This window comes from Hyphomonas sp. TMED31 (assembly GCF_002172815.1).
Taxonomy (GTDB): domain Bacteria; phylum Pseudomonadota; class Alphaproteobacteria; order Caulobacterales; family Hyphomonadaceae; genus Hyphomonas; species Hyphomonas atlantica.
In genome coordinates this window covers 1-57,671 of sequence record NZ_NHCK01000002.1, presented here as the reverse complement: position 1 = coordinate 57,671, position 57,671 = coordinate 1, and the positions used below count along the sequence as shown (strand labels likewise).

50 protein-coding genes, 3 tRNA genes and 1 pseudogene (1 of these 54 running past the window's edge) are annotated in these 57,671 nt (G+C 54.3%); 22 read left to right on the top strand and 32 right to left on the bottom strand.

Going from position 1 to position 57,671, the window contains the following annotated elements:
• The 6 genes from bamA to lpxB all read left to right on the top strand — a co-directional run.
• Positions 1–343: the final stretch of an outer membrane protein assembly factor BamA gene (bamA, locus tag CBB91_RS00320; protein WP_273010979.1), read on the top strand. 2,213 nt of this gene lie to the left of the window's left edge; only the last 343 of its 2,556 coding nucleotides appear in the window; the start codon falls outside the window, past its left edge; the stop codon is at positions 341–343.
• Between the two features lie 28 nt (positions 344–371).
• Entirely contained in the window at positions 372–962 is a 591-nt protein-coding gene (locus CBB91_RS00315) for an OmpH family outer membrane protein (protein ID WP_272983146.1), read from the top strand.
• 14 nt (positions 963–976) lie between these two features.
• Positions 977–1,993, top strand: coding sequence for a UDP-3-O-(3-hydroxymyristoyl)glucosamine N-acyltransferase (gene lpxD, locus CBB91_RS00310; RefSeq protein WP_273010977.1), 1,017 nt, complete (start codon positions 977–979; stop codon positions 1,991–1,993).
• Positions 1,994–2,029: 36 nt separating this feature from the next.
• A complete protein-coding gene (lpxA, locus tag CBB91_RS00305) occupies positions 2,030–2,818 on the top strand; it encodes an acyl-ACP--UDP-N-acetylglucosamine O-acyltransferase (RefSeq protein WP_273010974.1) in 789 nt (262 codons plus the stop codon).
• Between the two features lie 6 nt (positions 2,819–2,824).
• On the top strand, positions 2,825–3,667 hold the full coding sequence (lpxI, locus tag CBB91_RS00300) for a UDP-2,3-diacylglucosamine diphosphatase LpxI (protein ID WP_273010970.1): 843 nt from the start codon (positions 2,825–2,827) through the stop codon (positions 3,665–3,667).
• On the top strand, positions 3,664–4,830 hold the full coding sequence (lpxB, locus tag CBB91_RS00295; protein ID WP_273010967.1) for a lipid-A-disaccharide synthase: 1,167 nt from the start codon (positions 3,664–3,666) through the stop codon (positions 4,828–4,830). The genes lpxI and lpxB overlap by 4 nt, the downstream gene beginning before the upstream one ends.
• Positions 4,831–4,841: 11 nt before the next feature.
• Here the strand turns inward: lpxB and CBB91_RS00290 are convergent, their stop codons facing one another.
• From CBB91_RS00290 to CBB91_RS00270, 5 genes and pseudogenes are all read right to left on the bottom strand, one after another.
• On the bottom strand, positions 4,842–5,927 hold the full coding sequence (locus tag CBB91_RS00290) for an FAD-dependent oxidoreductase (RefSeq protein ID WP_273010964.1): 1,086 nt from the start codon (positions 5,925–5,927) through the stop codon (positions 4,842–4,844).
• A gap of 6 nt (positions 5,928–5,933) precedes the next feature.
• Positions 5,934–6,731 carry a 23S rRNA (adenine(2030)-N(6))-methyltransferase RlmJ gene (rlmJ, locus tag CBB91_RS00285; RefSeq protein WP_273010963.1) on the bottom strand — a complete coding sequence of 266 codons (798 nt, stop codon included), beginning with the start codon at positions 6,729–6,731 and terminating at the stop codon, positions 5,934–5,936.
• A gap of 60 nt (positions 6,732–6,791) precedes the next feature.
• A complete protein-coding gene (locus tag CBB91_RS00280) occupies positions 6,792–8,528 on the bottom strand; it encodes a M28 family metallopeptidase (RefSeq protein WP_273010960.1) in 1,737 nt (578 codons plus the stop codon).
• 95 nt (positions 8,529–8,623) lie between these two features.
• Positions 8,624–9,139 (bottom strand): pirin-like C-terminal cupin domain-containing protein, encoded by a 516-nt coding sequence (locus CBB91_RS00275; protein WP_345906682.1) that lies wholly within the window; start codon positions 9,137–9,139, stop codon positions 8,624–8,626.
• 21 nt (positions 9,140–9,160) lie between these two features.
• Positions 9,161–9,517 (bottom strand): annotated as a pseudogene (locus tag CBB91_RS00270) (pirin family protein); the annotation flags it as partial.
• A 274-nt stretch (positions 9,518–9,791) separates the two neighbouring features.
• Between CBB91_RS00270 and CBB91_RS00265 the strand changes: the two are divergent.
• The 3 genes from CBB91_RS00265 (at position 9,792) to clpX (ending at position 12,864) form a co-directional block, all read left to right on the top strand.
• On the top strand, positions 9,792–10,739 hold the full coding sequence (locus CBB91_RS00265; RefSeq protein ID WP_273010953.1) for an alpha/beta fold hydrolase: 948 nt from the start codon (positions 9,792–9,794) through the stop codon (positions 10,737–10,739).
• 112 nt (positions 10,740–10,851) lie between these two features.
• A complete protein-coding gene (locus CBB91_RS00260) occupies positions 10,852–11,475 on the top strand; it encodes an ATP-dependent Clp protease proteolytic subunit (protein ID WP_035555101.1) in 624 nt (207 codons plus the stop codon).
• A 126-nt stretch (positions 11,476–11,601) separates the two neighbouring features.
• Complete coding sequence (clpX, locus tag CBB91_RS00255; protein WP_035555104.1) at positions 11,602–12,864, top strand: ATP-dependent Clp protease ATP-binding subunit ClpX; 1,263 nt, start codon at positions 11,602–11,604, stop codon at positions 12,862–12,864.
• Between the two features lie 174 nt (positions 12,865–13,038).
• Here the strand turns inward: clpX and glnA are convergent, their stop codons facing one another.
• Together glnA and CBB91_RS00245 are read right to left on the bottom strand one after the other, a co-directional pair.
• Entirely contained in the window at positions 13,039–14,442 is a 1,404-nt protein-coding gene (gene glnA / locus CBB91_RS00250; protein ID WP_035555107.1) for a type I glutamate--ammonia ligase, read from the bottom strand.
• A gap of 66 nt (positions 14,443–14,508) precedes the next feature.
• Positions 14,509–14,847 (bottom strand): P-II family nitrogen regulator, encoded by a 339-nt coding sequence (locus tag CBB91_RS00245; protein ID WP_027837435.1) that lies wholly within the window; start codon positions 14,845–14,847, stop codon positions 14,509–14,511.
• A 245-nt stretch (positions 14,848–15,092) separates the two neighbouring features.
• On the opposite strand from CBB91_RS00245, the gene CBB91_RS00240 reads away from it, so the two are divergent.
• From CBB91_RS00240 to CBB91_RS00225, 4 genes are all read left to right on the top strand, one after another.
• Positions 15,093–15,743 carry a histidine phosphatase family protein gene (locus tag CBB91_RS00240; RefSeq protein ID WP_273010949.1) on the top strand — a complete coding sequence of 217 codons (651 nt, stop codon included), beginning with the start codon at positions 15,093–15,095 and terminating at the stop codon, positions 15,741–15,743.
• 9 nt (positions 15,744–15,752) lie between these two features.
• Complete coding sequence (locus tag CBB91_RS00235; protein WP_345906680.1) at positions 15,753–17,195, top strand: bifunctional ADP-dependent NAD(P)H-hydrate dehydratase/NAD(P)H-hydrate epimerase; 1,443 nt, start codon at positions 15,753–15,755, stop codon at positions 17,193–17,195.
• A 66-nt stretch (positions 17,196–17,261) separates the two neighbouring features.
• Positions 17,262–17,346: transfer RNA gene (locus tag CBB91_RS00230), tRNA-Leu, on the top strand.
• A 111-nt stretch (positions 17,347–17,457) separates the two neighbouring features.
• Positions 17,458–18,255, top strand: a complete 798-nt coding sequence (locus CBB91_RS00225) for a crotonase/enoyl-CoA hydratase family protein (RefSeq protein ID WP_273010946.1) — start codon at positions 17,458–17,460, stop codon at positions 18,253–18,255.
• Here the strand turns inward: CBB91_RS00225 and CBB91_RS00220 are convergent.
• Both CBB91_RS00220 and CBB91_RS00215 read right to left on the bottom strand, forming a co-directional pair.
• Positions 18,252–19,451, bottom strand: a complete 1,200-nt coding sequence (locus tag CBB91_RS00220; RefSeq protein ID WP_273010943.1) for a CaiB/BaiF CoA-transferase family protein — start codon at positions 19,449–19,451, stop codon at positions 18,252–18,254. The genes CBB91_RS00225 and CBB91_RS00220 overlap by 4 nt on opposite strands.
• A 110-nt stretch (positions 19,452–19,561) precedes the next feature.
• Positions 19,562–19,651 (bottom strand) — tRNA-Ser (locus CBB91_RS00215).
• 278 nt (positions 19,652–19,929) lie between these two features.
• On the opposite strand from CBB91_RS00215, the gene CBB91_RS00210 reads away from it, so the two are divergent.
• The 6 genes from CBB91_RS00210 (at position 19,930) to CBB91_RS00185 (ending at position 25,534) form a co-directional block, all read left to right on the top strand.
• The gene (locus tag CBB91_RS00210) at positions 19,930–21,096 is read left to right on the top strand and encodes a septal ring lytic transglycosylase RlpA family protein (protein ID WP_345906679.1); all 1,167 of its coding nucleotides are present in this window, start codon (positions 19,930–19,932) and stop codon (positions 21,094–21,096) included.
• 119 nt (positions 21,097–21,215) lie between these two features.
• On the top strand, positions 21,216–22,367 hold the full coding sequence (locus CBB91_RS00205) for a D-alanyl-D-alanine carboxypeptidase family protein (protein WP_273010937.1): 1,152 nt from the start codon (positions 21,216–21,218) through the stop codon (positions 22,365–22,367).
• On the top strand, positions 22,360–23,016 hold the full coding sequence (gene tmk, locus CBB91_RS00200) for a dTMP kinase (RefSeq protein ID WP_273010934.1): 657 nt from the start codon (positions 22,360–22,362) through the stop codon (positions 23,014–23,016). Before CBB91_RS00205 ends, tmk begins: the two co-directional genes overlap by 8 nt.
• Positions 23,013–23,948 (top strand): DNA polymerase III subunit delta', encoded by a 936-nt coding sequence (locus CBB91_RS00195; protein WP_273010932.1) that lies wholly within the window; start codon positions 23,013–23,015, stop codon positions 23,946–23,948. Before tmk ends, CBB91_RS00195 begins: the two co-directional genes overlap by 4 nt.
• A 9-nt stretch (positions 23,949–23,957) precedes the next feature.
• Positions 23,958–24,731, top strand: a complete 774-nt coding sequence (locus tag CBB91_RS00190) for a TatD family hydrolase (protein ID WP_273010930.1) — start codon at positions 23,958–23,960, stop codon at positions 24,729–24,731.
• Positions 24,731–25,534, top strand: coding sequence for an MBL fold metallo-hydrolase (locus CBB91_RS00185; protein ID WP_273010927.1), 804 nt, complete (start codon positions 24,731–24,733; stop codon positions 25,532–25,534). Before CBB91_RS00190 ends, CBB91_RS00185 begins: the two co-directional genes overlap by 1 nt.
• Before the next feature lie 1,140 nt (positions 25,535–26,674).
• Here the strand turns inward: CBB91_RS00185 and CBB91_RS00180 are convergent.
• From CBB91_RS00180 to CBB91_RS00110, 15 genes are all read right to left on the bottom strand, one after another.
• Positions 26,675–27,301 (bottom strand): carboxyltransferase domain-containing protein, encoded by a 627-nt coding sequence (locus CBB91_RS00180; RefSeq protein WP_273010926.1) that lies wholly within the window; start codon positions 27,299–27,301, stop codon positions 26,675–26,677.
• Positions 27,298–28,062, bottom strand: coding sequence for a 5-oxoprolinase subunit PxpA (gene pxpA, locus CBB91_RS00175; protein WP_273010922.1), 765 nt, complete (start codon positions 28,060–28,062; stop codon positions 27,298–27,300). Before pxpA ends, CBB91_RS00180 begins: the two co-directional genes overlap by 4 nt.
• The gene (locus CBB91_RS00170) at positions 28,059–29,267 is read right to left on the bottom strand and encodes an Nramp family divalent metal transporter (RefSeq protein ID WP_273010919.1); all 1,209 of its coding nucleotides are present in this window, start codon (positions 29,265–29,267) and stop codon (positions 28,059–28,061) included. Before CBB91_RS00170 ends, pxpA begins: the two co-directional genes overlap by 4 nt.
• A 42-nt stretch (positions 29,268–29,309) precedes the next feature.
• On the bottom strand, positions 29,310–30,725 hold the full coding sequence (lpdA, locus tag CBB91_RS00165) for a dihydrolipoyl dehydrogenase (RefSeq protein WP_273010916.1): 1,416 nt from the start codon (positions 30,723–30,725) through the stop codon (positions 29,310–29,312).
• A gap of 379 nt (positions 30,726–31,104) precedes the next feature.
• A complete protein-coding gene (locus tag CBB91_RS00160; RefSeq protein ID WP_273010913.1) occupies positions 31,105–32,430 on the bottom strand; it encodes a pyruvate dehydrogenase complex dihydrolipoamide acetyltransferase in 1,326 nt (441 codons plus the stop codon).
• A 1-nt stretch (position 32,431) separates the two neighbouring features.
• Positions 32,432–32,755 (bottom strand): DUF5076 domain-containing protein, encoded by a 324-nt coding sequence (locus tag CBB91_RS00155; protein ID WP_162176020.1) that lies wholly within the window; start codon positions 32,753–32,755, stop codon positions 32,432–32,434.
• Complete coding sequence (locus tag CBB91_RS00150) at positions 32,745–34,136, bottom strand: pyruvate dehydrogenase complex E1 component subunit beta (protein WP_273010909.1); 1,392 nt, start codon at positions 34,134–34,136, stop codon at positions 32,745–32,747. Before CBB91_RS00150 ends, CBB91_RS00155 begins: the two co-directional genes overlap by 11 nt.
• 55 nt (positions 34,137–34,191) lie before the next feature.
• The gene (pdhA, locus tag CBB91_RS00145) at positions 34,192–35,205 is read right to left on the bottom strand and encodes a pyruvate dehydrogenase (acetyl-transferring) E1 component subunit alpha (protein ID WP_273010906.1); all 1,014 of its coding nucleotides are present in this window, start codon (positions 35,203–35,205) and stop codon (positions 34,192–34,194) included.
• Positions 35,206–35,273: 68 nt separating this feature from the next.
• On the bottom strand, positions 35,274–35,573 hold the full coding sequence (locus CBB91_RS00140; protein ID WP_035555154.1) for a septum formation initiator family protein: 300 nt from the start codon (positions 35,571–35,573) through the stop codon (positions 35,274–35,276).
• Between the two features lie 66 nt (positions 35,574–35,639).
• Positions 35,640–36,920, bottom strand: a complete 1,281-nt coding sequence (gene eno / locus CBB91_RS00135; protein WP_273010903.1) for a phosphopyruvate hydratase — start codon at positions 36,918–36,920, stop codon at positions 35,640–35,642.
• Positions 36,921–37,028: 108 nt separating this feature from the next.
• Positions 37,029–37,214: a 50S ribosomal protein L32 gene (gene rpmF / locus CBB91_RS00130; protein WP_035555369.1), complete on the bottom strand. Its 186-nt coding sequence runs from the start codon at positions 37,212–37,214 to the stop codon at positions 37,029–37,031.
• A gap of 128 nt (positions 37,215–37,342) precedes the next feature.
• A complete protein-coding gene (locus CBB91_RS00125) occupies positions 37,343–38,587 on the bottom strand; it encodes a dipeptidase (RefSeq protein ID WP_273010900.1) in 1,245 nt (414 codons plus the stop codon).
• A 229-nt stretch (positions 38,588–38,816) separates the two neighbouring features.
• A complete protein-coding gene (locus CBB91_RS00120; protein WP_273010897.1) occupies positions 38,817–39,911 on the bottom strand; it encodes a CaiB/BaiF CoA-transferase family protein in 1,095 nt (364 codons plus the stop codon).
• 1,369 nt (positions 39,912–41,280) lie between these two features.
• Complete coding sequence (gene mfd, locus CBB91_RS00115; protein ID WP_288145187.1) at positions 41,281–44,742, bottom strand: transcription-repair coupling factor; 3,462 nt, start codon at positions 44,740–44,742, stop codon at positions 41,281–41,283.
• 40 nt (positions 44,743–44,782) lie between these two features.
• On the bottom strand, positions 44,783–45,043 hold the full coding sequence (locus CBB91_RS00110) for a succinate dehydrogenase assembly factor 2 (protein ID WP_051602900.1): 261 nt from the start codon (positions 45,041–45,043) through the stop codon (positions 44,783–44,785).
• Positions 45,044–45,139: 96 nt separating this feature from the next.
• Here CBB91_RS00110 and recG point away from each other — a divergent pair, with 96 nt between their 5' ends.
• The gene (recG, locus tag CBB91_RS00105; RefSeq protein ID WP_273010893.1) at positions 45,140–47,212 is read left to right on the top strand and encodes an ATP-dependent DNA helicase RecG; all 2,073 of its coding nucleotides are present in this window, start codon (positions 45,140–45,142) and stop codon (positions 47,210–47,212) included.
• Here recG and CBB91_RS00100 read toward each other — a convergent pair.
• Positions 47,184–47,828: a DUF502 domain-containing protein gene (locus CBB91_RS00100; protein WP_273010891.1), complete on the bottom strand. Its 645-nt coding sequence runs from the start codon at positions 47,826–47,828 to the stop codon at positions 47,184–47,186. The genes recG and CBB91_RS00100 overlap by 29 nt on opposite strands.
• 57 nt (positions 47,829–47,885) lie before the next feature.
• Between CBB91_RS00100 and CBB91_RS00095 the strand changes: the two genes are divergently transcribed.
• Entirely contained in the window at positions 47,886–49,007 is a 1,122-nt protein-coding gene (locus CBB91_RS00095; RefSeq protein WP_345906678.1) for a phosphotransferase family protein, read from the top strand.
• A 43-nt stretch (positions 49,008–49,050) separates the two neighbouring features.
• Positions 49,051–49,380, top strand: coding sequence for a DUF6285 domain-containing protein (locus CBB91_RS00090; protein ID WP_345906677.1), 330 nt, complete (start codon positions 49,051–49,053; stop codon positions 49,378–49,380).
• A gap of 867 nt (positions 49,381–50,247) precedes the next feature.
• On the opposite strand, the gene maiA is transcribed toward CBB91_RS00090, so the two are convergent.
• From maiA to CBB91_RS00055, 7 genes are all read right to left on the bottom strand, one after another.
• Positions 50,248–50,886, bottom strand: a complete 639-nt coding sequence (gene maiA / locus CBB91_RS00085) for a maleylacetoacetate isomerase (protein ID WP_273010883.1) — start codon at positions 50,884–50,886, stop codon at positions 50,248–50,250.
• Positions 50,886–52,208, bottom strand: a complete 1,323-nt coding sequence (locus CBB91_RS00080; protein ID WP_273010882.1) for an N-succinylarginine dihydrolase — start codon at positions 52,206–52,208, stop codon at positions 50,886–50,888. The genes maiA and CBB91_RS00080 overlap by 1 nt, the downstream gene beginning before the upstream one ends.
• Before the next feature lie 17 nt (positions 52,209–52,225).
• Entirely contained in the window at positions 52,226–53,680 is a 1,455-nt protein-coding gene (gene astD, locus CBB91_RS00075; protein WP_273010881.1) for a succinylglutamate-semialdehyde dehydrogenase, read from the bottom strand.
• A gap of 2 nt (positions 53,681–53,682) precedes the next feature.
• Complete coding sequence (locus CBB91_RS00070) at positions 53,683–54,702, bottom strand: arginine N-succinyltransferase (RefSeq protein WP_273011046.1); 1,020 nt, start codon at positions 54,700–54,702, stop codon at positions 53,683–53,685.
• Between the two features lie 21 nt (positions 54,703–54,723).
• Entirely contained in the window at positions 54,724–55,983 is a 1,260-nt protein-coding gene (locus tag CBB91_RS00065) for a hydrolase (RefSeq protein ID WP_273010879.1), read from the bottom strand.
• A gap of 111 nt (positions 55,984–56,094) precedes the next feature.
• Positions 56,095–57,273: an OmpA family protein gene (locus tag CBB91_RS00060; protein WP_035555173.1), complete on the bottom strand. Its 1,179-nt coding sequence runs from the start codon at positions 57,271–57,273 to the stop codon at positions 56,095–56,097.
• Between the two features lie 252 nt (positions 57,274–57,525).
• A tRNA-His gene (locus CBB91_RS00055) sits at positions 57,526–57,602 on the bottom strand.
• Positions 57,603–57,671 lie beyond the last annotated feature (69 nt).

Below are 57,671 nucleotides of genomic sequence, written 5' to 3'. Positions count from 1 at the left end.
GCAAGGGGGCAACGTCTATTATCAAGGCACAGCGGAATTGAGTTTGCCCAACTTCCTGCCGGAAGAATATGGCATTCGGAGCGCGCTGTTCGCTGAGGCGGGTGCATTGGGATCGCTGCGCGGTCCGGATGTGGGGCCGACCATTTACTTTACCGACACAACAACTGGGCTGCCTGCAGTACGTCTGACGAAAACCGCCGCGTCGCTCAGGGCATCTGCCGGATTGAGTGTTTTCTGGGACTCGCCATTTGGGCCAATTCGCTTCGACTTCTCGCAGATCCTCAGGCGTGAAGATTATGACCGGACTGAAACGTTCCGGTTCTCAACATCAACAAGATTCTAAATTCCAAGCCGAAAGACAGGAGACTAGAATGTCCCGCATCAAGAATTTCTTCCTCGCAATTGCGATGTCAGTCGCAGCAATTGGTTTTATCTCACCTGCCGCTATGGCGCAGGGAACCACCGTAATCACCATTGATGAAGCTAAGATTCTCCGTGACAGCAAGGCTGGTCAGGATATTCAGGCAAAACTCAAGAACATCGAAAATCAGATCAACACGGAGCTTTCTCCGACAAAGACGTCTCTTGAAACAGAGGGCCAGTCGATCAACGCCGAGCTTCAAGGCAAGACTCGAGAGCAAATTGCAGGCGATGCTGCTCTTGTTACGAAGTTGAACACTTATGAGAAGAAGGCGAGCGATTTCGCAAAATCTCGTCAGAAAGCTTCGAACGAACTTGCTCTAACTGAGCGTCAGGCGCTGGTGGACTTTAACAAAGCGCTTGAACCGGTTCTCTTGCAGGTCGTCAGCGAAAAGAACGCTCAAATCGTCCTTTCAAAAAGCTCGGTCATCTACGGTGTGGATGCAGTAGACGCGACAGCACTCGTTATCAGCAAGCTCGACGCTGCAACGCCTACCATTTCAGTTGTTCGCAAGCGTATTCCTGAGCAACCCGCTCAATAATTGAGAGTGTCCCCGTGCCTGTAGACGTACGTTTTTATGCGCCTGTAGGTGCTTTGTCGCTCGGTGAACTGGCTATCAAAACTGGTTCGGCGTTAAGCGGCAAAGAGGATTTGGAGATAACCGGGATCTCCTCCGCCGAGAACGGCCGGCGGGGAGATCTCGGGTTTCTCGATGGAGATGGAAAGTCGACTGGTTCGATCAGCTCCGATATCTCCGCACTAGTCGTAAATGAAGCAAACCGAATAAATGTGCCGGATGGCATACCTTTTTTGGTGTCTGCCTTCCCACGGCACGTTCACAGTGTGGCTGCCGGAATTCTATTCCGGGCCCGACAGCTGGACTGGGGCGGTGAGGAGTTGGTTTCACCTGATTCCGCTATTGATGAGTCTGCAAAACTAGCCCCCGGCGTTGTGGTGGCACCCGGTGCAGTCATCGGAGCGGGGACTTTCATTGGCGCGAATGCCGTCATTGGGCCTGGTGTTCAAATAGGCCGGAATTGCCAGATCGGTCCGGGTTCCAGCATCCAATGCGCCCTGATTGGTGATCATGTTAAGTTGCTTGCTGGCGTGCGCATTGGTGAAGCTGGTTTCGGGGTAATGCCTGGCCCAAATGGTCCAGAAGATGCGCCCCACTACGGGCGCGTTATCTTGCAGGATCACGTCACCGTTGGCGCGAACTCATGCATCGATCGCGGCGCCTTTGATGACACAATCGTTGGAGAGCGGACTCGTATCGATAATCTCTGCCAAATAGCACATAATGTGGTTCTCGGGCGTTCAGTTCTTGTTGCAGCTTTTGGCGGAATTTCCGGTTCCGTGAAAGTGGGTGATGGCTCGATGCTCGGTGGGCGCGTTGGGATTGCTGATCATGTCGTGGTGGGTGAGGGGGTGTCGCTCGCTGCATCTGCTGGTCTCTTCCGAGACGTAGAGGACGGTGAGACGTGGGGAGGAACACCGGCCAAACCGATCCGTCAGTGGATGCGGGAAGTGGCATGGTTGCAGAAAAACTCAAATCCGAAGAAAAAGGGTTAGACGGCATTCTGGCCGTTTCAACTCGTTTGGGATAACATGTCCGCACACATTCATTCGACGGCTTATGTAGAGGATGGAGCCATCCTGGGCGACGGAGTCCAGATCGGACCATTCTGCCACGTTGGACCCCACGTAACGCTAGGCTCTGGCGTTGTTCTTAAATCTCATTCGGTCGTTACTGGTCACACCGAGGTGGGAGCAGGCTGCATACTGCATCCACACGCAGTCATCGGCGGCCTTCCGCAAGTTATCGGATTTGAAGAGACCCCGGAGTCCAGACTGGTTGTCGGCAGCAATTGCGTCTTCCGTGAATACGCAACTGCGCATTCCGGAATGCCCAAATTCGGAGGGCTGACGACGATTGGCGACAATTGTTTCATAATGATCGGCGCCCATGTGGCGCATGATAATCAGATTGGCGACAATGTGGTCATGGCAAACAACGTCTCCCTGGCAGGGCATATTACCGTTGGAGATAATGTTTGGTTTGGTGGTTTGGCCGCAGTGCATCAATTTTCGAGGATNGGGCGCAACGCNTTTATCGGGGGCGGCGCAATNGTGGTAGAAGANGTCATCCCATTCGGATCAGNCGTTGGNAACCACGCTAAACTTTCTGGCCTCAACATGGTCGGTTTGAAACGTCGAGGTTTTTCCAAANCACAAATTCAGGGTATTCGCGCAGCGTACAAGGCCATCTTCCTTGGCGAAGGTTTGTTCAAGGATCGATTGGAGCAAGCCGAAAAAGACTTCGCGAAAAACGAGCTCGCCATGGAAATCATCGCTTTCATCCGCGAAAGTGAGCGCCCAATTTGCAAACCGGGCTAAAAGCACATGGCGCCACTTGGTATCATCGCTGGACTTGGAGATCTCCCCGTTGCTATTGCGGAGCATGCAGTTGAGAGCGGGCAGGGTGCGTACGTTCTCCGACTGAAAGGTTTCGACGACCCTGGACTTGCAAAGTTTCCTGGAGATCTCGTGGGAATTGGAGAAGTTGGTGGAATTCTCAAAAAACTGAAGTCTGCAGGATGTGAAGAAGTAGTCTTTGCGGGAATTGTTAAGCGGCCGGATTTTGGCAATCTCAAGCTTGATGTTAAAGGCGTCACCCTTTTGCCGAAGGTTCTCTCAGCCGCGAAAAAGGGCGACGATGCTTTGCTGCGCGTGTTGGTGCGCGAATTCGAAAAACAGGGTTTCAAGGTTCTGGGTAGCCACGAAGTTCATGCCAAGCTGCTTGCTCCGGAAGGTGTAATTGCTGGTGCAAAGCCAACCTCAGAACATATGGAAGATATTCTGCATGGAGCGCGTGTGGCATCGGCAACAGGCGCGCTTGATATCGGCCAAGGGGCAGTCGTTTGTGAGGGCTTGGTCTTGGCAGTTGAGGCGCAGGAGGGAACCGACTCTATGCTTGAGCGGTGTCGAACCTTGCCGGAAGAGATCCGGGGCACAGAGTTCGCGCGAAAGGGCGTATTGGTAAAGCGTCCAAAGCCGGGGCAGGAATTGAGAATTGATCTGCCAACCACTGGCGTCTCGACGGTAGAAAAAGTGGCCGCAGCGGGGCTTGCGGGATTGGCAGTTGAAGCTGGCGGTGCGCTGTTGCTCGATCGCCGGAGAATGGTTGAGCGGGCCGAAGAGCTTGGGGTCTTCATTTATGGCTTCGCTCCAGAGGATGAAGCGTGAGCAAGCCCCGCATCTACATGGTTGCCGCAGAAGCGTCTGGCGACCTTCTTGCCAAGGAAGTCGTACAGAAAATTCGCCTAGATAGTCCAGAGGCGCACATTTCCGGAATTGGTGGACGAGAACTCAAGAGCGTGGGGATTGACTCACCGGTCGACGTGTCTCCATTATCGATCCTCGGCTTTTTTGAGGGTATCAAGGCCTATGGTGATGTAGTTCGACTAGCGGATGAGGCCGCGGTCGAGATCATAAAGGATACTCCTGACGTTGTTGTTTTAGTCGACTCTTGGGGATTTATGCTACGGGTCGCTCAGAGAGTTCGCGCGCAAGCTCCAGATATTCGCCTTGTTAAACTGGTAGGGCCGCAAGTTTGGGCAACGCGGTCAGGGCGGGCAAAGACACTTGCGTCTACTGTTGATCACCTTCTGTGCATCCACGATCTGGAAGTTCCTTTTTACGAGCCTTTTGGCCTGAAGACGACGGTCATAGGCAATCCCGCAATTTCTCGACACGTGAAGGGAAACGGTCAGAGGTTTCGGGAAGCTAACGGCATTCCTGGGGATCGCCAACTTGTTCTTGTGTTGCCGGGCAGTCGACCGAGTGAAATTAAGAGAGTGGCGCCAGCACTTGTGAATGCTGCACAGCAATTGAAGCGTGATAATCCAGAATTATCGCTTGTCTTTATGCCGGCAGAGAACGTCTCCAAGTATTTCAAGTCTTCTTACTCCGATGTCGGAGATTGGGCTCTAATATCTGACGATGCTGAATCGCGATACGATGCGATGGCGGCAGCGGACTTGGCGCTCGCATGTTCCGGGACGGTGACGACCGAACTGGCTATGCAGGATACACCAATGATCGTTGCGTATCGTACAGGCTGGATCACATGGGCGTTAGCCCGGGGATTGCTCTACAAAAAGACCCACATCTCGCTTCTCAATATTGTGAGCGATGATCAGGAGATTATTCCAGAGTTTGTTCAAACGCGGCAGAAGCCAGAGCTGATCGCATCTTTGGCGCAGCAATGGTTGCGTGATCCGAAGTTGCTAGCTTCACAGTTGGCTCGTCAGCGGGTGGCGCTGGAAAAAATGAAAGAGGGCGAACGAGACGCGAGTGAAATTGCGGCGAGTGTTATTCTTGAAGAAGCCCATTTGCGACGTTCCTAAGCGATATCAAATCAGCCTCGTACAAATGATTGATCGATGAGTTTCTTCAGGCTCCACAGACCAGGAGCCTGTAGTGTGTGCCCCCATTTTTCTGCGATCGCTGACTTTCCACCCAGGCTGACAAGCTTGAGATAGTCCGTTTGTGGTTGGAAGCTACGCAGCGAGTTNCCGGACATATATGCGATCAGATTGCTCATCAGAAGTTGGCCTTNTCGNACTGCGTATACGCCTGCCTTGGGAATGCTTTCGCCCATAAAATGTGCCGTGTCGCCTGCGAGGAATACGCTTTCATGTGAGACCGACTGCAATGTAGGCAAGACCATCGGAAACCCATTGTCGGTCGCNAGGCCTGACTCTTCGAGCCAGTTTGCAGCGTGCGCGCCAGTCGCCCANACTATTTGGCCAGCNTTTACTGTTTCGCCGGAACTAACACGCACTCCATTTGGTGTAATTACGTGAGCGGACGTGTTTTCATGAACACCAATGCGGAATTCGGATAGTTTCCGCGCCAGCGATTTTTTCAAACTGGAGGCTGCAGACCCCANAATCTCAGAACGATCGATGACAGTAATTGGTACATCGTCAGGAATGCCGGAAGTGCGTGCGTAATGTCGTATTGCAAGACAAAGCTCTACACCGCCCAATCCACCACCAATTATAGCCATTCCTTTGGATAGGTCGTGTCTCACTTCCAGCCATTGGTCCACAAATTTGCGCATAGGCTTCACTGGTGTGGAACTTGGCGAAGCACATGTATCTGGTGGAATTGATGTGACGCCAATATTGATCGAAGTAACATCGAAGTCGTAGGCCGCTCCTGAACGTCCTTCGAACTGCTTCCGCTTTAAATTCAGAGCGCAGATTTCATCTTGTAGAAATTGGACGCCAGCATTGGAGCATAAGCGCTTTAGATCCACTTCGATTTCATTTTGTTTGAAATNGCCGGCAACAAACCCCGGCACCATGCCGCTATAGACAGACGACGTATCGGGATCGATCAATGTGATAGACGCCGGAGGATAGCGACGCTTCGTGAGCGAGCGCAAAGCCATTATGTGCGCGTGTCCGCCGCCGATTAAAAGCAGTCGTATCGTCACTTTTCGTTACTTACCCAGTGGCTTGTCTGACCACCAGGATTGCAGCGCGGACGAAATCGCAAGGCATTCGGAATCTGAAGATTTCGGACCATTGAAGACTACCATGGCTGATCCTTCGAGGGCGGTTTCTTTCTGAGCGTCAACTGGCCATCTTGCGCCATAGACTCGGCAATCGCCTAGAGTTGTCAGGTACTCGCCAAACTCAGTTTCTCTTCCGTCGCGAAAGAGGGGGAGCCAAAGCATGAGTAGGCTTTTCGGCCAACGTTTCAGTGCCTTTGGTGTCCACAGGGCCAGAGCATCAATATCGCGTGCTGTTTCGTAGCTTGGATCAACCAAACATACGAGCCGTTCACGGCTTCTCGGCGACAGTTTGAGGGCGCTTGCATAGCCATCCGCTTTCTTGATCTGAATTCGATCATCTGAACCCAATGCGTCGGACAGGGCCTTGTGTTCAGCGGGATGCCTTTCGAACAAGATGAAGCGTGTATCAGGCGGCAGCAGCGTTTGTGCGTGAGCAGGTGAACCCGGGTAAGAGCGAATACCCGACTGTTCGACGAACTCTACCCATGGCCTCAAAGGTTTTGGGCCACGGCCATTCAGCATAGAGATTATGCCATCTCCAGCTTCATTTCCTTTTCGTGCTTGCGCGCCTTCCAGATCGTATCGGCCACGTCCTGAATGGGTTTCCACATACAGTAGCGGTTCGCCGGAATCGGCAAGCGCTTTCAGGGTCGCATGCAGAACGGCATGTTTAAGGACATCTGCTCTGTTTCCTGCATGAAAGCCATGTTGATATGAGAGCATAGATTGACACCTTCAACAGTTTGCTAGTCCCCGCCAGACTGGGCAGGGACCAGCAAACGACTATTCTTCCAAGCTCTGGTTACGAATTGCCTCAAATTCGTTGCCTTCATACCAAGTGGGCCACTCATCAGACTGAGCGATGCGGAGCCCGACTTGATAGAGAGCCTGAATGTCTTCTTCAAATCCGGAAAGATCCCAGCCATCCGAATATTCGTCCATGGGCTTGTGATAGCGCTCTGCAGTGTACACTGCTGCCGCTGCTTTGCCTGCTGCGACGCCACCATCCAGTTTGTCCTGACCACCATCAGCGTACAGCATGGGAACGCCTTTCTTGGCGAGAGAAATATGATCTGAGCGATAAAAATAGCCTGCTTCTGGCTTTGAGTCGGGCTTTATCACTCGGTCCTGTTCCACGAGGACGTCTCGCAAGATATCTTCCAGTTCGGACGCTCCGTATCCGACGACCACCATATCCTTCGTGCGACCTATCGGAAGTGCGCCATCCATATTAATGCCTGCTACGACTTGGCTGTGAGGGATCAAAGGGTTTTCGGCGTAGAAGGCCGAGCCCAACAATCCTGATTCTTCAAGCGTCACAGAAAGGAACAAGGCTGACCGTTCGAGATCGTCAGCGGCCATTGCCTCAGCAATTTCGAGCAAGGCAGCGGAACCGGTGGCGTTGTCGACAGCGCCGTTGAAGATCTGATCTTGATAAAAGTCTTCCCCTGGAGCGCCTGTTTTTTCTTCGGACTTCTTGCCGAGATGATCCCAATGCGCCGTATACAGCACGTATTCATCGGGAGTGACTTTCCCAGTCAGCTTTCCGACAACATTACGGCTTTCCAATTGGTCAATTGACTGTGAGATTTTGCCGCTTGCTTTTACACCTTCGAGAGGCACCGGCGTGAAACTGTTTGATTTTGCCTGCTGCTTGAGGGCTTCCAGGTCGAGCCCAGCACTCGCAAACAATTCTTCTGCTGTATCTCGAGTGATCCATCCTTCAAGCATCGCGCGGTCCGCTCCGCCGTCGGAACGTACGAGGTCGGATTGGGCGCCGCTCCACGAATTGGAGACAACATCCCACCCATAGGAGGCAGGCTCCGTTTCGTGGATAATGATCGCGGCGGTTGCACCTTGCCGGGCGGCCTCTTCAAACTTGTAGGTCCAGCGACCATAATAGGTCATTGCCTTACCTTTGAAGAGCTCTGGGTCACCAGTTGCAAAACCTGGATCGTTTACCAGCATGATGACAGTTTTGCCTGAGAAGTCTGCGCCGGCGTAGTCGTCCCATTCATATTCAGGGGCGACTGAACCATATCCTACAAAGACAACATCGGTCGCATCGAATGAAAGCTCGTTCTTGTCTTGATGCTTGGTCCAGAAGACAACGTTTTCCTTTGGCGTGAGTGGCAGGGCCGTTCCGTCTGGCTTCGTAAGTTGGAAGTGGGAATTCTCCGTATCGACGGTCTGGTTCACCATTTTGACAGTTTGGAAGAAGGTTTCATCCTCTCCGGCTGGAGATAGACCAATTCGAGCCATCTCAGCGGCAATCCAGTCTGCCGAAGCTTCGCCAGCTTCGGTTCCAGGGCCACGGCCTTCAAACGTATCGTCGGCCAACGTCTTGATCCGAATTGCCAGATCCTCAGAAACAATAGCGGGGCTCGTCTGATCGGGGAGGGGCAACAATAGTTCGGTTTCAGCCGCCGAAACTGTATCTGGTTCGATGTCGTTCGAATTGTCTTGAGCACCGCAGGCAGAAAGGGCGGCAATTGATACGGAGATAAGCAGTCGCTTCATGAATCTGTCCTCGTCGCAGGCAATGTTTGAGAGTTGTCTGGCATGCGGTTTATCAATCGGCAAGGAAGCGCCTGTTCAGAATATTATGCCTCTTATCAATGGGGAAGTGGAATCCACTCACTTTGGTCGCCGGGGACAGCGGGAAATCTGTGCGTCCCTCCTTCCCTGATGGCGGTTGTCCAGTCTTCTCTTGCCGTGGTGATCTTGGCTGCATCAGACGAGACGAAATTCCAGTCCATTTTGCGAGGGGCATCAAGAGGAGCGCCCCCGCACAGAATTGCAATGGAATCCTTTTCCAAGTTCACNCTGACGTCCAAACCACTTTCGAGCACGGCCATGTCTTGCGCTTGTAACTGAGTGTCGTCGACAAATGCTGAGCCACTGACGAGATAGAGCGCGCGCTCTGTTGCCAAGTCAGAAGGCAGTGAAATGGCGCAGTCTTGATGCGTTGTTATCGTCAAATAGAGGATATCACTTGGGAAGCTCACGGGAGACGAATGCCCCCAAGCCGCGCCTGCCAATAGTTTGATACTCGCATCGCTGAGATCAAACAGTGGAAGACTTTCGGCTGGATGATGAACGAATTGTGGAGCGCAGTCTTCTTCTTCCACGGGCAGCGCTACCCAAGTTTGTATCCCATGAAGGCGCTGTCCAGCGCGTTGCTGCAAATCGGGCGTGCGCTCGGAGTGGACTATCCCGTGNCCNGCCGTCATCCANTTCACGGCGCCGGGTTCTACAACCAGATCTGTGCCGAGCGAGTCGCGATGCCGAATGGCACCTTCAAACAAGTACGTGACAGTTGATAGTCCGATATGCGGGTGAGGCCGAACATCGAAGCTGTTTCCCGGTGCATACGTTGTTGGGCCGAAATGATCAAAGAAGACAAAAGGGCCGACTGATCTTCGAGCGCGATAAGGCAGAATGCGCCTTACGACAAAATCGCCACCAAGGTTGTGGGTTCTGGGGGGAATGAGGTTCTCAATTGCCACTGGAAGATGCCTCTTTCTTTGCTTTCACTTATCAGTCGATCGCATTTCAAACTGTGCCGATCATTGCGCAGCAACTTCGAGCGTTTGTCTAGACNGCNNAGGTTGAATAGGGNTNTAGTGANCAAATGATCACANTNAGTTGCAGAGCGNACGTNAAATGAGAANCCCATCAAATCNTGACAGCAGCGACCTCTTCAGGCGGCTATCCAAAGTTTGCGGGTGGAGCGGCNTGACTATTGTCATCGCGTACGCGCTTTTCTTGCTGTCTGGGTGCGTGAGCCCCGTCACAATCGGTGCCGTAGAGCGGTCGGCAACTTATTTCGCAGAGTCTGGTTTTCAGCCGGATCGCGAAGTCTTTGTATCGCATGATGGTGCTGAATTGGGGCTGACCGTCTGGCCCGCGGAAGGGATCGACGATCCCGAATACGTTNTTGTCGGGGTTCATGGCATGAATGACTTCGCAAACGCGTTCTTTATGGCGGCGCCATATTGGGCGGAGAGAGGCGTAACAACGTACGCCTATGACCAACGTGGCTTTGGGCGATCGCCTGGCAGGGGACTCTGGCCGGATGAAGAGCTTTTGCGGAAAGATCTTCGTACCGCAGTTTCTATTGCGCGGCATGAGCACCCTGAAGCAAGAGTTGCGGTGATTGGAATCTCGATGGGAGCAGCAGTTGCCATATCGGCTTTTGGCTCTGACGACCCTCCTGATGCCGATCTTCTTATCGCGTCCGGACCAGGCCTTAGAGGCTGGGGAGCCATGAATCCAATATACAAGGCCAGTCTATGGATGTCAGCGCACACAAACCCGGGTTGGATTGTGCGGCCTCCGGCTCGTTTCGTGCGAATCGAACCGAGCGATAATATCGAAATGCTTAGGGAGATATGGGCGAACCCCCTGATGCTGCGGCAGAACAGAATTGATCAGGTATACGGCGTCGTTACGTTGATGGAGACCGCGCATAAGAGAGCAGCGAGGATCCCTCAAGATATTCCCACGCTCATGTCATACGGCGCCAACGATTATGTTGTACCGGAAGAGGGGGTAAAACGAACTGCGAAAGTTCTGCCCGAACATGTGCGCACAGTATACTATGAAGCCGGGTATCATATGTTGCTGAGAGACCTGCAGTCCGAACGCGTGCATGAGGACTACCTGGCGTTCATAAAGGATCCGGGTGGCCAGTTGCCAAGTGGTTCACCAGAATGGCCCTTCCGGTAACTGTTTCCACAGCGGAATGCCTCTTGCAGTGTTGGATGCGTAGACAAATATACGTCTCTCTGCCACTTCTGTGCGGTAAAGATTCCTTTGTGAAAACATCAAGGCCTGATTCATGACGACTTCCTTCCAGACAGCGCTCAATCTTGTTCCAATGGTTGTGGAGCAAACGAGCCGCGGCGAGCGGGCCTTTGATATCTTCTCGCGTCTTTTGAAAGAGCGCATCATCTTTGTGACCGGTGGAATCGATGACGGGATGGCGGCGCTAATTACGTCCCAGCTCCTGTTCCTCGAATCCGAAAACCCGAAGAAAGATATTGCGATGTATATCAACAGCCCCGGCGGATACGTTTCGTCTGGCCTCGCGATCTACGACACCATGCAGTACATTCGTTGCCCCATTTCGACAGTTTGCATCGGTCAGGCTGCCTCTATGGGCTCTTTGCTTCTGGCGGCAGGGGAAAAAGACATGCGTATCGCTTTGCCTAATGCGCGGGTGATGCTGCATCAGCCATCTGGCGGCTACCAAGGCGTCGCAACTGATATTGAACGCCACGCTGAGGAAATTATCGAACTGAAGCGGCGGCTGAACAACATCTATGTTCGCCATACTGGCCAGGACTATGATGTGATCGAAAAGAAACTGGACCGTGATACCTTCCTGACGGCAGAAGAGGCCAGGGAATTTGGCATTGTTGACAAAGTATTTGAACGCCGAACGGCCGAGGATGATAAATAGTCGACTCATCCACCATCAGTGCGGCCTGGCTCTTGCAGGGCGGGCCCAGACGCCTATTGTTTCAACAATCGACCGAACACGGCGTCTTAAAGACGAAATTAAGCCTTATCCGGCATTGAGGACGGCATGACAAAACAAAATGGCTCAGGCGATTCCAAGAACACGCTCTACTGTTCGTTCTGTGGAAAAAGCCAGCATGAAGTAAAGAAGCTGATTGCCGGCCCGACCGTGTTCATCTGCGATGAATGCGTTGAACTGTGCATGGACATCATTCGCGAAGAGAACAAGACCTCAATGGTCCGCTCTCGTGAAGGCGTGCCTACGCCGCAAGAGATCTGCGACGTGCTGGATGACTATGTCATCGGGCAGACGCACGCAAAACGTATTCTGTCCGTTGCGGTTCACAACCATTACAAGCGCCTGTCTCACGCAGGGAAGACCGACGGGGTCGAGCTCTCCAAGTCCAACATTTTGTTGGTAGGACCAACCGGTTGCGGCAAAACTCTGCTGGCACAGACGCTGGCACGCATTCTTGATGTGCCATTCACGATGGCGGACGCCACAACGCTTACCGAGGCTGGGTATGTTGGCGAAGACGTTGAGAACATCGTTCTCAAGCTGTTGCAGGCCGCTGACTACAACGTCGAGCGTGCGCAACGTGGCATCGTTTATATTGATGAGATCGACAAGATTTCCCGTAAGTCCGACAATCCGTCGATAACGCGCGACGTGTCTGGCGAGGGTGTCCAGCAAGCGCTTCTCAAGATTATGGAAGGCACTGTTGCCGCTGTTCCGCCACAGGGTGGTCGCAAGCACCCACAGCAGGAATTTCTGCAGGTCGACACGACGAACATTCTTTTCATTTGCGGCGGCGCATTTGCCGGGCTCGACAAAATCATTTCCTCACGCGGTGAGGGAGCCTCCATCGGATTTGGCGCATCCATAAAAGATTCGGAAGAGCGCGGTGTTGGTGAAATTCTTCGCAATACCGAACCGGAAGACCTTCAGCGCTTCGGGCTCATTCCGGAGTTCATCGGGCGTTTGCCTGTGATCGCAACGCTCGAAGACCTGGATGAGAAGGCGCTTATCAAAATCCTAACAGAGCCGAAGAATGCTCTCCTGAAACAGTATCAGAAGCTGTTCGATATGGAGAATGTTGAGCTTACCTTCACACCCGAAGCGCTCACGGCAGTCGCCCGTCGGGCGATCGCTCGTAAAACCGGCGCTCGGGGACTACGCTCCATCATGGAAGGTATTTTGCTTGATACGATGTTTGAGCTGCCAAATCTGCGCGGTGTAGAAGAGGTCGTGATCAATGGCGAAGTGGTAGAGGGTAATTCAGAGCCGCTCTACGTGCACGCCAAGAAGAGCCAACCTGAGGCAGGCTGACCTCTCAACGATTTTTATAACATTGAAAAACGCCCTGATCGATTGATCGGGGCGTTTTCTTGTATACGGGTCTGTTGAGCTTAGAGCCCGTCTTTTCTCGAATTTCTGATAAAGAAGAGGCCGGTATCTTGCGATACCGGCCTCTACAAGGGTTAGAGGAGAGAGAACAGGCCCCTAGACCTTGTAGTACATGTCGAATTCCACCGGATGCGGGTGGAGTTCATAGCGCATGTTCTCTTCCATCTTGAGCTCAATATAAGCATCGATCTGGTCGTCATCGAACACGCCGCCCTTGGTAAGGAATGTACGGTCTGCATCGAGCGCTGCAAGCGCTTCTCGCAGTGAGCCGCACACTTGCGGGATCGACTTCGCCTCTTCAGGCGGCAGATCATAGAGGTCTTTGTCCATCGCGTCGCCAGGATGGATCTTGTTCTCGATGCCATCGAGGCCAGCCATGAGCAGGGCAGCGAAAGCGAGATACGGGTTCGCGGTCGGGTCCGGGAAGCGCGTTTCGATACGCTTTGCTTTCGGATTGGAACCGAATGGGATCCGGATGGAAGCAGAACGGTTGCGAGCCGAATAGGCAAGCATAACCGGAGCTTCATAACCTGGAACCAGGCGCTTGTAGCTGTTCGTTGAAGGGTTCGTCAGAGCATTCAGCGCGCGAGCGTGCTTGATGATGCCGCCGATGTAATAAAGGCAGGTCTCAGAAAGGCCGGCATACTGGTCGCCCGCGAACAATGGCTTGCCGCCGGACCAGATGGACTGGTGAACGTGCATACCAGAGCCATTGTCGGCAAACATTGGCTTCGGCATGAATGTCGCTGTCTTGCCGTACGACGCCGCCACGTTGTGGATGACATATTTGTACAGCTGAAGGCGGTCAGCCATCGTTGTAAGGGTTGAGAACTTCAGACCAAGCTCATGCTGTGCCGGAGCCACTTCATGGTGATGCTTCTCTGGGTGTAGGCCAATGTCGCCCATAACGGACAGCATTTCTGAACGCATGTCCTGCTCAGAGTCGACTGGCGGTACCGGGAAATATCCACCCTTCGGACCCGGGCGGTGACCCATGTTGCCCATTGGGTATTCTTTATCCGTATTTGCCGGCAGCTCGGTCGAGTCGAAGCTGTATCCTGTCTTGTGTGGATCGGTGGACCAACGGACATCGTCAAAAACAAAGAATTCCGCTTCTGGGCCGAAGAACACGGTGTCGCCAACGCCGCTCGACTTTACATAGGCTTCTGCCTTCTTGGCGGTCGTGCGCGGGTCGCGATTGTATGCCTGTCCGGAGATCGGATCGAGAATATCGCACATCACTGCCAGCGTTGTCTGCTGGAAGAACGGGTCAATGATCGCACTGCTGGTGTCAGGCATGAGAACCATGTCGGACTCGTTGATAGCTTTCCAGCCAGCAACAGATGATCCGTCGAACATTTGGCCCTCGGTGAAGAAGTCATCTTCGACCATGTCCTTATGGAAAGACACGTGCTGCATCTTGCCGCGCGGGTCCGTAAAGCGAAGGTCGACGTACTGAACGTCTTCATCCTTCATGAGTTTAAGCAGATTTTCGGCCATTGGAATTTGCCCTCCAGTAAACAGCTCTTTTTCGTATGGGTATTCGTAATTAAACGCGCAGCCTTTTTACAGGGCTGCGTCGCCTGTTTCGCCGGTGCGGATTCTGACCGCATCGGTGATGTCAGAGATGAAGATCTTGCCGTCGCCAATCTTATCGGTGTGGGCGGCTTTCTTGATCGCATCCACGGCACCTTCGACTGCGGAGTCAGCCAAAACGATCTCGATTTTCAGCTTCGGAAGGAAGTCGACCACGTATTCTGCGCCGCGATACAATTCAGTGTGTCCGCGCTGACGACCAAAGCCTTTTGCTTCAACAACGGTCATGCCTTGCAAGCCAATTTCCTGCAGCGCTTCTTTCACATCATCCAGTTTGAAAGGTTTGATGATCGCCTCGATTTTTTTCATGGCCCGTGTCTCCCAGCCGGTTGGTTTGTGTAAGCAACGGGTATGCGCCTTCTTCGATTGAAGCGAGACCCATAGGGACACTTAGCATCACGTTGCGTTTGCGTGATCAGATTTTGGACTTCACTGCATCGAAATTGCGCATTTTATAGGCGCATGCCCCGGAAGTGTTGAAGAAACAAGCTCGGTTGGGAACCGCCTTCAAGCCTGATAATTGCGCAGATACTCGGTAGAAAGCCAATATCGGTTTGAAATCAGTCTCCCGATGGGCCAAGCAAAGCGTTTGGGAAGGCCCAGATTCTGGCGAGCACGCTATCGTTGGGCAAAAAAAAATCGATCTGCGAATAGAAGGGGGAAAAATGCTGTATTTGATCCGACACGGCGAAGCTGCGGCCGGCTGGGGGAATCACCCCGACCCTGGCCTTAGTGACCTTGGACGTCGTCAAGCNGATGCCGTAGCTCACGAACTCGAGGCGTTTGGCATCCAGCACATCATATCAAGCCCAATGAAAAGGTGCCGACAAACGGCACGTCCTCTGGAAGAGCGACTAGATATTGACGCAGAAGTCGTAAACGAAGTTTCAGAGATACTGACACCCCCGGGAATTGAGGATCGCGTAGCCTGGCTTCGTGATTTCATGGGCGGGACGTGGGACTCTGAAGCAAAATCGCATGTTGAGTGGCGTGATGCGATCGTTCGCAAACTACTTATCATTCCAGATAATACAGCGGTGTTCAGCCACTTCGTCGCCATTAATGCGGTCGTGAGCAAATTGCAGAACAGGCCAGAGGCGCGCGTTTTCAGTCCTACATATTGCTCCGTCACTGTGCTGAAGCGGGTCGGGGATCAACTGGAAGTACAGCGATTAGGGAGCGAATCTGAAACTCGCGTGCTATGAGCCAGTCTTATGGGCAGACCTATACTTACACCGCAGGAAATGCGGGCCGCTGAAGAGAAGCTCTTCTCGACCGGCGTGGACAGCTTCGAGTTGATGCAGCGGGCTGGCAATGCCGTTGCAGAATTCGTGCATGCAAATTGGCCCGAGGGGCGNATACAGGTTCTTTGTGGTCCCGGCGGAAATGGCGGAGACGGATTTGTGGCCGCAGCCGCGCTCGCCAAACTCTGGCGGGATGTCGACGTTTATTGTCTTGTGCCAGCCGAAAAGCTTGAAGGAGACTCCGCTAAAGCAGCTGCTGAATGGGGCGATGANATCAAGCCGCTGGAAGCTGCATTGGANGCGCCACATGACATCGTCCTGGATGCCCTCTTCGGAGGTGGACTTTCCCGCCCACTGGAAGGAGCGGCTGAAAAACTGGCAGCGCGCGGCGGGCGAGTCATTTCGATAGATGTGCCTTCGGGAATTCATGGCGAGTTGGCAAAGCCTNTGGGTGCGTGTTTCCGCGCCGAAGGCACGATCACCTTCGCAGCACTCCGCCCAGCACATGTGTTGATGCCAAGTGCCGCNTATTGTGGCGGCGTGTTCGTGGCAGATATTGGAGTGCCGGTCCAAACCAGTCTTTTGGAGAACTCCCCTTTGTTGTGGGGACGTAGNCTTCCTCAACCGGGGCAGGGCAGCCACAAGCACGCGCGCGGGCATNTGGCAGTNGTGAGTGGCAACATTACCTCCACAGGNGCCGCGCGCCTCGCAGGTCGCGCTGGTCTTCGCGCAGGCGCGGGCCTCGTCACAATGTTATCNCCGCCCGACGCTATNGCTGTAAATGCCAGCCATTTGACGGCGGTCATGCTGAAGGAAGTCGCANATGCTGAGCAATTGCGCGCAGCCATCGAGTCGGCGAGTGTCGTGATTTTGGGGCCTGCTGCTGGCATCAACACCTCAACCAGGGAAAATGTGGAATGCCTGCTCTCGTCAAATTCCAGAGCCGTGCTGGATGCAGATGCTTTGACAGTTTTNTCTGATGATCNTNGAGCGTTCTTCAANCAACTTCGACCAGATGATTTGATCACGCCCCATATCGGTGAATTCAACAGACTGTTTGGCGACCTCTTGGAAACGGAGCCGAATAAAGTCGAAGCCACAAGAAAGGCTGCGCAACTTGCGGGGTGCGTCGTTCTTTTGAAAGGGCCGGATACGGTGATTGCCCGCCCAGACGGAACTGCAATTGTTAATACTCACGCGACACGTTGGCTTGCCACTGCAGGATCGGGTGATGTTCTTGCGGGTATTGCGGGAGGCCTGATCGCTCAAGGTGTCGATACGTTCACAGCAGCCGCCATGGCAAGCTGGCTTCACGGTGAGGCGGGAAGGCGTATCGGAGCTGGCTTGATCGCAGAGGATCTGGAGGCAGAACTTCCCGATATTCTTAGCAGCCTCCACGGCGAACATCTCTAATTTCGCAGCATATTGNCCTTATGGGAGTTGAAGCGTTGGGAGAGCTCGCGTAGGAACACGCGTCATGCGGATGTGGCGGAATTGGTAGACGCACTGGATTTAGGTTCCAGCGCTGCAAGGCGTGGAGGTTCGAGTCCTCTCATCCGCACCACTTTTCCAAATCGACAGTGCGTCACCGCGCGGAAAGCGGCCGATTGGCCGATGGACATATCCTGCGTCTCCTGCCAGCTAGGGCTGTAGAAAACGCGGAGGATTTCCAGANATGTCTATTGTGACAACAGAGAAGCGCGGATCCATCATGATCCTGACGCTAAATCGCCCGGATAGCTTGAACGCGCTTGGCGCCGAAGGCGACGGAGCCGCGATTGCAGCCGCCTGCTACGACATTGTGGCGGACCCGAGCATCCGATGTGTGATCCTGACAGGCGCAGGCCGGGCATTCTCTGCGGGCGGCGATGTTAAGGCCATGAAAGAAGGAACAGGGGCGTTCGGTGGCGCGCCGCACGACATTCGTGAAGGGTATCGCCGAAATATCCACCTGATTGTGAAGTCTCTTTATAATCTTGAAGTCCCGATGATTGCCGCAGTCAACGGCCCAGCTATTGGGCTTGGGTGCGACGTCGCTTGCATGGCGGACATTCGGATCGCATCTGATCGCGCGAAAATGGGCGTAACGTTCCTCAAATTAGGTCTCATTCCNGGCGATGGTGGTGCTTGGTTGCTGCCACGCTTGATCGGTTCATCACGTGCCGCTGAGCTTCTGTTTACTGGGAAGGTCATTGACGCCGCTACNGCAGAGGAGTGGGGGCTCGTGTCGAAGGTTGTGCCTGGCGACAGCCTGATGGATGAGGCGGTCGCGCTGGCCGAACAGATTGCCGCTCAGCCGCCGCAAGCCCTGCGNCTTGCCAAGACACTGATGCGCCATGGCACGAATTCTTCCTACGAGACGATTATGGAGATGTCGGCTGCCTCTCAGGCCCTCATGCACAAGACAGAGGACCATATGGAGGGTGTCGACGCGATTCTCGAAAAACGCAGCCCGGAATTCAAAGGTCGCTAGTAAACAATTCCATCGGAGTAGAGAGACTTGATGGTCTCGGCCGACAGGCCGAGGCCGCCAAGCACATCCGCTGTGTGCTGGCCAAGCGCAGGTGAGGGGCCCTTGGGGCCGTCGTCAGCGCCAGGGAAGCGAACTGGAGACGCAGGCGACGCATATGTTGAGCCGTCGCCCTTCGCACTGGGAGTCTGAACAATAGCGCCTGCCGCGATGGCTTGTGGATCTTTTGCGACTTCCGCGAGTGTTTGTACCGGTGCCCAAGCAAGCGACTCCGCGTCTAGGCGTTTCGCCATTTCTGCTTTGTCGAACTTCCCGAATCCTTCGTCCAGAATATCTACGACTTCGGCTTTGTTCTTTCGGCGTGCTTTGGCAGATGTGAAGCGCTCATCTTCTATCAATTCTTCCCGGCCAATGGCGCGACATATGGGGCCCCAATCGACTTCTCCCTGACGTGACACGAGGCAGATCCAACTTCCATCTTTTGTCTCGAAGAAGTTGGTGATCGGCACGTTTTGCTCATGGCGAGTCTTGGTCGATGCNACACGATCAAAGAANAGCTGGATCGCGAAATCAGANCCCAGAGCATACAAACCAGCGCGAAAGAGAGAAGCTTCGACCAATCTTCCCTTGCCGGTTCTACCAGCCTCAACAAGCGCGGCGCAAATACCTGCGGCGGCGGACATGGACGTTGTGTGATCTCCGAAAGCGGTGCGAAGCGCAAAAAGATCCTCGCCCTTGGGGACGGTCAGCCGCGCTACGCCTGTGCGGCTCCAGAAGCTGGCAATGTCAAAGCCAGGGCGATTGGCATCTGGCCCCTGCAGGCCATACCCAGTCAGGGAGCAGTAAACGAGTTTCGGATTGATCTCTTTCAAACTGTCATAGTCGAGGCCAGACCGTTCCAGACCGCCAGGCCGTACGTTGGTCAGAAAAACGTCTGCGTCTGCAACGAGCTTTCGGACGAGTTCCTGCCCTTCAGGCTTCGACGTGTCGACAACGATGGATTTTTTGCCGCGATTGTCGAAATCAAAAACTGGATTGTCCGCNATGTCTGTGCCGATAGTTTTAAAGAACAAGCGGATAGGGTCGCCGCCGGGGGGCTCGATTTTGACAACATCCGCGCCCCAGTCGCTGAGGATCGAGCCTGCGCCCGGTGCCGCCATATAGGTGGCATATTCAACGACTTTGATTCCTTCGAGCATGTTTCCTCCAGAGCTTCTAATTTTCGAGACTCTTGCAGGATGCTGTGACGAATGACCAGCCTTACGANAGGTCACCNGATGGCGGTTCGTCGNGTTTTGANNGATTGGAGTGGCGGAGGAAGAGGGATTCGAACCCCCGGAGCCCGCGAAGGCTCAACGGTTTTCAAGACCGCCGCATTCAACCACTCTGCCATTCCTCCAGCGTCCCGGTGTTTCCACTACGCGCTTCGATTTTGCAAGCCCCGATCTGCGAATGGCTACTCTGGGCAAATTGTAAACGACCACCTAATATCACGATGAGAAATCGCTGAGCGAGTTCATGCTGTGTCCACCTTAGCGTGGTAAACGGATCAGGTACGGCAGAAAAGCCGGACGTTCAGGCGCAAAGCGCCGACACGAAACTCAGAATGAGGTGACATCGCGAATGCGCGTGCCAAAAACNAAGGTTCAAGACCGCCTTCCCGCCCTTTTTGCAAGTATGATTGCCGCTGCCGCGAGCGCGTCGCCCGCATTGGCGGACGCTGCTCCCATCGTCTACAAATCCTTATCAGACAGTGGTCGTGTCGCCGCCGAACGTCAGACAGTATTTATCACGCCGGATCAGGCTCGCCCCAATGCCGACAAGGCGCGGGCGAGAGTCCAATTCAGCTATCCCGGATCGAACGCTCCATCACAGGCCAATCAAGCGGTTGAGCCCACATCGGNCGATAGTCCACATTCAGTTCGCGAATACGCCAGTATCAGCATGCCTATTCCATCGTCTGCTGCTCCCGTCGTTGCGGAGGTGGTTGCTCCAAAGGCTTTTGATCCGCGTGCAGCGGCACGAGAAGTCGCTGCGCAGCGCGAACCATCCTCAGTTGAGGTTTCACCTCTCGCAACGCTTGCTAAAACTCGCACGCAGGAGCCGAAAGAGCNGGGGATTCAGAATCAGCCGCCTCTTGCCGAACCTCGGACCATTACGCCTGATGCCGTGCCGGTCTTTGACCAGACGGGTGCAGCGACTGTCTTCGGTGACGAGTTCCAGGGCCTGCCTACTGCTAATGGAGAGTTGTTCGACCAATCCGAGCTCATGGCGGCTCATCCGAGCCTGCCTTTGCCGAGCCTGGTTCAGGTCGTGAACTTGGACACGAATGCGGAAGTTGTGGTTCGGGTAAACGACCGCGGACCGTTCGAGGATGGAGCAATGCTTCAGGTATCAGAGCGTGCTGCGACCGAACTCGGAATGGCCGGGGCAGGGCGTTTGAATGTTCGAGTCCGCTATCTTGGCCCTGCTCCGATAGCCACGCCGAAGCCACAGTCGGCGCAACTCGCACATAATACAAATACGCATGCCGCTCGCGCAGAAACATTTCAGGTGCAGCCGACGAATGTTTCCGACAATCGAAACACGCAGGCTTATCAGCCGGTTTCTGTTGGAAATTACTTCGTGCAAGTAGGTGCGTTCTCTCAAATTGGGAATGCAGAAAGCCTGATTGATAAAATGCCGGCGAATGTAAGCGCACAAATTGATCCAGCCCGCGTAAACGGAGCGGACTTTTTCAGAGTACGTGTTGGTCCATTCTCAAATCGTGATGCGGCTGACCGGACGCGTGATGATTTAGCCCGGCAAGGACTTGCAAATAGCCGCGTGGTTGCTCGCAACTGATAGTCCTGCAACACAGGCACCATTGACGCACATCACAAACCGGCCCTTTTTCCTGTATACGCTGGGAAAGGGCCGGATTTTGTTTCGGCCTTCCGATCAAATCCTTCTGGAGGCTTTATATGCTGCGAACGCCCAAGATTCTGACAGCCTGCGCATTGGCAGTCTTTGCGACGGGTGCTGCTCAGGCCCAGATCATGGATACGCCTGCGAGCCATGCNGTGATCATGGATCACGAGACTGGCACCATTCTTTATTCGAAAAACGGATCAGAGCCGATGATCCCTGCTTCGATGACAAAGATGATGACTGCGTTTCTCGTGTTTGAGCTCATTGAGCGTGGCGAGATATCACTCACCGACAANTTCACCGTCAGCGAAGATGCTTGGCGCCGTGGTGGGTTTCCATCAGGAACGTCGACCATGGGGCTGGCACCGGGTGATACGCCGACCGTCGAAGAATTGCTGCATGGTGTTATCATCATGTCTGGCAATGATGCGTGTATCGTACTGGCTCAGGGCATCTCAGGTTCCGAAGAAGCTTTCGCGCGTCGCATGACTGCCCTTGCCCACGAACTTGGAATGAACTCGGCGAACTTTGTAAATACGACTGGCTTGGAAGGTGTCGGCCACGTCGTGTCTGCTGAAGACCTTGCCAAGATGGCGAAACTGACAATCGACAAGTACCCGCAATACTACGACTGGTACGACATGCCCGACTACACATGGCGGGAGTACACTCAGGCAAATCGCAACCCGATTCTCAGTATTGAGGGCGTAGATGGCCTCAAGACCGGCCACCTTGAAGTATCAGGTTATGGCCTGACAGCGTCTGCCGTCAGAGACGGTGTACGCAGGACCATTGTTATCAATGGTCTGGACAGCATGGCGGAANGAGGCCGCGAAGGCGAACGTATGATGCGCATGGCCTTTCAAAGCTATGATTTGAAAGTCATCACGCCAGAAAGCGTNGAATTGCCTGCAGTCAAAGTCTGGTTGGGACAGCAACAGACTGTCCCGGTTTCACTGGCTGACAAGATGACAATAGCTGGTCACAAGGCTGCACTGGAAAAAGCGAAAACGGAGATCGTGCTGGACAGCGCACTGCAAGCTCCGGTCAAATCTGGCGACACAATCGGAAAGCTCGTTGTTACTATTGAAGGACAGAGTCCGATTGAAGCGCCGATTGTAGCCGAAGCAAACGTGAAGAAGCTCGGTTTCTTTGGAAGGGCGGTCGAAGGTTTGAGCCAATTAATTGCAGGCTCCGATGGCTGAACTAGAGCCGCTCAGGTTCATTACGCTTGAGGGCGGCGAAGGCGTTGGCAAATCCACGCTGCAGCGCGCCTTGGCCGAGCGCCTGAACAGTCATGGGTTTGACGTCATCACGACGCGTGAGCCTGGGGGAACCCCCTTGGCGGAAGCTGTGCGCGAGCTAGCCTTGCATCCTCCCGGAAATGAAAGTTGGTCGGCGATGAGTGAGGCGTTGCTGATGAATGCGGCGCGAAGCGATCATCTTGAAAAGCTCATTCGCCCAGCGCTACGGGTGGGTAAATGGGTGATTTGTGACCGGTTTGCNGATTCGACCCGCGTNTATCAGAGCGTGAAGGGCGGTGTATCAACCGACATCCTTTCATCAATGGAAGCAACAGTGCTTGGCGAAACCCGGCCGGGCCTGACTTTGGTGCTTGATGCACCTCTGGAGACTACGGCCGGCCGGCGTTCCGCCCGAAACGGCCCCAGCGATGCGTTCGAGCAGCGAGACCACGCATTCCACAATGCCGTNAGGCAAGGATTTGTCGCNATTGCGCGAGCAGAGCCGGAGCGATGTCATTTGATTGACGCCGCGTGTAGCGAGACAGAAGTATTTGTTGCAGCGTGGTCGCAAATTGTCGCCAAGTATAACCTCGGAGAATTGGTCCGATGAATATTGCGTGGCCACTCTACGGGCACGAGGCTGCGCAAGCGTCATTTCTGGCGTCTGCAACCTCAGCAAAGCTTCACCATGGATGGNTGATCGAAGGGCCGTCTGGAATCGGAAAAGCCACNCTGGCCAACCGATTGGCAGCTTACATGCTGGGNGCNCGCGGTCCGGATAATGCGCCGCTGGAAGCTGCGACGACTGATCCTGTCGCTCGAATTTGCCTCGCGGGTGGACATCCGGATCTACGGATNGTNNATCGAGANCTGAACGACAAGGGCAAGCTTCGTCAGGATATCGCTGTCGATCANATTCGCGATTTGTCGCAATTCTTTTCTCTCAAGCCGGCTCAAGGTGGCTGGCGCGTCGGCATTATTGATTCTCTGGATGAACTGAATCGAAATGGCGCGAACGCTCTACTGAAAACGCTCGAAGAGCCACCGGCCAACAGCATTCTGTTTCTGGTGAATCACGGAACTACGCCCATCCTGCCAACGATCAGATCGCGATGCAGAGTGCTGCGTCTGACAACACTGAATGAGGATGATACGAAACGCGCATTGGACTCTGCGGGTGCGTCGGCAGACGCGCTAGCATTGTCCAAAGGCCGGCCCGGACTTGGGCTGCGGCTCTCCACGCCGTCCGGACTTGCTGCNGCTCATGCAGCCAAAGTGCTGGTTCGAAGTCTGCCGAGACCCAATGACGGGCTGNTTACTGANGCNTTGCAATCTGCTNGCGCTGACGAGACGGCCATGGAGGCCTTTCAGGAAGAAATCCTGGCNTGGCTTGCAAGTAAGGCCGAACAGGAACCAGCGGCAGCGACTGCGTGGCTCAACATCTCAAGGCTTGCCGGTGAAGCGCGCGCCTTGAAAATGGATCCGGCACAAACAGCTTCGAAGCTGATTGCAGGGCTTTATAGTGCGGCGCGTTCGCACTAAGTCGTTGGCATGTTCGACACTCATGTAAACCTCCACGGCGAAACATATAAAGACGATCTGGGTGAAGTGCTGGAGCGCGCGAGCACAGCGGGTGTCGGGCGTATGCTTGCCATTTGCGACAGGCTCGACAATTTCGAAGCGGTGCGTTCGATTGCGCACACGCATGAGAATATTTGGTGCTCTGTCGGTGTTCATCCGCATCATAGCAAGGATTTTACCGACCTCAGCGTCTCCGACCTCGTGACTCGGGCCGAGGACGAGCGCGTTGTGGCGATCGGTGAGACCGGCCTGGATTTCCACTATGGTTACAGCGCCGAGGGCGATCAGGTGAAAAGCCTGCGNACACATATACAGGCAGCGCGAGAAACAGGTTTACCACTTATCCTGCATACGCGGGAAGCTGATGACATGATGGGCGATATTCTGGAGGAAGAGCACGCTCAAGGCGGCTTCGTGCCGTTACTCCATTGCTACACGGGCGGTGCACGATTGGCCAGAAGAGGGTTGGACCTAGGCGGATTTGTTTCGGTGTCAGGTATCTTGTCGTTCAAGAGCGCGAGCGAAGTTCGGGAGGTCATTTCTGACGTCCCTATGGACAGGCTGATCCTTGAGACCGATTGCCCGTATCTTGCGCCAGTGCCGATGCGCGGCCGCCGAAATGAGCCTTCCTATCTTGTTCATGTCGCGGAGGCTCTCGCTGCTCTGAAAGGCCTGCCTCTTGAGCGTGTGCTGGAGGAAACAACGCAGAACGCCCTCAAGCTTTTTTCCAGGGTCCCTAACTGATGGGTTATGGCGCGTTCACGCTGCTTGGAACCGGATCGTCTGGTGGCGTTCCGCGTATTGGTGGCGACTGGGGCGCATGTGACCCAGAGGAGCCAAAAAACCGGCGCCTGAGGTGTTCGGCACTCGTGCAGTCGTTCAATGATACAGGACTGTCCACCAACGTTCTGATTGATACGTCGCCTGATCTTCGTGAACAGATGCTTCGGCAGAATGTGAAGCATCTGGATGCTATTCTTTACACGCATGACCATGCGGACCAAAGTCATGGTATCGATGACGTGCGCCCGTACTTTATTCGCCAGCGAAAGCCTATTCCGACACATATGAGTGCAGAGTCCAAGCGCACTTTGATGGACCGATTTTCGTATTGTTTCGAGGGGAAGGGAGGCTATCCATCTATTCTAGCGGCGCAACCGAACCTTGAGCCTTTAACGAAAGTGACCATCGCAGGTGCCGGCAATTCTGTGGAAGTCATTCCGGTTGATATGGAGCATGGTCGTATCCGGTGCCTGGGATTTCGGTTCGGCAATCTCGCCTATTGCAATGATGTAAACGNCTTGCCCGAAAGCACTCTGGAGGCGCTGCAGGGGGTCGATACGTTCGTCGTGGACGCTCTGCGCTACACTCCACACCCATCTCACGCAAATCTTGATCAGGCGCTCGAATGGGTAGACCAAATTAAGCCGCGATTGACCGTTTTGACGAATATGCATGTGGATATGGACTACCAAACGCTATTGAAAGAACTGCCTGAAGGCGTGGTACCAGGTTACGACGGAATGCGCCTTGAATTCATTGGATAATCGANAAACATNATTTCCCATAATGATGATTATGCGATCCCAAGATCGAGCCCTGCGACCGCCTCAACCCTCGAGTTTGCATTCTTGCCGACGGTGAACCTGAGACTTCACATTGTCTCCGCACCGGCATTGGACGAGCGGNACATAAGTACATCTGTCCTGATATCCTGGATTAGAACTCTGTTTACNAATTCGCGCCCCCTGCTCAGCTACCAATTCACGTCGCCGACCCAATCTTTGAACAGNGCATNTTTNTGAGCCAGGTCTGCGCGCGCCTGTTCTGCTGACCTTCGAAGAAATATTATCGAATCATCTGGTCGAACTTGNCCAAGTAGGTGGCGGTCAGACTTGTTCACTTGGAGAACATGCGGATATCCGCCTGTCGTCTGGCAGTCTGGAAGAAGCAGGAAGCCCCTACCCTTTGGCGGTAGTTGCAGAGCGCCCGGAAATATAGCGGCACTTGGTAAGTTCTCTTGTGTGTCAGGTTTTGGAAAGTGACCGTCAAGCTCTATGCCTATGCGGCTTGCACGGCGTGTAACGGTGTACTGGGTGGTCCACAGCGAATTCAAGTCTTCAGAATAGTCCGGACCTTCCGTTGACCGCAGCGCGTAACTGTTTCCGAGCGTGAGAATGAGATTGGTCGGTGTTTCGAAAATCGGTGGTGCCGGCACATCAAATGTGGCCTCCAGGACATCCCCCTTCTGCAAGGCACGCCCAGACAGTCCTCCTAGCTTTGCCGGCATATATGTCGACGTACTTCCGAGAAACTCTTCCGCACGAAGTTCGCCCGCTACCGCAACATAGAATCGGAGGCCTGCGGACGGCCTACCGATTTCAACAACATCTCCTGCATTGATTGGCAATGTGGTGTGGAAACGACGAAGGGAGCCATCTACCGAGACCGGAGCCACGGCGCCGGTTATTGCGATTGAGGCGTTCCGTTCGAAAACAGCGGCAAACGGACCATAAGTTACCTCAATGCAAGTTCCATCTGGACGATTGCCAACAAGGCGGTTTGCAAGAGACATTGATAAAGGATCTGCCGCTCCGGCAGCCGGCATCCCAAACTGACGAAATCCCCCTCTGGGGGCTCCTTGCAGCGACGCTTGAGGGCCCGGATCAAGAATGCGCATTACCATTCTAAANCCATTCTATCTGAAGACCNAAGCCAGGCTTGATCAGAAATGGGTCTGACTTCGATTCATCGAAAAGAAGCGCGTCCGTCCTGCCAATAATTGGCCAACCCCCTGGACCATCCAACGCGTATATTCCGAGGTGTCCGCTTATAAACCCGACTGATCCTGCTTTTACCAATTGGCGAGGATGTTCCAGGCGCGTGCCCTCGAGTTGCGGATCGACACCATCTACATAAGCAAAGCCAGGCGCAAAACCCAGCATATCCACACGCAGATTTGACCTTTGAATGCGTTCCAGAAACTCGATTATCGAGCAGTCATTTGTTTCTGCGCACTCAGCAAGGTCCGGAGCATTGCCGTCGTTTGTCTGGATCTTTAGAGTTCTCATTCCGTGTGCAACACTTGCGGAACCGAGATCTGATACCTCAACATCCCTCAGCCTACGAGCTACTTCGGTTGGACTGATAATGAGAGGATCAAATTGGACTGTGACGCTCCGTTTGCCAACGACAATTTCCGCCCAATTTCCGGATCTGTGCAGAAAGTCGGCAAGCTGAAATCGCTCTTCCGGCTGTGACACTGTTATTCGTATCGCATCATCACCAATGAACTGCAGATCACGCGCAGTCATTGCGGAAGATGCGCTTTGATTTCGATTTTTCTTGTCTGCAGCGCCTCCCTTATGCCGAGGGCGGACTGGATCGCTCCGGCCGTGTCGCCATGCAAGCAAATGGTCTCTACAGGAAGTGAAATCATGCTTCCATCTCGAGCCGTGACACATCCTTCTTCCGAGATGTGCAAGACTTGAGCGACTTGTTCTTGCACTGATGTCAATACAGAGCCGGGCTCTGAACGTGGGACCAATGAGCCATCCGAACTATACTGTCTGTCCGCGAAACCTTCTGCGACGAAATCGAGACCTGCTTCGAGTGCCACTTTGCGCAGAACAGAGTTCGGCGGTCCTATAACTGCGCGAATACGGCTCTGATGAGCAATGCGAACTACGATTTGTGCCAGANCCGCATCCTTCGCAGAGTCATTGTAAAGAGCACCATGTGGCTTCAGGTGNTCGAGTACGACGCCTTGCAGCCTGGCGAGACTCGAGAGCGNGCGGACTTGTTGGCGTAGTGACGCCTCAAGATCTTCAGGAGACAGGCTGACAGAAATGCGTCCAAAGTTCTTTTTATCTGGATAGGATGGATGCGCACCTGCAACTACGCCTCGGGCCTTCGCTGCCTTAAGCGTGGCNCGCATGCTATCTTCGTCGCCTGCGTGCCCTCCACATGCGATGCTGCAGCGGCTAACGACGTCCAGAATGGCGCGGTCAAGCGCACGACCAGTTTCACCTGGTAATTCGCCAATATCAGAATTCAGGCAAATCGTGCGGCTCATGGCCAGACATTTAAGGCTCTCAGGATCAGACGCAAGCCGAGACCAAAAGTAATTATAACGACAAGACTGCCCAGAACGTTCGACAATGTCGAGTTCACATACGTCCCAAGCAGTTTGGCTCTGTTCATGGCGACCAGCAGGAAAGTCGCCACGATGGGTAGGATCAGCCCGTTCGCGATCTGCGCAATCAGGATCACTTCCACCGGCCTGACACCGATCAGCGCAACAATGGTCCCAATCAGCAATACCGTTAGTGCTATGATCCGAAACTGCCAACCATCCCGGCGAAGCCCCCCAAACTCGGTCAGAGCATATGCCGTCGCCAGGGGCGCGGTGATCGAAGATGAAAGACCCGCGCCAAACAAGCCAATTCCGACAAGGTATTTGGCTGCGACACCAAACGCGGGCTCAACGGAAATAGCCATGTCTGCTGCTGANGAGACGCTGATGCCCGATCCGAANAGTGCAGANGCGGCAGTCGACAAGATCAGGANCGATATAATTCCGCCCAAACCTATAGAGGTGATAGTGTCTGTTCTTGCCGCTTTCGTGGCTTGAGTTGTTCCATGAGGCCACTTATCGCGAACTGTGGAAGCGTGGAGAAACAAATTGTACGGCACAATGGTTGTACCGATCAGCGCAACAGCCGTCAGCAATCCACCACTCGGAATGGAGGGAATGAACCCGCGGGCCAAGGCGCTGAGATCCGGGCGGGTAATGACGACGCTGCNGATGAAGGCCGCGCTCATCATCACGACAAGTGCAATCAATAACTTTTCGATGTGTTTGTAATGGCCAAAGGCCAGGAACCCAGCTGCAATCACGCTGAGACAAATGACGACAAGCTTATGTGTCCCGGCCCCACCATTGAGTAGCGCTTCAATGCCCAATGCACCGCCGGTGAGATTTCCTGCCTCATAAGCTGAGTTACCAACAGCCAAGGCCGCAACGCCCAGACTGATGATTGCCCATCGCGCAATTGGGCCGTTCTCTGGCGACGTCATAGCGGCGGCTAGCCCTTTGCCCGACACTATGCCCAAGCGGGCCGCCATCTCTTGCAGGATAATTGTGGAAACTGTCGCGAATGCCAGCGCCCATATCAATGCAAAGCCAAAATTGGCGCCTGCGACGGTACAGGCGGTAACCGTTCCGGGACCAATGAAGCCGGCNGCTACCAGCGCTCCAGGTCCGACGCTCAACTTCATGATATGCTCCCCGGTGTAGGCGTCGCCGCACCGGGGCGACAATTATATGTGAATCACGCGACCTTCAGCATCGAGAACGGATTCGTGCATGCTTTCTGAGATGGTCGGATGCGGGAAGATGGTGTGCGCGAGATCCTGTTCCGTCAACTCGCCCTGCCGAGCAATCACGTATCCTTGGATCAGTTCGGTGACTTCAGCNCCGATCATGTGNGCTCCCAGCAGCTCGCCGGTTTTCTTGTCAAAGATTGTTTTGACCAGTCCTTCAGAAGCACCCATTGCAATGGCCTTGCCGTTACCGATGAATGGAAAGCGCCCGACCTTGATTTCGTAGCCTTTTTCCTTGGCGGCTTTCTCTGTCAGACCGACACTGGCCACTTGAGGGTGTGCGTACGTACATCCCGGCACATTCCACGGGTCGAACGGTTCTGCATGATTGGCGCCCGCGATGCCTTCCACGCATACAACACCCTCATGGGATGCCTTATGCGCGAGCCACGGAGGACCTGTAAGGTCCCCGATCGCATACAGTCCTTTCACGCCGGTTCGGCCGAAATTATCCACCTTTACATGGGTCTTCTCGACTTTCACACCGAGCGCCTCGAGACCGAGGTTTTCAACATTCCCGACAATACCGACAGCGAGAATGGCGCGATCGAACTCTTGCTTCTGCTTCTGGCCTGATTTGTCTGTGATCTCGGCTGTCACTGTAGTCTTGCCTGCGGTCAGGTTTTCCACCTTCGCGCCGGTTACGATATTGAGGCCCTGTTTCTTGAAGTCCTTATCAGCGAGTTTGGATATCTCTTCGTCTTCCACAGGCAAGATGCGGTCCATGACTTCTGCAACTGTAACGTCAGCGCCCAGCTCATGATAGAAGCTCGCAAATTCAATTCCGATTGCGCCAGAACCAATTACGAGAAGGCGTTTTGGCATGACGTCTGGCGTCATGGCTTCGCGATAGGTCCAGATCAGTTTCTTGTCAGCAACGAGACCTGCCTGAGGAATATCTCGCGCCCGCGCGCCAGTCGCGAGCATGACGTGTTTGGCCTGGTAGGAAGTGTCTTTCCCATCCTTGTCTTTCACGATCACCTTTGGCGCAGGCTCTCCTTTTTCGAGGCGCGCAGTGCCTTCGATGACGTCGATCTTGTTTTTCTTCATCAAGAACTTCACGCCAGTCGACAATTGATTGGCCACGCCGCGGGAACGTTTCACGACCGCATCCAGGTCAAAATCGGCCTTGTCGATTTTGAGGCCGAAATCCTTTGCGTGTTTGGCAAGGTGCAACACTTCTGCAGAACGCAACAGCGCTTTGGTCGGTATACAGCCCCAGTTCAGGCAGATTCCACCGAGGCTCTCACGCTCAACAATTGCGGTCTTCATACCAAGTTGAGAGGCTCGGATGGCCGACACGTATCCGCCTGGCCCGGAGCCGATCACGATGAGGTCGTACTGGGTGCTCATTGCGTTATTCCTCTCATTTCGTCCCAAGACAGCATGGCCTGAGACACGCGCAGATTTGCGCTTTCGAACATTTCAGGTGTGCAGATATATTCGGGCTCTTCGGCCGAAATCTTGTTCATCGTCTCTACGCTTTCGGCCATGATGCTCTCTCGCATCTGCCGGTCGACNCCCTCATATCGAAGGTCTTCCATGAAGTTGCCTAACAGATCCGGGCCTTCACGCTCGCAGAGAAGGTTCATTCCTTTTTGTATTGCGAATTCACTCGCAATGTCGCGCATCGCCTCCTCGTTCAGACGTTGCTCTGGAGGCGGTGATATGCGCTCGTCACTGCAGGCAGCCGCAAGCACAAGGCTAATCGCGATCAGCCCGGGGCGAAGCATCAGAGCAACATCGCTTCAGGCGTTTCAACGTATCGCTTGAAGGCTTGCAGCCATTTNGCTCCTTCCGCGCCGCCAATAACGCGGTGATCACAAGTCAGGGTGACGGTCATAACCGTGCGCGCAACGAGATTGCCCTGATTATCNACCACGGCACGCTTTTCACCAGCTCCCACCGAGAGGATCATGCCTTCGGGCGGGTTGATGATGGAGGCGAAGCTTTTGATGCCAAACATGCCGAGATTCGAAATGCTGAAGGTACCGCCGCTATATTCTTGCGGCTTCAGTTTGCGGTNTCGTGCACGACTGGCAAGATCTTTCATCTCTTCCGATATTTCCGCCAGTCCTTTGGTCTCAGCCTTGAATACAACGGGTGTAATCAATCCACCATCAATCGCGACGGCGACAGATACGTGCGCGTGCTTATGATAGGCGATGCCATTATCTGTGTAAGACGCGTTGCAATCCGGCTCGTCCATAAGCGCCATTGCCGCCGCTTTGATGAGCATGTCATTCACGGACACCTTCACACCTTCAGGAGCGGCCGCGTTGATCGCGGCGCGGCTAGCTAGAAGATGGTCAAGCTCCAGATCTATATTCAGCGGGAAATGCGGCACCTGCATGAAGCTAGTCGTCAAGCGCTTNGCCACTGTTTTGCGCATACCGTCCAGAGGCACAAGTTCGTAGCTATCCGGAGAATATACTCGATCATCAAGAATTTGAGGCAGGATCAACCCATCTGGACGCGCCATTGCTCCCGAAGATGCGTTGGCGGGTGTGGGCTGGGCGTTTTCAACGTCGCGCTTGATTATGCGTCCGCGAGGNCCCGTACCCTTCAGGTCTGAGAGNGTGAGGCCTTTCATATCTGCGATACGCCGTGCAAGAGGGCTGGCCTTGATACGACCATCCTGTGAGTTTGCAGGTGGTAAGGGCGGCTTTGATACTTGACGTGCTGGTTCTACCGACTTGTCTGATTTCGGCGTCACATCCGANTTTTCCGAAGCGTCAGATTCACCGGATGCTGCAGGCGTATCAGCTTTAGGCGTTTCTTGCTTGGATGATGCCTGAACTGACGATGCGTCCTCGCCCTCTTCCGCGAGGACCGCAATAACTGCGTTCACTTTCACGCCTTCAGTGCCCGCCTCAACGAGAATCTTGGCGACAACCCCCTCGTCGACAGCTTCGACCTCCATTGTAGCTTTGTCCGTTTCGATCTCTGCGATCACATCACCGGACGAAATTGTATCGCCTTCTTTCACGAGCCATTTCGCGAGCGTGCCTTCCTCCATGGTTGGCGACAAGGCGGGCATTGTGATGTCGATAGCCATATCAGTCACCCATCTTCTGAACGTCGCCCGGAGACTTCGGGCCGAATTGTATGCGGTTCAGGAAACCAGTCACGATTTCCTTGATGATATCCTCTTTCTCCGGGCCGTCCGGGTGAAGATCCTTGAAGGCATCCGTGACATGCTTTGCGATGTCACCCAGGATAAACCCCCACATGGTTGGTTCTGTCGCGGGATCAGCTGCGTCTCCAACGCGAAGGCTTACATGATCGGTATTGTCGGCAATCCAGAACCGGATCATTTCCTGCGCGGCATCAGCCCCTTCAATAGAGGGAGGGGATTTGAGTTCTCGTATCTCAGTCGACATAGCAAACTCCTCGCGCGGCTTCGACAATGTCATCGGCGTTCGGAAGGCTCATNGCCTCCAGATTTGCCGCATACGGCAGAGGTACATCTTTCTGGTGCACCCGAGCCGGCGGCGCATCAAGATAGTCAAACGCTTCTGCAGTCACGGTGGCGGAAATTTCCGCGCCAATACCGAAGAACCGCCATCCCTCTTCACAACAAACGATACGGTTGGTTTTCTTTACGCTCTCAATGATCGTGTCGGTATCGAGCGGGCGAATGGTGCGCAGGTCAATAACCTCGGCATCTATCCCCTGCTCTGCCAAGGTCTCAGCAGCTTGCAGCGCAAATCCCACCATTCGCGAGTGCGCAACCAGAGTTACGTCGTTACCGACGCGCTTCACCTTGGCTTTGCCAAGCGGCAAAATGTGATCATCAATATCCGGGACCGGGAAACTGTTGCCGTAGAGGAGTTCATGCTCCAGGAAAACGACCGGGTTCGGATCACGGATAGCTGCCTTGAGAAGGCCTTTGGCATCAGCCGCATCATATGGCGCGACTACCTTGAGGCCAGGCACCTGTCCGTACCAAGCAGAATAGTCTTGGCTGTGCTGAGCGCCGACACGTGAAGCTGCGCCGTTTGGCCCGCGGAACACGATTGGACATCCCATCTGACCACCAGACATGTACAGCGTCTTGGCTGCAGAATTGATGATCTGGTCAATCGCCTGCATAGCAAAATTGAACGTCATGAATTCGACGATCGGCTTCAAGCCAGCAAATGCTGCTCCAACGCCCAGACCTGCAAACCCGTGTTCCGTAATCGGCGTGTCTACAACACGCTTCGCACCGAACTCCTGAAGCAGTTCACGCGTCACTTTGTATGCGCCCTGATACTCTGCGACTTCTTCACCCATGACGAAGACTGACTCGTCACGGCGCATTTCTTCGGCCATCGCATCACGCAAGGCATCGCGCACTGTGGTTTCGGTGAAGGATGTGCCTTCTGGAATGGTTGGGTCAGAAAGAATCGCAGCCTGAGGTTCAGCGGCAGCTTCACTCTCATCGTCAGATTCTTTGGAAGTATTGTCCTCTGCCGCCTCTTTGGACTCGGTCGAAGAGCTTGAAGCGTTTTTCGCTTCTACGGAGGAGGCATCTTCACCGTCTTCCGCAAGCACTGCGATTACCGCGTTCACTTTTACGCCTTCGGTCCCTTCAGGCACCAGGATCTTGGCCAGCGTGCCTTCATCGACGGCTTCTACTTCCATCGTGGCCTTGTCGGTCTCGATTTCCGCAATGACGTCACCGGAAGAGACCGTATCTCCTTCCTTTTTGAGCCATTTCGAAAGAGTGCCTTCCTCCATTGTCGGAGACAGGGCAGGCATGAGAATATCTACGGACATTATTGTGCTCCGAAAAACTGGATCAAGGACTGTCGGGTTTCACAGGCGCCAGACATCAGGCCACCTCGACGTCTTTGAGAACGTCCGTCCACAGTTCGGATGGATCAGGTTCAGGGCTTTCAAGGGAAAAGTCTGCGGCCTCTTTCACGATACCCTTGATTTCCTTGTCTATATCTTTGAGCTCATCTTCGCTCGCGTGGCCCTGCTCAAGGAGCTGTGTCTTCAGGCCCTCAATCGGATCATGGTGGGAGCGAATGTCATCGACCTCTTCGCGTTTGCGGTACTTGGCAGGGTCTGACATTGAGTGACCGCGGTAGCGGTAGGTCTTCATTTCCAGAATGTACGGCCCCTTTCCGGAACGCGCATACTTGACGGCTTTTTCGCCCGCCGCCCGCACGGCCATGACGTCCATGCCGTCCACCTCTTCTCCTTCTATTTCAAAGGAAATACCGCGCTTGTAGAGCTCAGTTTCTGAGGCGTGCCGGGCAACACTCGTACCCATCGCGTACATGTTGTTTTCAATGACATAAACAACCGGAAGGTCCCATAGCGAAGCCATGTTGAACGCTTCGTACACTTGGCCCTGGTTTGCGGCGCCATCACCGAAATAGGCTACGGCAACGTTGTCCGTGCCGCGATACTTGTTGGCAAATCCGAGGCCCGTGCCGATTGGCACCTGGGCTCCAACGATTCCATGACCACCGTAGAAGTTCTTTTCTTTGGAGAACATATGCATTGAGCCGCCCTTCCCTCGGGAGTAGCCGCCGATGCGTCCTGTCAGTTCTGCCATCACGCCTTTCGGGTCCATGTCACAGGCCAGCATATGCCCATGATCGCGATACCCCGTGATGATCTGGTCACCTTCCTTCAAGCAGGCCTGCATACCCGTCACAACGGCTTCCTGGCCGATATAGAGGTGGCAAAACCCGGCAATCTTTCCCATGCCGTAAAGCTGGCCGGCCTTCTCTTCAAACCGGCGGATCAGGAGCATTTCCCGATAGTATTTCAGCATCTCCGCTTTATTGCCCTTGGAGGGTGCCTTTTTGGTACTTCTAGATTTCGTCGCCATAAATCGCTCCAACCCTTTTGTGGACTTATGTATGCGCGATAACGCAACGACAAGTCAGAACAACTATGTCAATTTGCAGAGCTTGGTTCCGGAGAAAGTAAAACAATCTCGTTCGGATAGACGAAAGCGAGCTTGTCACGCGCCATGGCTTCTACGAAATCTGGGTCTACAGATCCCGGTGTCAGGCGGCGAATATCGGTTTCGAGACGAGCGAGATCCTGCTCAAGATCGGCCAGAACAGCCTTGCGATCCTCAAGCTCCATCTGGGCATCCGACCATCGGCCGAGCCCCTTCTCCCCCGCAAAGGCGTGGTAGGCAAAATACAAGACAAGAAGTGACAGGCCGACAGCCTCGAATCGCGATCTCATGACCTCACCTAAAGGCGGTTTGGTTAAGAGAAAGTGAGCGCCATCGGCCGTGTCAGGTGATGCAAATCAGGCTGCGTTGATGCGGGATCGTCCAGCAAAGATTCCAACAGGCCCCAACTCTTCTTCGATTCGAATCAGTTGGTTGTACTTTGCAATCCGATCAGAGCGGGACAGGGAACCCGTTTTGATCTGACCGCAATTTGTCGCGACAGCGAGATCCGCAATTGTTGCGTCTTCTGTTTCTCCGGAACGGTGAGACATGACCGCAGTGTAGCCGTGCAAATGGGCCAGNTCCACAGCGTCCAAAGTCTCGGACAATGTACCGATTTGGTTGACCTTCACCAGAATAGAGTTGGCCGCACCCTTTTGGAGACCAATGGAAAGTCGGTCGGGATTGGTTACGAACAGATCGTCACCGACCAGTTGCACTTTGTCGCCAATTGCTTCTGTCAGCGAAACCCAGCCATCCCAGTCGTCTTCGGCCATGCCGTCTTCAATAGAAATGATCGGATAACGGGCACAAAGATCGGCCAGATAGGCTGCGAACTCGTCAGAACCCAGCGACTTGTTTTCGCCTGCCAGCTCATACTTGCCATTCTTGTAGAATTCGGTCGAAGCGGCGTCCAATGCCAGCGCGATGTCTTCGCCCGGCTTGTAACCGGCCTTCTCGACCGCTTTCATGATGAAGCCAATCGCTTCGTCGGTAGACGCCAGGTTCGGAGCAAATCCGCCCTCATCCCCAACGTTGGTGTTGTGGCTGGCTTCGCTCAGCGTCTTCTTCAAAGCGTGGAACACTTCGGCACCCATGCGGACAGAATCAGCGAGGCTCTCCGCGCTGACTGGCATCACCATGAATTCCTGAATATCGATTGGATTGTCTGCGTGCGCACCGCCATTGATGATGTTCATCATAGGTGTTGGCAATACGCGGGCATTGGGTCCGCCGACATAGCGATAGAGCGGCATGGCAGAGCTTTCCGCTGCAGCTTTGGCAAGCGCCATGGAGACCCCCAGAATCGCATTGGCGCCGAGACGCGATTTGTTCTCTGTGCCATCGAGATCGATCATCAACATGTCGATCATGCGTTGCTCAGTGGCGTCCAAACCTGCCAATTCATTGAAAATCTCGCCATTCACGGCGTTTACTGCTTTCAGGACGCCTTTACCGAGATAGCGCTCAGAATCGCCATCGCGTTGCTCATGCGCCTCGTAGGCGCCGGTCGATGCGCCTGAAGGCACTGCGGCGCGGCCAACAGAGCCATCTTCAAGAGTTACATCAACTTCGACTGTCGGATTCCCCCGACTATCCAGAATTTCGCGGGCATGGATGTCGATGATCTCGCTCATGTGTGGCTTTACCTTTGCGCCTGAAACTAAAAAGCGCTCCCTGCTCTGGCAGGAAGCGCTCGAACCCTTAAGCTTGTGCGCCGCAAAGCGCAACAGCAGGACGATTGTTTAGATGTCGTCGCGTGGTTCAAGAACCTGACGACCGCGATATACACCGGTCTTCAGGTCGATGTGGTGCGGGCGGCGCAGCTCACCGGAGTCTGCGTCTTCGATGTATGTGTTCATGTCGAGGCGGTCGTGCGAACGGCGCATGCCGCGACGAGACTTCGAAACTTTACTCTTAGGGACTGCCATAACAGGTATCCGGTGGTTTGGCGCAAAATTGCGCGTGAATTGGAAAGGGGCCTCATACATATCCCCTCGGTCCAATGCAAGACTACATCATCATCGCAGTATGATTTTCTTCAGTCGCCATTATTCGCTCAATTTTGTTTGGCAGCTTCGGCTTGTCGCATGATGCGCAATAGATTTCCGCCCCAAATTTTCTCCAAATCCTCTTTGGAGTAGCCTTCTTCAAGAAGTCGTTCCGTTACCTTTGGAAGATCGGAAACGTCCTCCATGCCGGCAACGCCGCCTCCCCCATCCCAATCTGCTCCCATACCGACATGGTCCGGCCCCACGATCGCAAGCGCGTGTAGCATCTGATCCATGAACACTTCGAACGATGACAGAGGCATGGGATACGTCTCATTGATCTCCTGACGACGCGCCAAATAGCGTTCACGCTCGTTGGAGCTGAGATCGAACGGGGATATTCCGCTAAACTCCTCTGATAGTGCCTGCATTGCCTCAACCCGCTCCGCTGGTGGTTCGAGATCTTCTATATATGCACCAAGAGCATTGATCTGGATAACGCCACCATCCGCCGCGACCTTTCTCAAAAGGTCGTCTGATATGTTTCGCGGATGGTCATACAGACTGCTCACTCCCGTATGAGACAGCACGACAGGCGTTGAGGAGACTTCCATAATGGCCTCGAGCGCTGAATCAGCTGCGTGAGACGCGTCGATCATCATACCCAGCCGGTTCGCTTCCCGAATCAGCTCCTCCCCCAAAGGGGTGAGTCCTCCGAGATCAGATGCGCTGAGATCGGTCGCGCTGTCCGCAAATTGGTTGTCCATGAAGTGGACAGGACCAATCAGGCGAACGCCGCAATTGTAGAACTCTTCGATCATTCCCAGGTCGGTGCCGAGTGGGTAGCTGTTCTCGATGGATTTATAGACGATTTTCTTGCCGGAGGCTGCGATTCTCTCAGCATCATCCGCGGTAGTGGCTAGCTCAAATTCGTTCGGATGCATTTCGATCAGTTGCAGAATTTCATCCGAGCGCTTCAAAGCGGCGAGCTTTGCTGCTTCATATGAGGTCACGTTGAGGGGCCCCTGTGGAGTGTAAATCACCCAAAAGCCGCCATCGAGACCGCCTCGCTCCATCTTGGGAAGATCTACCTGCACGCGCCCCAACTTGGTGGGGTTATCAGCCAGAATATCAAAGTCCGGGTTGGACAGGTTTGCAGGGGTGTCGAGGTGAGAATCCATAACCAGCAAGCGATGGTGCAATTCCCGATAATTTTGCTCCGCAACGTCGTACCCCTCATCACGCTCAGGAGCTGAAGGGCCGCCGCACGCAGCCAATAGAAGCGCACTCATTAATAGGATCAATTTCTTCATGAGAACTCGCTGGTTTCTGACTTGTTTCTTGCAGACTAAGGAGCGAGGGCCTCGGCGCAAGAAAAAGGATCGCCCCGCAGGGCGATCAAGGTCAGCAAGAAGGACGTTGAGCAGCAATCCCGGCTAACTGCCGGCACATGTGCTCAACGCCATGATTGTTAGCAGAACGAAACTGAATGAATCGGAATGCCTTCGGTTGTGTTGTGTTCATCTTTCAGGCGAGCTGAAGTCAGGTAATTCCCCAGTCACGCAGGATTTCGTCGGAATGTTCGCCCAGGCCAGCTGGTCGTCCTTGAATGGCGCCCGGTGTCGCCGAGAATCGTGGCGCTGGCGCTGGCTGGACCACGCCCTCAACCTCAACGAAAGTTTGTCGATCGACATTGTGCTGGTGATGAGGTGCTTCGGACATGGACAACACCGGCGCGAAACAAATATCCGTCCCTTCCATGATCTCGCACCATTCATCGCGAGTCTTGGTCTTGAAGACAGTCATGATTTTTTCTTTCAAGCTTGGCCACTTCGATCGATCCATCTGTGCCTGGAATTCGGGATCTGTAAGGCCGGCCTTCTCGACAAGCAGAGCGTAGAATTGCGGCTCAATAGAGCCGATGGAGACCCACTTGCCGTCCGCGCACTCGTACGTGTCATAGAAATGCGCGCCGCCATCCAACAGGTTCGCCTCGCGGTCATCAGTCCAGAGACCCATCGCTTTCATGCCGTAGAACATTGTCGCCAGCGACGCCGCGCCGTCCGACATCGCCACATCCACGACCTGCCCNTCGCCGCCATTCTTTACGTTCATCAAACCTGCGAGAAGACCCATGGCGAGATACAGAGCGCCTCCNCCATAGTCGCCAACCAGATTNAGCGGCGGTCGAGGTCGACCATCGCCGTCACCCATCGCGTGAAGCGCACCTGTAATGGCAATGTAGTTCAAGTCATGGCCAGCAGAATGCGACAGGGCCCCGGTTTGGCCCCAGCCGGTCATCCGCCCGTAGACCAGCTTGGGATTGCGCGCGAGAACTACATCNGGTCCNAGGCCGTTGCGCTCCATCACGCCAGGTCGAAACCCTTCGATGAGACCGTCAGCTTTCTCTAGCAGTTTCAACGCCGTCTCGACGTCNGCCGGATCCTTCAGGTTCAACCCAATTGAGCGTCGNCCNCGGCCCATNACATCGGCAGCTCGCCCCGGCCGGCCATCACCTTTGCGATCGATGCGTATAACGTCAGCGCCAAGATCNGACAGGAGCATGCCGCAGAATGGTCCGGGGCCGATACCTGCGAATTCCACAATCTTCACGCCGTTAAGCGGTCCTTGAGCCATGATATTCCTACCCTTTGTCTAATCTCTCGAGGTCAATTTAGCGGATCATTAAGCCGACGAGTCGCAAAAGGAAGGGGTATCGCAACGTCGACTCCCGCAATCTTTTGAGCTTTATGAATCATCTCGCATATCTAGACCCACCAATCGAAGTCTTGGCATCCAGCCCCCGACTGGAGATGATCATGTCGCGGTTGAAGGTAGGGCGTGTCAGGCCCTTCAAGGCGGATGCGCCTCTATCTTGCCAGTCGACAGACGCTCTACTCATCGACACGGCAAGCATTGACAATGACATCCTCGATGAGGCTATCGCACAAATAGGCGCTTCTCTGCGTCCAGTCATGGTGCTTGGAGACGCCTCTGTTGCGAGTTGTTTCGAGAACGCGGTGGTCATTCCACGAGATCGCGATCTGCCTGTACTGCGGGGACGCCTTGAGGCGATCTCTCGCCGCACAAACCGTCTTTCTGAACTCAAGCTTCGTACGGAATCCGCCTCAGCGTTTGGAATTGCATNGCCGCTGCCGACATTCGAAGTTGTACCGGACATTCTCTACCTTGGAGACGGATCAGCTCGTTTTTTGGCTCTTCAAGCCAATCTCGCGGAGCATGGCATGTCACTAACGGCGGCATTCAGTGTTCGTACCGCCGCTGATTACGCCGAGCAGAAACAGTTCTCAGCAATCCTGATCGATGTGACGCAAGAGTCACAACATCTCGACCAGATAGCGGGCTGGCTTTCAAAANTNGCCTCAACTTTCTCGGACGTTCCGCTGCTTGGTCTCGTGGGCGAAGGATTGTTTCCATCTCCCACTTTCCACGACTTGATTAGCTGTCTCTCCCACGTATTNGACCACACTGTAGACGCCAGGGAGCTGGCCAAGCATGTGGAATTGTATGGACGACGGGATGCGGGATGTGGAGCAACTGCTGAAAACGCAGCGAATGTTCCGGAGTTTCTGGACGGCGACACAAAGCTATTCTCGGAACAATTCCTGCGCACGCACCTCTCCAAACAAATTGCCTTTTCGAAGGAGTATGGAACCACGTTGAGTCTGCTTGCACTTGCTGATCCAAACGGCGCAGGACTTACGAGTGATGAGCGCAAGCAAGTGGCTCAACTTTTGTTGAGCGCGTTGAGAGAATCCGATCTTCCTAGCCTTCTTGGTTCGGATGCCTTCGTGATAAGCTTGCCGGCAACCGGCTATAAAGGCGCTGTACTCATCAGTGANCGTATTATGCAGTCGCTCGCAAGTTCGTCGCCAAAACTAGCGCAGCAATTGGGATGGAGGATTGCGGAGGCACGCGCTTATCATGATGCCCCCGCACTTCTGTCTGAAGTTACATCGGGTGTCTTTCAACAGAACCGTGTGGGCTAAGCAGGTACAAGGCCAGCAGCGGCTTCAAGCTCCTTGAGAAACTTGCGAATGCCGGCGAGCCGTTCTTCCGGTGTGCCGCCGAGACCAGAATGAACCAGTTTGGAATCCGGTCTGATGCGAATCTGTGACGGGCGACTGCGCACAACATCAAGCAATCGGGCCGGATCAAGAATGGTATCTTCACGGAAAGCAAACACCGCGCCCTTCTGGCCCGCATCGAGTTTGGAGATGCCCAAGGATTTACATTGCACCTTGATTGCAGTCACTTCCAACAACTGCTTGGTCTCTTCCGGCATTGGGCCGAACCGATCAATAAGCTCAGCGGCGAAAGATTCTCTCTCAGACGCAGTCGCGATCTCTGACAGCCGTCTATAAAGGGAAAGCCGGATATTCAGGTCTTCGACATATGTTTCCGGAATCAGGACGGCAGCGCCAGTATTGATCTGCGGCGACCAGTCATCGGCGAATTCCTCATCGTCCTTTGCTCCAGACTTCAGCGCATTCACCGCGTCTTCAAGCATCGATTGATAAAGCTCTACCCCAACTTCCTTCACGTGGCCCGACTGTTGATCGCCAAGCAAATTACCGGAGCCTCGCATGTCGAGATCATGACTCGCGAGTTGGAACCCGGCTCCTAGGGAGTCCAGTGATTGGAGGATTTTCAGACGACGATCTGCCGTTTCGGTAATAACCTTGTCGCGCGGTGTGGTGAAATATGCATAGGCACGAAGTTTTGAGCGCCCGACACGGCCGCGNAACTGATACAGCTGGGCCAGACCAAACATGTCTGCNCGGTGGATGATCAGCGTATTNGCNCGCGGAATGTCCAACCCACTCTCCACGATGGTCGTCGATAACAGAACATCATACTTGCCTTCGTAGAAGGCTGTCATGATGTCTTCCAGCTCTCCGGCGGCCATTTGTCCGTGTGCAACGATGAATGAAACCTCTGGAACATTATCGCGCAAGAACCGCTCGAGTTTATCAAGATCCTGAATTCGCGGAGCCACAAAGAATGCCTGGCCACCGCGATACTTTTCCCGAAGCAAGGCTTCGCGCAACGTAACAGTATCTTCTTCTGTTATGTAAGTGCGCACAGACAAGCGATCTACTGGTGGCGTCGCAATGATTGAAAGATCTCGAATCCCCGTCAATGCCATTTGCAAGGTTCGCGGAATTGGGGTCGCTGACAAGGTCAGGACGTGTACGTCAGCCTTCAGTTCTTTCAGGCGTTCTTTGTGCTTAACGCCAAAGCGCTGCTCTTCGTCAACGATCAACAAGCCAAGCCGCTTGAACTCAATGCTCTTGGTAAGGAGCGCGTGTGTTCCTACAACGACATCGACGCTGCCATCAGCTAAACCGTCTCGGGTTTCCGCAGCCTCTTTCGCGCCAACCAGGCGAGACAGTTGTCGAACCTTGAGTGGCCATCCTGCAAAGCGCTCGGCAAATGTTTTGTAGTGCTGTCTTGCGAGAAGTGTTGTGGGCGCGATAACAGCTACCTGCTTGCCGCTCATCGCTGCGACAAACGCTCCGCGTAGAGCTACCTCGGTCTTCCCAAAACCAACATCTCCACACACCAACCGGTCCATAGGGCGGCCTGACGCCAGATCACCTATAACATCTTCGATCGCGTTCAGCTGATCGTCGGTTTCCTCATACGGGAAACGCGCAGCGAATTCTTCATACAGTCCCTGCCCGGCGTTCACAGCTTCGGCACGTTTCAGCTCACGCGCCGCCGCGATGTTCATAAGCTCTGTGGCCATCTCAAGAATGCGCTTCTTGGCTTTGGCTTTGCGTGTCTGCCAGCCAGCTCCGCCGAGCCGATCCAGCTGGTTCTCTGCATCCTCCGACCCGTAACGACTGATCAGGTCGATATTTTCCACGGGCAGGAAAATCGTGTCGCCGCCTGCATACTCAAGATGCAGGCAGTCATGCGGGGCGCCGGTCAGGTCGAGTGTCTTCAGCCCTACATAACGGCCAACACCATGATCGATATGAACAATCAGATCACCGGGATTGAGTGCAGCAGCATCCGAGATGAAATTCGCGGTCTTCCGTTTCCGCCGAGGCGCAGCAAGCCTGTCACCCAGAATGTCTGCCTCAGAAATAACGGCAACATCCGGTGTCTCAAAGCCAGCTTCGAGGGGAATCTCAACAACCGTAAAATCGGTCTTTCGAGCCGCCTCCAAGGAATGAACCAACGCTAGGTCAGTCAAACCATGATCCGCCATCACGTTGATCAATCGGTCTGCTGACCCAGTGGACCAGGCAGCAAATACGACGGGTCTGTTTGAGGACTGGAGCCGCTTGGCATGCGCAATAGCGGCTTCAAAGATATTGATATCTGCATGAAGCCGCTCAGGCGCAAAGTCCCGCCCGGGACGGGCTTGCAAATCGAAGGCTTCGGCGCTTGGCTCAGACGGATAAAAACGTGCGGTCGCGCGTGAGGCTAAGCCTGCCTCCAATTCTCTCGGTGTCAGATAAAGTTCTTCAGGCGGAAGAACTTTTGCTTTCCGAACGTCGCCTTCACCGGCTTCGAGCCGCGCCGCATGATAGTCTTCTGCCTGCGATAAACGTTCTGCTGCGGCTTCTCCAGCAAGGTGACCCATACCTATGAGAGGATCTTCTCCAATGTAGTCAAAGAGCGTCTCCATGTGGTCGTGGAACAGAGGCAACCAACCTTCGACGCCTTGCCGACGGATCGACGCCCGGGCCGCTTCGTAAGCTGGATCACCCGATGGCGGACCAAATACGACGAGATACTTCTCGCGAAACCGTGCGAGCACGTCATCATCAAAGAGGATTTCACTGACAGGTGCAAACGCAACGCTTTTCGCATCACCGGTAGATCGTTGCGTCTCGGTATCGAAAGTGCGCAGCGTCTCCAGGGTATCGCCAAAGAAGTCCAATCTGTAAGGCTCAGGGGATGTCGGCGGGAAAATGTCGATGATACCACCCCGGATAGCGAACTCACCTTGCTCCCGCACTGTGCTCGAACGGAGGTAGCCATTCACGGCAAGGTAATCTGTCAGGTCTTTCTGGTTCACAGATTCGCCAAGCCTAACCGCGAATGACGATCTACGCAGCACGCTGACCGGTGGCACTCGCTGAACAAGCGATGAGGCTGTGGTGACGATCAGAATCGCCCCTTGACTTGGCTCGTATCTAGAGAGGCGGGCCAGTGCAGCGCATCGACGTGCCGCGACCCCTGCCGTTGGGCTGACACGGTCGTATGGAAGCGTATCCCAGCTTGGCAAGTCGACCTGTTCGAGCCTTGGCGAAGCGAATTGTGCAATGCGGCGAGCTGTGGCAGCGGTCTTGTCGTCTCGCGCTATGTATACACCCACGCCGCCACGGGCTTCCAAGGCGGCACAAAAGGAAATCAAATCCGCGCCGAATGGCGCTCCCGACAGCGCGGCGGGACCGCTGAGGGATTTCAATAGCTCTACAGGGGTCATTGGCACGCTTGTATTCGGCTGGATATTGGTGTTCGCGGAGTTAACCGCCCTGCGCGACGTACCGGAATGCGATCAGTTGGTCCAGCACGGGCCCCCGCTGGGATTCAGGCACAGGTGTCTGTCCGATCAGCCACGCATAGACTTCCCAGTCAGGAACTCCGAGCAGCTTCTCAAACTCGTCCAGGCCGGCCTCGTCAAGTTCACCGATGTGAGCATCAGCAAATGAGCCCATGAGCAGGTCCATTTCGCGGAATCCGCGCCGCCAAGCCCTGAATTTGAGTTTTCGGCGACGAGTGTCCATGCCGGTCTCCTTGTGCGTTGATCCTCATATAGAACACGCAGTCAGAATAAACAGCGACGATTGTGCACCCGTCTGCGCCCGCCTAATCTGGCGACGATGCGTGACGAACGACTCTTTTCCTTGTTTGAAGGCCTCGATAGCCTCAATGGCGTGGGCCCGAAGCTGAAGCCCGTGCTCGAGCGACTCGTCGGCGGAGACACTGTTTGGGATCTGTTGCTGCATCTCCCCGAACGCTGGGTGGACCGCCGGGTGAAAGACAGCATTGATGATGCTGTAATCGGCGAGGTGGCGACTTTGCGCGGTGAGGTTCATGCCTACAACGCCCCCTATTCTGAGCGATCCCCTCACAAGATCGTGCTGTTTGATGGCACCGGCTTTCTTACCCTGGCATTCTTCCGGGCTGACGGGCGCTGGTTGCAAGGGCAGTTTCCAATCGGAAAAGAGCGGGTCGTCTCAGGCATGGTGGAAGAGTTTCAGGGCGAACGCCAGATGACGCACCCTGATCACATAGTGGATCCTGCCAAGGGGCAGATGCCACCTCCTGTCGAACCCATCTATGGACTCACAGCTGGCCTGACGAACAAGCGGGTCCATGGATTCGCGGTTCAGGCCTTGGACTATATTGCAGATGATTTACCTGAATGGGCCGACACTGAACTCGTAAAGGCGAGGAGCTGGCCGGACTTCAAGACAGCGCTCACCCGTCTTCACGCGCCTCTCGAATACGATCTGGAGTTGTTTGAACTGTGTCGGCAACGACTCGCTTATGACGAGGCATTGGCTCGTGAGTCGGCATTTGCGCTTGCCCGCGCGAGCAGAGCGAAACGCGCATCGCCGTCGGTTCCGGTGAACAGCGAGACCCACGCCAAGTTGCTTCAGGCATTGCCGTACAAGCCAACAGGCGCCCAATTCCGAGCGTTCAACCAGATATCCAAAGACATGGCCTCCACGTCCCCCATGAGGCGAATGTTACAAGGCGATGTGGGCGCGGGCAAAACGCTTGTCAGTGCTATGGCGGCCGTGCAGGCTGCGAGTGCTGGATTTCAAACCGCCTTCATGTCACCTACCGAAGTGCTCGCTCGCCAACAGTTCGAGACGATGGATCATCTATTGTCGCCGCTTGGATATTCGATAGCGGCGCTAACGGGCCGCGACAAGGCAAAGACGCGCGAAGGCATACTCATGGGACTCGCAGATGGAAGCATTGATGTTGTGTCCGGCACCCAATCCTTGTTCCAGCAGTCGGTCAGTTTCCGTAATCTCGGTCTCGTCATTGTAGATGAACAGCACAGATTTGGCGTCGCAGACCGGATGAAACTCGCCGGCAAGGCGCTAAGCCCACACATGCTCGTCATGAGCGCGACGCCGATCCCGAGAACCCTCGCCCAAGCTGTACATGGCGATCTGGACGTTTCCATTCTCGACGAAAAACCAGCAGGGCGCGTGCCAGTGGAAACGCGCGCCGTGCCAGACACACGTCTTGACGAAGTGGTGGGCGCAATCGGGCGCGCTATCAGGCGTGGTGAGCGTGCATTCTGGGTTTGCCCTAAAGTTGATATCGATGACGATGATTCCACCGCGGTTGGCCGTCATGCCGCGTTATGCGACCAATTGAACGTTCCAGTCGGCTTGGTGCACGGGCGCATGAAGCCCGCAGAGAAAGACGCTGCTCTTGAAGATTTTCGCTTGGGACACACCAAGCTTCTGGTTGCCACCACCGTGATTGAAGTTGGCGTTGATGTGCCGGAAGCGACTATCATGGTTATCGAGCGCGCTGAGGGGTTTGGACTGGCTCAGCTTCACCAACTTAGAGGACGCGTAGGGCGTGGAGATCGCCCATCATTCTGCATTCTCCTATACCGACCACCATTGGGAGAAACGGCGCATGAGCGCCTGGACACACTTCGTCGCACGGAAGACGGGTTCGAGGTAGCGGAAGCTGATTTCAGGCTTCGCGGGCCGGGTGATATGCTGGGCCTGAAACAAGCTGGAGCAACCGACTATCGCATTCTGGATTTGGCCCGCCATTCGACTTTGTTGGAGATTGCAAAGAAGGACGCTGAATCCATTGTATCAAAAGATCCTGAACTCGCGGGGCCACGAGGCGGGGCACTCAGACTGGTTCGGGAGCTGCTCACTCCTAGGCTTCAGGCTCCAACTTCTGATTAGCAGAATCGCTCTCGCTCGAGGCTGCTGTATCGACATCCTTCACAGGCAAATGCTCTGGCACAACCAATCCTGCGGACAAGATCATCTTGGCCCCCTCCTCCACTGTCATATCGAGGCGCACGACCTCAGATGCCTCCACATACATCAGGAAACCTGAAGTCGGATTCGGAGTCGTCGGAACGAAGACGCCAATAAAAGCTGGTCCAAGGACGCTTTTCAATTCTCCCTTTGCCGGGCTGGACACGAATCCGAGGCACCAAGTTCCTTTTTTGGGATACTCGATTAGGACGCATTCGCTGAATTGCTCGGTGTTGTTGCTAGCGAACACTTCAACCAATTGCTTGAAAGCAGAATAAACCGACCTGACAAACGGAACTCGGCTCAAAATTCGATCGGCCAGCCCGATCACCGACCGTCCGATCAGATTGGTAGCAATTCCGCCCAGTACTGTCAGGAACACGATCAGCACGATCAGGCCAAAGCCTGGAACCGCGTAATTGAGATAGGTTTCCGGCTTCAAGGCCGCTGGTAAAAGCGGAACCACGCGCTTGTCGATTTCGCTGATCAGGAATTGAAGGATCAGGAATGTAACAACGACCGGCAAGGCGATGAACATGCCGGCGAAGAAGCGTCCACGCAGCCAGCCGAAAAAGCTTAGCCGCGGCGGCTTGTCTTGCGGGAGCAGACCGTAGTCTTTCTTCTTCGATTTCGACATCAAATTAATCCTGGTGTGACACCACAAGGTGACTTGGCGTTACGCCTTGGCGTGATGGGGGTTCCGCGCGATTGTGACAAGATGGGTAGACAAGATGACATTCTAAAGGGCCTACAGGACTGGGCCGGGCAATTTTACGGCAGTGGCGCGACTGTTGAGCGGCTGGTTCGCCTGTCAGGAGGTGCCAGTCAAGAGACGTGGAGCCTCGACGTCGAGCATTCCGGCATTGTGGACGAACTGATTCTCAGGCGCGTTCCGGGCGGAGTGAGCGTCGCGCGCAATTCCGAAGCGATAGATCTCGGCACTGAAGCAAAGCTTCTGGGATGTGCTGAACATACGGTGCCCACCCCTAAAGTGCTTAAGGTATTCGATCCGAGCAGCGAGATCGGAGAAGCATTTCTGATGAATAGAATTGCTGGCCAAACCATCGCCAGAAAAATTCTACGAGACGACGTCTATGAGAATGCTCGGCAGTGTTTAACCGCCCAATGCGGGAAAGCACTCTCTGGTATTCATGCAATTCCAATCGAGCAGCTACCAACACTTCCGAAAAGTGGGGGTCTGGATCAGTTGGCCAAGTACGAAACCATCTATCGCGGCTTTGACATCCCTCGTCCAGTTTTCGAGCTGACAATGGCTTGGCTAAAGAAGAACCAACCTCAACCTGTTGATCCAGTTCTGGTTCATGGTGATTTCAGACTTGGCAATCTTATCGTGAACGAACATGGCTTGGCTGCAGTACTCGATTGGGAACTCGCACATCTCGGCGACCCTAGAGAGGATATTGCTTGGCTATGTGTGAATTCCTGGAGGTTTGGGCAGTCGCAGAATCGCGTGGGAGGTTTTGGTCATCTGAACGAGTTGCTAGATGCCTATGAGGCATCGGGGGGGCAGAATTTCGCAGCAGATCAGATCGATTGGTGGGAAATTCTGGGCAGCTTCAAATGGGGCATCATGTGCATGATCATGTACGAAGCATTCCGGTCAGGTTCCGATCCAAGCGTGGAACGCGCCGCTATTGGACGGCGAGTATCGGAAACTGAAATCGACCTCCTGAATTTGCTGGAAACGAGAGCCTGAACTTATGCATGACGCGCCATCCCAGAAGGAAATGATCGCTGCCGTGAAGGCCTTTATCGACGACACAGCCATGCCCAACCTCAAAGGCCACGCAGGTTTTCATGCGCGAGTTGCTTCAAATGTTCTGGCAACCGTATTGCGGGAACTTGAAATTCGGCCGCTGGCAGAAAACGATGAGCGCGAAAGACTGTCATCGCTTTTGAACGCCGACCAAAACATGACGATATCAGAATTGAATTTGAAGTTGTGCGAGCTGTTGAGGCAAGGCGAATTGGGACTCGATACACCCGGATTGCTCGAGCACCTCAAAACGACCACAATTGCGCAGTTGTCTATAGACCAACCAAACTATTCTGGTTTGCCGTCCGACTGACTTGCGGCGATGCCGCTCCAAATCCTGCCAGGAACCATAGATGAAACGTCTCACTGTATTGATCGCTCTTGCGGCAGTGCTCGCGATTGGTGCGGGGCCGTGGGTATGGAACACATTCATTTCGCCTCGCCCTCAACTTGAACTCGATCCGATGAAATATACCGAGGATTCAAGTTGGTCTGCCCTACCCGTTCAGGAGCCAGAGGCTGTGTGGTCAGGCGGCTGGGGCGTGGATGTTTTCCTGATCAGTGAAGACTCCGCGTTGAGTGGTACAACGCAAGTGGCGCTTCAAAAGAAGGAGCAGCGAGGTCGGCGCCAAGCACAATCTTTGAAATCGTCTTTTGAAAAGATCGGCGAAGTTTATGCTCCCCTTTATCGGGACGCCGCAGTTCACGACGACGTGACGCGCGCTTTCGAAACCTATTTGCGCCGAGACAATCGCGGAAGAGCCCTAATCATTGCGCATGATCGACCTGTGCCAGACGCCATTCTCGCCCGTCTTGAGCAGGACAGTTCTCTGCGAGGAAGATTTGGAGGCTTTTTGTCGATTTCCGACACAAAGGATGGAATTCCATCGCTGAGTACATCAGCTTCAGAAGCAGGGAACTCCGACCCAACCCCCTACTGCAATGAGCGGCTAAACGACGTGACAAGCTGCCAGATCGTTGTGCCAGCGCACCGGGAAAAAGGANTATGGGTTCTCACAAGCGAAGGTGTGCCGGGTGGTGAGATCGTTGCCAGCTTTCCTGAATGGCTGGAGGCCAATGTAGGAAAGATGGCCGAACCTCTTGGAGACTTTGAGGAAGTCGAAATCGTAGATATCCGGCGCCCGGGCGAAACTGAGGAGAATAGCGCTGCGGACGAAAACTAGGCCGAAGGTTTGCTTGGCCTGGCCTTCTGAAAAGCTTCCAATTCCAGACACTGCTTTTCGACTGCCAGCAGTGCGGGGTAAGCCGTCAAATCCATGTCATACCTTCGCGCATTGTAAATTTGTGGCACGAGAGCGATTTCCGCTATAGTGGGACNATCCCCGAACAAAAAGGCGCCGGAAGTCTCCTGCGCGGCATACTTTTCCAACGCATCAAAGCCTCTTTCAATCCATTCATGATACCAGGCCTTAATCGCATCCCCATCTGCACCAAATCGAGTACGGAGCTCTTTCAATACGGANAGGTTNTTCAACGGATGTATATCGCATGCGATGGTATCGGCGAATGCTCTGGCCTCAAGCCTGNCAGTCGCATCTGACGGCAATAAAGACGGGCCAGAGAAGGTTTCNTCGATCCATTCAATTATAGCCATTGATTGCCCGAAAACGCGACCGTCTATTTCTATCGACGGAACGCGCATCTGAGGATTCTTGGTGCGGTACACCTCACCCATTTGTTCATCAGAACCCGGCGCAATATCNACTTGCACCGATTCAAAATCNATACCTTTCAAGTGAAGCGCAATTCGGACACGATAAGAGGCCGAGGAACGCCAGTAGTCATATAGACGGATCATCAGGCCAAAGCCTCCAAGTCCAACACTTCGAGCAATGCCTCTCTTGCCACACGGCATTCGTCGGCAAACTTTGGATCCGCCAAATCGCCTGGCGCTAAACTGTCTCGATAGGTTTTCCGCACAACTGCTTGCAATGCATCAATGGTGTCGTTGTCGAGAAGAACCCCTTGATGACACGCATCAATTTCGTCTTCCGTCATAACGACGCGCAGCCTCAGGCACGCTGGCCCTCCCCCATTACGCATGGATTGCCTGACGTCCGCGAACATCACCTTTCCGATGGGGCCATTTCCTTGGATAAGGGATTCNCAGTACCGGCGAGTAGAATCANTTTCCTCGGTCTCCGTCGGCGCGATCAGAACAAGCCNATCCTCCCCGGGCAGCTGCAGAAGCTGAGAGTTAAACAGATAGGCGCGTATGGCGTCCTCTATGGGAACGTCTGCTGAAGGAACCATGACTGGTTTGAGNTCNAACAGTCCATTNGACGCTTTGCGCACTTGCTCGAGTGTTCGGTNGGTGTCTTCAAAAGCGAGTTCATGAAAGAACAGTGTGTCTAGCGCNCCAACACAGACGACATCATTATGAAAAGCGCCTGCATCAATTGCTGCACGCGACTGACGCGCGAANACCGTTCGATCGANATCAAGGGTATGTGCNCGGGCGACACTTTCGCTCGCGAGCCTCGTCTGCCTTGCGGGGTAGCCCACAGTGCTCTCTCCGGCCTCTCTTCCATAGACAAACAGCTCAACACCAGCNCCGCCATGATCTGCACAAAGCCGAACATGATTTGCTGCGCCTTCATCTGAAAAGTCTGCATGCATGGGCAATGCGCCGTGCACGGAAAAATATGCATCATCAGAAAATATGGAAATGAGGGTCGCTGTCGTGTCGGGATGCTCCTGTGAACGATGTAACATNGTCGACAAATTTGCAGTGGTGAAGTGAAGTCGACCGTCAGTCGTATCAGGCGATGGTGAGACTGTGGCAGCATTCGCGGTCCACATACTGGAGGCCGAGTAAGCTGCCTTCAGAAGGCGTGGAGCAGTCTTCGCCGCACGCTCGATGATGTTCGAATCAGAACCTGAAAACCCCGCGGAAACAAGCAAGTCGAAATTTGGTCTTGGTAACGGAGGCAAGACGCCTTGAATGAGCCCGCTGTTGACCAGCATTCTCATCTTCTCAAGTCCCTGCAGTGCTGCTTCCCTTGGGTTCGCAATATCCCCNGCATTGGCGGCGCTGGCCAAATTCCCATCNGACAGCCCCCCATAGTTATGGGAGGGACCAATCAGGCCGTCAAAGTTCACCTCATGCGCCACAATCATCACTCCAAGTTTGANTTCTACTTTGGAAAACCCTGAGCTGTCATTCGCTCTGCCTTTGGAGCTACTTGGCTGGCCTGCGGCCATGCGCTGTAATCGGCAGCATAGTATGCTCCAGGCCGAAAGTTTCCAGACAAGCCGGGCCCGCCGAATGGCATGGCGCCGCTGGCGCCAGCGGTGGGACGATTTCGATTCAATATGCCTGCGCGCATTTCACTGCGCGCCTTGTCCCAAAGCGCGTCATCGTCACTCACCAATCCCCCCGACAATCCATAGCGNGTCGCATTGGCNCTCTGAATGGCGGTGTTGAAGTCAGGAACGCGGATGATTTGCATCAGTGGGCCAAACAACTCTTCATCCGGTATATCGGATGCATTTGTCACGTCCATGACCCCTGCGGTGACAAAGCCACCTCCGCGGTCCATTCGTTTGAGACGGCGCAAACTTTTACCGCCTAGTTTTGAAATCATGGTTTGAAACTCGATCGCGTTGCTTGCCGCTTGCTCCGAAACAAGCGGCCCCATGAAGATATTTTCTTCATTCCACGCACCAATTCTCAGCGCNTTGGCTCTTGCGACAATAGCCTCNATGACAGCATCCCCAAAGCTGCCCTCCGGCAAGATTACCCTGCGCGCGCATGAACAGCGCTGTCCTGTCGTGAGAAAAGCAGACTGCGCGGCTATATCAGCAGCCGCCTCCACATCTGCTGGCTCCCAGATGATCAAGGGATTATTCCCCCCCATTTCCAGCGCAAGTATCACTTCCGGGCGCCCAGCAAAATGCTTGTGGAAGAACACGCCGGTATTGGCAGAACCGGTAAATAACACTCCGTTTATGTTGGACTGAAGAAGAGCCGCACCCGTATCTCTGCCCCCATGAACAATGTTCATCACTCCGGGCGGCAAGCCTGCTGCGTCGAAGGCATCTGCCATAATAGAGGCTACGCCGGGAGCCAGTTCGGAAGGTTTGAACACACACACATTTCCTGCCAGCAGCGCAGGAACAATGTGACCATTCGGAAGATGACCCGGAAAATTAAATGGACCGTAGACCGCCATCACTCCGTGAGGTCTATGTGTTAGATGCATNGANCCGAAAGCTGCATCCAGATCTTTGGTNCCAGCCCGTTCGTTCTGAGCCTTTATGGATACCGCAACTTTGCCGACCATTGTNGCAGCCTCGGCGCGCGATTCCCAAAGCGCCTTGCCCATATCNCGGCTGATTGCTTCTGCTATCTGGTCAGNGCGCGTCTCGAGTTCGCTGGCNNANGCCTGCAGTATACTGGTGCGCTCATTCTGCGGCACTCGAGACCAGCCGGCAAAAGCTCTCTGAGCACTTTCGACGGCATCCTCNACGTCTTGTTTGTCAGCAGACGCACTGTCCCAAACGACATCCCCCGTCGCTGGGCAATAGTTTTGAAAGGGCAAACCATTGCCGGTGCGCCATTGTCCGTCAACAAGAACAGAATCTCTCATCATTAGCTCCTTACCCATACGCGGACGGTAGCTCCTGGCTTCAATTGCAGGCGATCAAACACGTCCTGGCTTGTCATCGCAGTATCTTGATCTCTCAACAGAATTTGCGCCTGGCTCACCCGGAAATCTGACAATACGTCGGTTGAAATCAGTCCTTGCGAAAACTCGGTGTTTGACGCGTCATCAACGAGTTGGAGTTTTACGCGTTTGCTCTCGCGGATGGTGCGAAGGTGGCGTCTCTGCACGGCGACAAGTGGTCCGCCATCAAAAATNTCGACCGTTCTATCGAACTCGAACCCTTCCCATTGCAGGAGCTTGTACGCACCTACACCATCAGAATGGCATCGTCCGATCACTTCTCGAGCCTCAGGTGGCAGAAGATCAACGTAGATCGGATATTTCGGCATCAAGTCGCAGATAAACTGATTGTCGGTTGTTGCCGACAGCTTGTCNGCNTCGTCAAAGTCCATCCGGAAAAAGTGGCGACCAAGGCACTCCCAAAATGGTGACACACCCTTCTGATCAATCACTCCGCGAAGTTCAGCCAAAACCTTTTCGCCAAACCGGTCCGGATCAGTCGCCATAAGAAGATAGCGTGATTGGGCGGCAAGTCGTCCCGCTCCCCCTCCGCGATGGTTGGCTTTAAGAAAAAGCGTTCCAACTTCTGTGTACCCAACGTACTCGTTGGTAAGAACCAACGCGTCCATGTCGAANCGCATGTTGCCAGCAGCGTGGCTCGCCTGNGATAATGTAATAATNCGATAATTGAANAATGGGTGATCTATCCCCGTACCCGCTTTGACCGCAGAACAGCCAACGACTTCCCCCGTCGACGTGTCCTCCATCATAAGCAGGTATTTGCCATACTCGATCCGTTCAANTTGACCGCGAAACGCCTTGTCCGATTTCTCCAGGCGCTCTCTCAATATTTCTTCATCAACCGGCAAGCTNGTGAATCCGGCGCCAGATAATTCAGCGAGCTCCATCAACGCNGGAAAATCATCCAGTCGAGACGGTCGCATGATGTAAGGGCCGGACATATTCTATTGCCCCATCAAAGACTTGATATGGCGGGCGTCCATTCGGCCATCCGCCAATCTATTTAGGAGCAACGCTGACAGGGTGGCNCGNTCCGAAAAGCTTTCTGTAATGACGAATTCTTCATTGGAATGAATCCGTCCACCGCGTACNCCGAGTGTGTCGACATTCGGAACACCTGCGGCGAAGATATTGTTTCCTTCACATACGCCGCCCGTGTCTACGAATTCCAGATCCAAACCAATTGCTTGCCCGGTTGCGTGCACCGCATCAAACAATGCCTGCTGTGCAGCGTTTCGTGGCTTGGGTGGACGGTAAAACCCGCCATGCATATGGCCGTGGATGCCGTCGCGAGAAGCCGCCCGGTCGTAAAGCTTGCGGATCTCTTCCGTGGCCCAAGCAGCGCTTTCAGCGTCGGGTGCGCGCGCGCCAAACCTCACAATTGCCAGATCGGGTACTATGTTTACTGCTGACCCGCCGTCTATCGAGCCAACATTTACGGTGACGCCATCCCGCTTACCGTTTAACGCCTCAAGGCCTAGAACAAGCTCTGCGGCAGCTTCGATCGCGCTCCGCCCCTCATCCTTGGCTCGCCCGGCATGAGCAGCTTTCCCGTGCAGCACGATGTCGAATACAGCGGAGCCTTTCCGGCCACCTGACATTGCACCTGTCTCCATGGCCGGCTCGTATGTCATTCCGATCATCGCGCCGGACTGAGCTGCACGAGTCAGATATTCTGCGCTGGCAAAGTTCCCTATCTCTTCGTCTGGCGTAAGGACAATCTGATAACCTAGACGATCCCGAAGTGGTCCGGCTTCAAAAGTCTTCAGCGCCTCGAGCATGACACAAAGGCCACCCTTCATGTCAGCAAGCCCAGGACCGTTGAGGCGTCCGTCGCCGATATCCGTCACACCCTCAAAAGTTCCCTTCGGGAAGACGGTGTCATAATGACCCGAGAGGATAATCTGAACCGCTGCCCGAGGTCGTCCAGTGACCAGAATCACCGGCCCCGTCTGTTGAATCTCGGTTTTGCCGGAATCTGTAACAGCCTCGAAGCCATTCGTCTGGATTAATTCGACGTCAGCTTGCAGCTCAGAAAATGCATCTGCAAGAACCGGGGCAAACTGCTTCAGTCCTTCAGTGTTCCAGCTGCCTGTATTGATATCCGACCACTCGCAAGTGCGATCGATCATGTCCTGACTGACGCTGGCGAGACGCTCACGCGCCGCCTCATCGTCTCGGCTAAGAGTGTTCATTGTATCCATAGTTCCCTTGGTTTCACAGGAAACTAGAGTGGGCAAGAGCTCTGAACACGCTCGCAAACAAAAACGGCCCGGCAGATATCGCCGGGCCGTCTTCAAGCATATGGTCAGCAATTACTGAACAGTGATCACAACTTCCGAACGGCGGTTCAGAGGCTCACGAACACCGTCGCGTGTCGCTTTGGCCAGATCCGTTTCACCTTTTGCTTCCTCGGTGATGATTGAGGAATCAATGCCACGGGACGCAAGAGCGCTGGCAACGACGTTTGCACGACGCTGAGACAGACGCTGGTTATAGGCACTCGCACCAGAAGTATCGGTGTGACCGGCAATAGATACCGTGTTCGGAGCACAACCTGCTTCGCCGTTGATGTTGGCAACAGCCTGATCAATCACAGCAGCAGCCTGGCTGGTGAGGTCCGCGCGATCCCACTCGAAGTACACCACGAATTCCTGGTTGAGGCTCGAGCACACAACTTCAGGAGCATCCGTCGTCGTCGTTGGAGGCGGCGGCGGAGGTGGTGGTGGCGGAGGAGGCGGTGGCGGCGGAGGCGGCGGCGGAGGCGGCGGCGGAGGTGGTGGAGGCGGAGGCGTCGCACCGAAGTTCAGCCGCAGACCGACTGTCGCCAGATGAGCTGTGTAGTCAGCGTCATAGTTCGTGCCACCGTTGTAGCCACCGAATTCGAGGTCTTCGGCAACTTTGTAGCGGTAGCCAAGGTCAAGCGTCAGCTTTTCGGAAACTTTATAACCGAGACCCAACAGGCCCTGGTAAGCAAAGCCAGTGTCGCTATCACCAAAGCCGTTCGCAGCGGAAACATCCGTACCATTTGTGAAAACGAGGTTGTTCGCCTTGGCGTTTGCGCGAAGGACACCAACACCCAAACCAACGTATGGCTGGAGCGCACCCTCACGGTTGAAATCGTAAATACCATTGAACATCAGTTCCATGGTCTGCAGGTTGCCTGCAGCAGCTGGGAAAGCACCAGCTGGCGCACCATTGTAAGATGCAGCCGGAACGCTGAGCTCGGCATCGCCGTAACCGCCCACGCCTTCGAGGCGGAAGCCGTTGTCAAAGCCATAACCCAGACCCAGGTCGAAACCGATCATGTCATCTGGATCGGATTCGCCACCCATGGTGCCGATCACGTCCTGTTCAGCAGGATCGTGGTCAAGCTTACCATCGAAACCGTAAGTCGCGTCGGCGCGGGCGTACCACCCGTCCTCAGCGTGGGCAACAAAGCCAGCAGACGCAAATGCGGCCGCGGCTGTCGCGCACATAAGAGTTTTCTTCATACTCAATCCCCTTTTGTGTGCCGAATGACGGGATTGTCCTCGGCCGCAGGTTCATACGGGTCAAAACCCGAATGGTTCCTGAATAAACATATTTAGCCTGTACGGCGAGCCCTATTAAGGACGACGTGCATTTCAATCACGCCATTTTTATTCACCGCTGCTCATTTGCAACATATTATTGCGCGGATGTCACAATCATTTGAGAGAATTTTCCTCGGGATAACAACGCGCTTTGCAATGGATGGAGGAAAATGGTACCGCCTCCCCGGTTCGAACGGGGGACCTCTAGATCCACAATCTAGCGCTCTAACCGACTGAGCTAAGGCGGCACGATGAGCGGGAAATACCGCTCAATTTGCTAGGTTTCAAGCGAAACCCGGAAGCCCAACTGCGCTTCC

Bases quoted from the DNA above. Each gene is read 5' to 3' on its own strand.
- CBB91_RS00315 (WP_272983146.1), top strand. From the start codon at position 372: ATGTCCCGCATCAAGAATTTCTTCCTCGCAATTGCGATGTCAGTCGCA.
- lpxI (WP_273010970.1), top strand. From the start codon at position 2,825: ATGGCGCCACTTGGTATCATCGCTGGACTTGGAGATCTCCCCGTTGCT.
- rlmJ (WP_273010963.1), bottom strand. From the start codon at position 6,731: ATGCTCTCATATCAACATGGCTTTCATGCAGGAAACAGAGCAGATGTC.
- CBB91_RS00280 (WP_273010960.1), bottom strand. From the start codon at position 8,528: ATGAAGCGACTGCTTATCTCCGTATCAATTGCCGCCCTTTCTGCCTGC.
- CBB91_RS00260 (WP_035555101.1), top strand. From the start codon at position 10,852: ATGACGACTTCCTTCCAGACAGCGCTCAATCTTGTTCCAATGGTTGTG.
- clpX (WP_035555104.1), top strand. From the start codon at position 11,602: ATGACAAAACAAAATGGCTCAGGCGATTCCAAGAACACGCTCTACTGT.
- glnA (WP_035555107.1), bottom strand. From the start codon at position 14,442: ATGGCCGAAAATCTGCTTAAACTCATGAAGGATGAAGACGTTCAGTAC.
- CBB91_RS00245 (WP_027837435.1), bottom strand. From the start codon at position 14,847: ATGAAAAAAATCGAGGCGATCATCAAACCTTTCAAACTGGATGATGTG.
- CBB91_RS00155 (WP_162176020.1), bottom strand. From the start codon at position 32,755: ATGTCGACTGAGATACGAGAACTCAAATCCCCTCCCTCTATTGAAGGG.
- pdhA (WP_273010906.1), bottom strand. From the start codon at position 35,205: ATGGCGACGAAATCTAGAAGTACCAAAAAGGCACCCTCCAAGGGCAAT.
- CBB91_RS00140 (WP_035555154.1), bottom strand. From the start codon at position 35,573: ATGAGATCGCGATTCGAGGCTGTCGGCCTGTCACTTCTTGTCTTGTAT.
- rpmF (WP_035555369.1), bottom strand. From the start codon at position 37,214: ATGGCAGTCCCTAAGAGTAAAGTTTCGAAGTCTCGTCGCGGCATGCGC.
- CBB91_RS00125 (WP_273010900.1), bottom strand. From the start codon at position 38,587: ATGAAGAAATTGATCCTATTAATGAGTGCGCTTCTATTGGCTGCGTGC.
- CBB91_RS00110 (WP_051602900.1), bottom strand. From the start codon at position 45,043: ATGGACACTCGTCGCCGAAAACTCAAATTCAGGGCTTGGCGGCGCGGA.
- recG (WP_273010893.1), top strand. From the start codon at position 45,140: ATGCGTGACGAACGACTCTTTTCCTTGTTTGAAGGCCTCGATAGCCTC.
- CBB91_RS00100 (WP_273010891.1), bottom strand. From the start codon at position 47,828: ATGTTCATCGCCTTGCCGGTCGTTGTTACATTCCTGATCCTTCAATTC.
- CBB91_RS00060 (WP_035555173.1), bottom strand. From the start codon at position 57,273: ATGAAGAAAACTCTTATGTGCGCGACAGCCGCGGCCGCATTTGCGTCT.